Source organism: Streptomyces sp. NRRL S-337 (genome assembly GCF_000720175.1).
GTDB classification, from domain to species: domain Bacteria; phylum Actinomycetota; class Actinomycetes; order Streptomycetales; family Streptomycetaceae; genus Streptomyces; species Streptomyces siderophoricus.
Map to the genome: position 1 here is coordinate 57,672 of NZ_JOIX01000001.1, position 56,359 is coordinate 114,030.

Genomic DNA, 56,359 nt, shown 5'->3' on the forward strand with positions numbered 1-56,359 from the left:
CCACTTCGCCGGCCACCATGTTCGGCACGCTGCGCGGAATGGCCAACGGGGAGATGTCCGTGGCCCGGCCCTCGGTGAGCTTGGTGAACTCCGCCTCATAGCGCTCCATGCTCGCCGTACCCACCCCGAGGACGACCCCCACCCGTACGGGATCCCAGCTGCCGGCGCCCAGTCCGGCGTCCTTCACCGCCTCGCGGGCGGCCACCAGGGCCATGGCCGCGCACCGGTCCAGCCGCCAGGAGAGCCGGCGTCCGAGCTGCGCGGCAGCGTCGAAGTGGGGTACCCGGCAGCAGAAGTCCACCGGGAGGCCGGCGAGTGACGGCTCGGTCGCCGCGGTGGATTCGCCCGTCAGCAGGCCCTGCCAGGTGGCGGCGACCCCCACCCCCGCGGGCGTCACCAGTCCCAGCCCCGTGACGGCCACCTCTCGCGCGCTCATTCGGCCGCCACCCTCCGCACCCGCGCCTCAGCGATTTCCGGCATGCGCTCAGTATTGGCAGCCGTCCGCCCACCCCGGGCGCGCCAAGCCGCAGCGTCCCCCGACCAGCCGCAGTCTTCCTGGGCATGGGCGGTGAGCGGGAGCCGTGGGTGCTCCGGCGGGGCACGCACCGCGCCCCGCCGCGCCTCTGTGGGGCCTTCGCGCATACCCTCGCGCGTACCTTTCGGGTGTGCCTTTCGTGCGCACAAATCGTGCGTTCGATCATCAACGATGATCAACAGTCTCAGGCTCTGGGATGATCTTTGCATGCTCGCCAGGCACATGACACGATGGCCAGCGCCGCACGGGGGAGCGGTGTATCAGTGGGGACAACCTCCCTTTGCGCACCAAGGTTTCAGTCGACCCGCCGCGGCCGGCTGACCCCACCGGTGCTCCCTTCTTCCCGGGGCGGCGAATACCTACCGAGCCGAACCAGCGTAAGCACACGGAGAGAAGGAACCACCGATATGACCACCGCCACGCACTCCTCCGGCACCACGCCCATCTACGAAGAGCTCGTCGAGGAGCACGGTGACGTCCTCGCCGCAACCCGCGAGGCGGCGGAGCATTCCCAACTCAAAGCGTCCCAGGCCCTCGACTGGAGCGATCTGCGCCGCCGTCACCACCAGTAGGTAGCACTCGTTCTCGATTGCGCCTTCTTGATTGCGCGTTCGCGATTACGCGTTCTCGCTCGGGCGGAAGTTGTCCAGCAACCGTGCCGGGGCGGCCTGCTTCCAGGAATCCACCAGGATGTCCCGGAGTTCGTCCAAGTCCTCCAGTGCGGCCAGCCGGACCCGCACCCAGTGAGAACCTGCCTCATGCGGCGGCACCCAGAATTTGTGCGGTTCCGCGGCGATCAGTTCGTGCCGCTCGTGGATGGGGCAGCGCACGGCGAATGACGTCTCGTCGTCGGGAACGGTGATGAACATCTTCCCCGCCACCCGGAACGTGGGCATCTCCCAGGCTTCCTTCTCCACCGTTTCCGGGAGGGACAGGGCGATACGGCGGACGTCGGAAGAATCGATCACGTCACCACTTTAGCCCCGTCGACCACGCTCCTGAAGTGTTCAGGAAGGCGCGGTGGGACCGCGGCCCCTGATCAGATTCTCGACGTGGTCGAAACGCGCGTGCAGCGTCTGCAACTCCGCCCGCAGCGCCTCCGCGTCCTCGCGTGCATGGCTGCCGATCGCCTTGCCCAGCCGGATCGCGTCCTGCTCCGCACGGCCGACGAACCATGTGGCGAGGGCGGCCGTGACGACACCGAACGCCGTAATGGCGCCGAGCATCAAAAGGGACGCGATGACCCTGCCCCACACCGTCACCGGGTAGAAGTCCCCGTACCCCACCGTGGTCGCCGTCTCGATCGACCACCACAGTGCTTTCGGGTACGACGTGATATTCGCCCGCGGCGCTCCTGATTCGGCGACGACCACCAGAGCGGCGCCGGCGAGCAGCAGCGCGCTCATGCCCACGGTCACCCAGAAAGCGGCCCGTGCGTGCAGCCGACGCCATGACTCGTTCCGGAAGAGGCGATTCAGGGCGGACGCGAGAAACGACGGCACCAACGCGGGTCATCACCTTCCACTGCCGGCCTGACCGGAATTCAGATCTGCCGTGCGAAAACCGGCTCTCCGATGGAAAGCCGGTTTTCTTACGGCATTGCCGACATTAACAGGGGGTGGTGCCGGTGCCCTGTTACGAGGAGGGAATGCGGGGTGCGGCCGGAGTGTCGCCGCGTACGGCGTGCAGGTAGAGCGCCAGCGTGTCGAGGGTGAAATACGAGCTGTAGGAGACGTCGGGGAAGTCCCCGCCGGTGTGGTAGCCGCCGATGACCCCGATCAGGGTGTAACCGGTGAAGTCCCGTACGAGGAACGGCCCGCCGGAGGTGCCGCCGATGTAGCCGGCGCAGGCGATCTCCAGGAAGTCGCCGGGGGCGGCCGGGTCGGTGCTGGTGTAGCGGTGCGTGGACGAGGTGCAGTCCAGCGGCTTGGGGTGGGTGGTGTCACTGTTGCCCGGGTAACCGATGAGTCGTACATCCCGGTGGTTGTACCCGGGATACGGGACCAGGTCGTACCCGCCCGTGACGTCCTCCACCTCGGCCCCGTCGGCCCGCGCGCCGAGCCGTACGACCGCGTAGTCCCAGCGTGCGCCCCCGTTCGTACCGAGGTCGTAGTAACGCTGGTCGAGGTAGATCCGGTCGACGGGGTAGATCCCGTGGGGCTTCAGGCCGTCGTGGTATTGCGGCACGAACGACAGGTGGCGCTTCGGATCGGGCGCGCGCAGGCAGTGTGCGGCGGTGACGACGAGGTTGTGGAGCGGGCTGCGGACGACCGTTCCGCCGCAGAAACGGCCGGTGTTGGTGCCGTCCGTCCAGAAGAAGGTGCCGACCTGCGGGAGGCCGTCGAACGGGTGGCTGGGCGGAATCGGGTCCGCCGCCGATGGGCGCGCGGCGCGGAGGCTGCTTTTCCTCTTCGCTGGGCCACTCCTGTCGGCCGCGACCGGCTCGGCGGCTGCCATGCGCTGCGGGGTCCAGTACGCGTCGTCGCCGGATGCGGACGCGGACGCGGATGTGGATGTGGGTGGGGACGCGGAGGCGGATGGGGATGGGGATGGCGAGGTGGACGTCGACGCGGGTGAGAGTCCTGCCGGCGCTGGATGAGAGGTGGCTGCCTGGGCGACGGGGGTGAAGAGGGCCGGCGGGACGATGAGTGCCAGTCCGGCGAGGCCGAGGAGGCCGGCGGTGAGAAGGGGGCGGAGGCCGCGTACGGCGATCGGTCTGTGCATGATCGGGGTCCTCCCGAGGGATGCTGGCAGAGCGTGAGAGCCGAGGGTGTGGGCGGGGATCGGTCCCTGGTGTGCGATGTGCGGCGTGCGGGTGCGCGGGCGATGACGGGCGTGGTGGGTCCGAGCGGGCGAGCCATGGTCCTACGGGATGGTCCTACGGCTGGGCCCGGTGTGGCGAGAGGGCGTGTCGAGGGGTCTGGTCCAGGCGGTGTGACGGTGCGTTCCGACGTGCGTTTCGTGGGGGAGTGGGGGTGCGATTCGGATAGGGTGGCGAGGGAGGTGGTTCCCGTGGCCAGTGAGCAGGATGCGCTCTTCGCGTCGGTTGATGCGTTGCTGGCGCAGGCCGGTGTGCCGGATGCGCTCCCGGAGCCGGCGGAGCGCAAGCGGCTGCGTGAGGCCGCCGGCCTGAGTCAGGATCAGGTCGCCACGGCGCTGTCCGTCCGGCGGGAGACGATCACCAGCTGGGAAGCCGGCCGGACCGAGCCGCGCCAGCCGAAGCGCGCGGCGTATCTGCGGCTGCTGGAGGGCCTCGCGGAGAGATTCCCTGCCGGGTCGGGTGCCGTCGATCACCCAGAGCCCGTCGAGCCCGCACCAGCTCCCGCGCCGATCCCCGCCCCGACTCCCCCTGCAGCCCGGCAGGCAGAAGCGGCATCGGTACCCACCTCGACCGTCCCTGCCGCCCCCGCTCCCCTGCCTCCCCGGCCGCCGCGCCATACCCCCACAGGCGCCCGTCCTGCCCGCCCCGCACGCACCCCCCGGCCACCGGCCCAGCCGTCCTCGCCCGACCCCGACTCCCGGTTCGCGCACGGGCCGCTTGCCGTGCTCGACGGGGACGGTTCCGCGTACTGCGTCGAGGGGCTGGTGCTGGACTGTCCGGCCAAAAGCGTGCCGGCGCTGGTCGAGTGGGCGCTGACCGAGGCGAAGCTCGGGGCGCCGCGGCTGCATCGGCACGGCAAGGACGCGGACCCGCTGGTCGTGATCACCGCCGGTGCGGCCGAACGGCTGGGGCTGCCCGCCGCCCTGGAGGACCGGCGGGGACTGCGCCTGGCGGCCGACCACAAGATCGTCAAGCAGCTCGCGCGTGCCAAGTGGCAGCTCACCCGGCGCGGATTCGGTCCCTGGCCGCGGATCTACCGTCCGGCAGAGGGTGGCCGGCGGCAGTGCGTGCAGCTCGCGATCCTTCCGTGGGGCGCGCTCGATGCCCGTTCCTGGGGAGAGGCGGAGCACCTGCCGGCGGCCGAACTCGCCCGCGTACTGGGCTCGTTCGCGACGCGCGTCATCACCCCCCGCGGTTCGACGGCCGTCTGCGGACTGGAGCTGATGACCGCGCTGCGCCCCCCGACCCGCGCCGTCAAGGACGAGGGCACCGGTGCCTGGGTTTCCGGGCCCAACCCGGGCGCGCTCACGGAACCCGTCGATCCCGCGCCGCCCGAGGCGCCCGGCGAACACCCCGTGGCCGCCGCCCTTTACCCGCGCCACCACGAGCGCACCCCGGACCAGGTCCTCGACGAAGAGGCCTACGACTGGTTCCGGCCGCTCACCGACGAGGAGTGCGCCCAGGGCTACGCGTACGGGGTCGGCATCGACGTCAACATGGCGTTCGCCGCGGCGGCGAACCGCCTCACCGTCGGCACCGGCCCGGCCACGCACGTGCGCGCCCCGGCCTTCGACCCCAAGCTGCCCGGTACCTGGCTCGTCGACCTCTCCCGCATCGACGTCGACCCCCGGCTGCCCAACCCGTTCACCCCGAGGGGCGTCCGACCGGCCGGGCCGGCCTGGTACGCCACCTCGACCCTCGCGTACGCGGTCGAACTCGGCGCGCGCGTCGAGCCGTTGGAGGCGTACGTACGGTACGAGCACGGTTCCTATCTGGACGCCTGGTACACCCGGCTGCGCGATGCCTACATGGCCACGATGGCCGACCTCGGGGTCAGCCCGGGAATGCCGGACGCCGACTTCCTGGCTGCCATGGCGCGTCACAAGGACGTGGACCCCGGGCAGGCGGCCGTGCTGTCGGCCATCAAGTCGACCGTCAAGGGCGGCATCGGCAAGCTCCGTGAGCGGCCGCAGGGCGTGGGCCACACATACGGCGAGCGCTGGCCCGCCCTGGAGCGGCCCACCTGGAGCCCGCACATCCGGGCGGAGCTCATCGGCAAGGCCCGCACCAACATGCACCGCAAGATGACCAAGCTCGCCGCGGTCGGGCGATTCCCGGTCGCGGTCCTGTCGGACTGCGCCGTCTACCTCTCCCACGGTCCGTCGCCGCTCGACTTCCTCCCGTACACGGAGGAGGGCAAACCGCTTCCCGGGGGCTTCCGGCTCGGGGTGTCGCCCGGCATGGTCAAGCACGAGGGCACCCAGGACTTCCTGTGGGTGGCCGCGATGATCGAGGACGAGCGGATCAACCCGGCCCGGCACATCAAGGGCACCGACGCCGCTGGAGACGGGGAGTAGGGATACGCCATGGGCATCATCCAGGACAGCCTGGACAAGGCCGAGGAACACACCGCCACCCGTCCCCTCCCCAAGTCGGCGCCGGCGCAGATGCGCTTCCTGGTCAAGTCGGAGAAGGGCTCGACCATGGCGGTGGCGCGGCTGCTCGGGGTCTCCCAGCGGACCGTCGAGCGTTACGTCAAGGCGCAGATCAAGCGGCCCCGCAAGGACCTGGCCGCCCGTATGGAGCGCGAGGTCCGCAGGCGGTGGCAACCGCGGGTCCGCGAGCGGGCGAAGAAGCGGGCGGCGACCGTCGGCGGCATCGTCATCGAGACCCGCGCCCGCTTCGGCTTCACCGCCGCCCCCGGCAGCACCGACGACAGCCGCATCCGGCGCATCACGCAGGCCCTGCCCCCGGCCTACGCCGCCCGCCTCTTCGACGCCCAGGCCGCCGGGGCAACGGAACAGCAACTGCGCGACATCGCCGCCGAGGGGCTCCAGGAGATCTACTTCAAGGACCACGGCCGCCGCGCCGACGGGCTGCAGGTGGAGTTCACCGACATCGAGTATGTGGAGATGGAGTTTTAAGGAGCGAGCCAGGTGCCTGCGGCGCCCGGGCAGTTCACGAGGTCCAGATCCTGAAACTGGAGCCAACGGGCGTGCCTGGCGCGCCACTTGTGCTCGGCGCCGACGACAGTGCGGGCGGGCGTCGCTGATGCTCAAGGTGCGTGAGGCGGTCCGCGAGGTGGTGGCGGAGCGTGCGGTGCACAGGCTGCCCGGCGCGGGGCCGACATGCCACGGAGAGCGTGCCGGCCCGTGGTCGGGTGCTGCTGCGCCGTGCTCCCGCCGCGCCGGACCGCGCCGGAGCGCCTACTGGTCGAGGTCGCGCCCCGAGTGAGGCCGGGGCGTGATCGCGACCCTTATTCGTTGCCCTCGGCAATATTTGCCCGGCGTCGCCCGCGTCCCCGCCCCGCTCCCGTCCGCCTCCCCGCACGTCAACGTTCGCGGTCTGTCACGGGCCGGAGGTAACCTGAACGGAGCCCTCCTGCCCCCGGAGCCGGGGAGGTCACATGGTCGCCGGTGAGAGCCTGCGTCCCAGTAGGGCGGACGCGCCGCGCTACATCCCCATAGCCGAGCACGGTCTGATCGGCGATATGCGGACGGCCGCGCTCGTCGGCACGAACGGGACCATCGACTGGTACTGCTGCACCCGTTTCGACGCGCCGAGTGTGTTCGCGTCGATACTGGACGCCGACCGCGGCGGGTCGTTCGAGCTGGCGCCGGACGTGCCCACGCGCACCAAGCAGTTCTACTTTCCCGACACCAACATCCTGATCACGCGCTTCTTCGCGGACAACGGTGTCGGCGAGGTCCAGGACTTCATGCCGATCGTCGACGACTCACGCGAGGCGGACCGGCACCGGCTGATCCGCCGGGTGCTGTGCGTCCGCGGCACGCTGCCGTTCATCGCCAAGGTGGCTCCCCGGTTCGACTACGGGCGGCGTGCGCACACGGTGAGCAGCCAGGGGTGCCATACGGTCTTCGAGTCGCCGGGGCTGACGCTGTCGCTGACGTCCGGCGTTCCGGTCGAGATCGACGGTCCGGACGCCTGGTCCTCGTTCAAGCTCCACGAGGGTGACGCCGCGGTGTTCGCGCTCGACCGTATTGGCGGGGGGCTGGAGCCGCGGGCCTGTCCGGCGATGGAGGCCGAGGAGCTGTTCGGCGCCACGGTGCGGTACTGGCGGAGCTGGCTGTCCCACTCCCGGTACCGGGGACGCTGGCGGGAGATGGTGCACCGCTCCGCGCTCACGCTCAAGCTCCTCATCTACGCGCCGACCGGGGCCATCGTGGCCGCGCCCACGACCAGCCTGCCCGAGCAGATCGGTGGCGAGCGGAACTGGGACTACCGGTACGCCTGGGTGCGGGATGCCGCCTTCTGTATTTATGCGTTGCTGAGGCTGGGCTTCACCGATGAGGCCAAGGCGTTCGTGCACTTCCTTTCCGGCAACGTCCGTTCCGATGCCTGCGCGGCCGGGCCGCTGCAGATCATGTACGGCATCGACGGCCGCAGCGAACTTCCCGAGGAGGAGCTGTCCCATCTGGAGGGGCATCTGGGTTCGGCTCCCGTCCGGATCGGCAACAACGCCGTCAAGCAGCTCCAACTGGACATCTACGGCGCGCTCATCGATTCGCTCTACCTCTACGACAAATGGGGGGAGCCGCTGTCCAGTGAGCACTGGGACACCATCGGCAACCTCGTCAACTGGGTCTGTGAGAACTGGGACCAGCCGGACGAGGGGATCTGGGAGACCCGCGGCAAGACCCAGAACTTCCTGTATTCGCAGCTGATGTGCTGGGTCGCCATCGAGCGGGCGATGCGGATCGCCACCCACCGCGGTCTGCCGGCGGACATGCTCCGGTGGGGGAGGGCCCGCGACACGATCTACCGGCGGATCATGGACCGGGGCTGGTCCGCGGAGCGGAAGGCGTTCGTCCAGCACGAGGGCGACACCGTCCTGGACGCCGCCGTCCTGATGATGCCGCTGGCCAAGTTCATCTCACCCACCGACCCGAAGTGGCTCTCCACGCTCGACGTGCTGGGCGAGGACCTGGTGTCCGACTCGCTGGTCTACCGCTACGACCCGCGCAGCAGCCCGGACGGCCTGCGCGGTGAGGAGGGCACCTTCTCGATCTGCTCGTTCTGGTACGTCGAGGCGCTCTCCCGCGCCGGCCGCGTCGACGAGGCCCGGCTCGCCTTCGAGAAGATGCTGACCTACGGCAACCACCTGGGTCTGTACGCCGAGGAGATCGGCCGCACCGGCGAACAGATCGGCAACTTCCCCCAGGCCTTCACCCACCTGGCACTGATCAGCGCCGCCTTCAACCTCGACCGGGCCCTGGGCTGACGACCCTCCCGGTGGGGGCTCCCCGAAGGGGCACCTCAGGGAGGGCCTCCCCGGTGACGGCACCGCCGACGGCTCCGCCTACCGTAGGGCGCTGCCGTCGATGCCGGGAGAGGTATGACCATCGAAGATGCCGTGTTCCGTGGGCGGATGCCCGGGCGGGCCGGGGACCTGGGGGTTGAGGGGCACGGCATCGAGCCGGTGCCCGAGAGCAACCGTTACGGGACGCCGGCGCGGCTGTTCACCGTCTGGTGTGCGCCGAACCTGACCATGACCGGGGTCTTCACGGGCACGGTGGGCGTCTCGCTGGGGCTGGACTTCTGGACGGCGCTCGTCGCCATGGTGCTCGGCACGGTCGTCGGGGCGCTGCCGGCCGCCTATCTGTGCACCTGGGGCAGCCGGACCGGTACCGGGCAGCTCCCGTTGGCGCGGCTCGCGTTCGGCGGTGGGGTGGTGCTGCCCGGCGTCATGCAGTGGCTGACCTCCGTCGCCTGGGACGCCCTCATCGGGCTCTTCGGCGGGGAGGCACTGGCCCAGCTGCTCGGCTGGCCGTTCTGGCCGGGCGCGCTGGTGGTGCTGCTCCTGCAGGGGGTCGTGGGGATCTTCGGGTACGAGGTCCTGCACCGGCTCCAGACCGTGATGACCTTCGTGCTGGGCGCGGCGTTCCTGGTCATCGGCGCCAAGCTGCTGACCGGTGTGCCGCTGCCGGTGCCGGGTACCGCGCACGGCGCCGACCGGGCCGGCGCCTTCGTGCTGACCAGTACCGTGGCGCTCGGCCTGGCCGTCTCCTGGGCGCCGTACGCCTCCGACTTCAGCCGCTATCTGCCGCGGCGCACCTCCCGGCCGCGGATGTTCTGGTACTCGCTGCTCGGCATGGTGCTCTCCTTCGTCTGGGTGCAGACGCTGGGCCTGTGGGGAGCCGGGCTGTTCACCGACCAGACCGCCGCCGCGGTGCAGGGCCTGCTGGGCGGCGGGGCGCTCGGCGCCTTCGGCCTGCTCGCCATCACGGCCGCGGCCGTGTGCAGCAACGCGATGAACGACTACAGCGGCTCGCTGGCCCTCCAGGCGGCCGGCCTGCGGGTGCCCAGGCCGCTCGCCGCGGCGGCCGCCGCCGTCCTCGGTTTCCTGCTCGTCCTGTGGCTGCACGCCGCGCACACCACCGTCCGCTTCCAGAACCTGCTGCTGTTCGTCGGCTACTGGATTCCCGGTTTCGTGGGCATCGTGCTCGTGGACGCGCGGGTGCGGGCCAGGGCCCGGGGCGGCGCGCCGATCGACGTCGCGGCCGAGTTCGCCCGGCCGCAGCCGTGGTGGCCGGCCTGCGTCGCCTTCCTCGCCGCGTTCGCCGCCGCCGTGCCCTTCATGAACACCTCCCTCCTCACCGGGCCGGTCGCGGCCGCCCTGCACGGCGCCGACCTCGCGTACTACGTGGCCTTCGCCGTGTCGGTGGCGGTGTACGCGCCGCTGCGGTGGGTGGTGCGGCAGCGGGATGTAGGGGCACCCGAGCCGGTCGCGGCGGCACGCGGCTGAGCACGCCCGCCGGGTGGCCTACGCGGCGGGCGGGGCGCTCAGCCAGTGGCGGCCCCGCGCGCTCCACCCCAGGAAACGGCGGCCCCGGCCGCCCCGCGCCGTGCCGTCGGGCCCGAAGCCGCCACCCCCGGCGACCAGGCGCAGGCCCGCAACGGCGGGTGCCAGCCGGGCGGCCACATGCCATGGATGGCGGGCCGCCTCCTCGTCCAGCCGGGCCAGCACCCGGGCCTGCTCTCCCGGGTCGCACAGCGCCAGATGGAACACCAGGTGGCGCCAGGCGTACGCCGCATCCTTGATCGTCGCCAGCGGCCGCGGATGGTCGTGCACCTGCGCCGTCAGCCGGCACACCGTACGGAAGCAGCGCCGCGCCAGATCGGCCGGGCCCGGCTCCGGGGCGATGCCGACCCGGCCGACCAGCGTGGCCAGATTGTGTGTGGTCAGGATCTGCGCCTGCTCGATCACCGCACCGCACTCCGCCACCGAGCCGTGCCCAAAGACCCCGGCCCGCTCGCCGCACAACCGGGCGAAACCCGGCGACGTCCGCGGCTGGTAGCCGCGGACGAGTGCGGTGCTCGTCTCGACGATCGCCAGATTGCGCAGCGCCGCGTAGTCGATGCCGTAGTACCGCTCGTAGAGCGTGCCGCCCAGCAGGTCGCCGGCGATCCGCGCCGCCGTGAGGAACTTGCGGGAGAACGTGCCCATGAAGATGTCCGCGGCGAGTTCCTCCACCAGAGGGGCGTCGAGGTCCGCCTGGCGGGCCAGCGAACCCAGTTCACGGATCAGCGGGTTGGGCAGGAGCGTGCCCGGGAAACCCTGGACGGCCAGCTCGCCGAGGTGCCGCAGTGTGGTGAGCGCGTCGTCCTGGGCGGCGTCGGTAGCCCGCTGCCCGGCCACCGCCCGCACCCACGGCAGTTCCTCCACCCGCACCTGGCGCTCCAGGTTGAGCAGCAGCAGCGAACGGCGGCGCGCGAACGCCCGGTAATGCGCGGCCATCAGCCGGCGCAGCGCCGCGTCCGGATATGCCTGTGCGGTCGTCGTCGCCACCAACTGGGGCACCAGCTCGGCCAGTACCTCCGCCGACGGCACCACACCGCGCTCGATGAGCGTGCCGACCGGGGCGCTCAGCGTGGACTCGACGACCTGCCGGATCGCCGCCGGAACCGCGGCTCCCACGGGCAGTCCGGTTTCCCGGTGCTCCTCCTCCGTCACCGCGACGACCAGCGCCCCGACATCGGCCGCCCCCACGTCCTGAGGCAGCTCGCAGAGCCGGCGGAGCACCAGCTGCGCCAGCGCATGGTGGGACGGCAGCGCCGCCTGGGCCGCCTGCCGCTCCCGCAGCGCCGTATGCGGAACGGAACCGGGGGCTCCGCGCCGTCGCACCATGGAGGACACGGCGTGCCGCAGCAGACCGAGCCGACGGGCATCGAGGGGCCGCCCGGCGACGGTGGTCTCCAGAGAGGCCCGCAGGATGGCGAGGTTCTCCTTGGGCTTGCGGTGCTTGCCACAGCGGGTGTGGACCTCGGCCAGCTGACGGTAGCGGTCCAGCAGTGCCGCGCCGCGCGCGAGCCAGTCCTCGCCGGGGGTGCGGACCAGCACCCGGCCGCCCTCGGCGGTCTCCAGCCAGTGGACCAGCAGCTCATCGGCGAACGGCTGCCAGACCATGAGCGCCTCGCGCTGCGCCTCGACGGCCGCATGCGGCCGACGGCGTGCCAGGGCCTGCCCGGCCTCGCCGACCGTCCGGCGGTGCACCGCGGAGGCGTTCGGCGAGGGCGCCGCCGCCGGCCGCGGCGTGAACCGCAACTGCCCGGCGAACGGCTCCAGTACGTCGACGAGTTCCAGTGCCTCGGCCACCTGTCCGGAGCGCACCAACCAGGCCACGATGAGCAGCGCGGCCTCCTCGGGCACCGCGACCTCGTAGCACCCGTTGTCCAGCAGCCGGCACAGTCCGGACAGTCCGGCCTCGGTCAGGGAGTACGCGAAGAGCGCCCGGCGCTCGGCCGGAACGCCGGCCCGGCGCGCCGCGTCCCGCTCGTACGGCAGCAGCGGACCGCCGGCGCTCGCCGCACCGGTCGCGAAGCCACCGCGGACGACCTCCGGGGTCACCCAGGCCGGCAGGCCCGCCACCGGGGCCCGCGACCCCACGGACAGGCGGCCGCCGGCGATTCCGTCGAGCACGCTCCGCCAGCGGCGGATCCGCTCCTCGGCGCGTCGGCGGGAGGCGGCGTCCTCATGGGTGAGCGCGGTGCCGAAGGCCCTGGCCAACTGTGCCTGGGCGTAGGGCGGTCCACCGGCGAAGGGAAGCTGCTGCTCAGCGTCGTCGTTCATAAGCCGACGTGGCGGGTGCTGCCCCCGCGCCCTCCGGGTCCCGAGCCCGGTGCTCTGCTGTTGAGCTACACGTCGATGATCGGGGAGCGTAGGTGGCCCGGAAGTCGTCGGGCAAACGGATTTCCGGGGAAGCGGGCGAGGCGCCGCCCGGGGCGTCCGAACCGGCTGGCGAAGGCGGGTCGATGCGGCCGGGTTCACCGGCTGCGATGCAGGTCAGAGGGCATTGTCAGACCCTGCGGCTACGGTCGTCGACATGAACGAACTGTCACCGCACGCGGCCCAGTTGCGCGCCGCGATGGCCGGACCGCCGCAGGACGCCGCGTGGTCCGGAGGCCTCTGGGCCGCTTGCGCGCAGCTGACGCCGGCGGAGCTGGGCATGCTGCTGCCGGTCGCGTACCGCATCCTCGCCGACGAGGACGCGCCCGACCACGCCCGCCAGGTCGCCCGCGAGGTCACCTGGACGAAGGTGCAGCCCTCGTTCACCTCCCTCACGCTCACCGAACTCTTCCTGGCGCTGGCCGAGTCCCCGCGGCCCCGCGATGTGCGGTTCGCGGCCGGTGGCCTGCTGCGCTGCACCGAAGCCTGGGACGAGGAGGCGCTGCGGAAGCCCGCGGCCGTCCTGGTGGAGGTCGCCGGGCGCAAGGCCGACGAAACCGCCGATGCCGCCCTGGCGGTGGCCCCGCTGGCCGGCCCGGACGCCGAACGGGAGCTGGCCGGGCAGCTGCGGGAGCTGTACGCCGACAGCCCGTTGCGCTCCGCGGAGATCGAGGTGCTGCTCGCGACGGGCCCCCGCGAACGGGCCCTGGTCGCCGAGGACCGGCGGTACGCACCACTGACCGGCGAGTGGCCACTGCTGACGGAGGCCGCGCTCGGGCCGTCCGCCGAGGAGCTGCACACCGAGCTGGCCCGCCAGGTGCTGAGCACCGCCGCCGACCACCTCGCCGCCCTGCACGCCGGCCGGATCCCTTACGCCGCCGACAAGGCCTTCACCGCCTTTGACACCGACACCCTGTGGCGGGCGGCCCGGCGCGCCCTGCGGCGTGACGAACCATGGGCCGGGCAGCTCCTCGCGACCCTGCTGCCGCACTTGGCCGTGGCCCCGACCACCGCCAAGACCCTGCCGTCGCAGGCCGCCTGCATCGGTCTGGCGCAGGCCGTCGAGGCTCACCCGACCCCCGAAGCCGTCGCCGCACTCCGCGAGGCCCGACGCGTCGTCCGGCACGCCGGCGTCACCAAGAAGCTCGACCGCGCACTGCGGCGCGCCGAGCGGAACCTCGCCCGTCGCCCCGAACTCGCCCTCCGGCTGACCGACTTGGGTTTCGATGCCGACGGTGTCCGGCGCCTCCCCTGCGGCCCGTACACCGCCGTGCTCGCGGTCGGCGAGGAGGCCACCCTGGCCTGGGAGAGGGCCGACGGCCGGGCGCTGAAGTCCCTGCCGGCCGCCGCCCGGCGGGACCACCCCGAGGAGGTCGCGGCCGCCCGAGATCTCCTGGCGAAGGCACGCGCCCAGATTCGCACGCTGATCCGCGGAGTGGAAGGCGGCTATCTGGAGGGCACCGTCCATCGGTACGACCGCTGGCGCGATGCCCTCGACCAGAGTGCCGTGGTCCGTGGCACCGCTCGACGCCTCATCTGGGAGGTCGAGTACGCGCCGGGGGAGTGGCGGGCGGTCCTGCCCGCGGCAGAGCCGGCCGACGACGCCCCCGAGCCGGCCGGGTCCGCCGCGGTCCGGCTCTGGCACCCGGCCCGCGCCACCGCCGCCGAACGGCACTACTGGCGCGACCGCATCGCGGAGCTGGGACTGCGCCAGCCGTTCCGCCAGGCCTACCGGGAGCACTACCGCCCCGAGGACACCGGAGACGGCGCCACCGGAGACAGCGATACGGGACACGAGGCCACCGGAGGCGGCGCCTCCGGAAGCGGCGCCACCGAAAGTGGGGCTACCGCAAACCGCGCCACCGGGGGCTCCGCCCACTCCACGATCATGTTTCACGGTCATCTGCTGCGGATCGAGGCGGTCCTCGGGCTGGCCGTGCGGCAGGGCTGGAACATCGAGGACGAGGTGCTCGTCCTGCCGGTGGGCGAGTTGACCGCTTGTTTCGTGATCGCCGGGTCTCTCTATCCCGGGGCCAGTGGCTGGGCGGAGGCCATGGAGGTCAAGCTCTTTCGCGCCGACGGAAGTCCCCAGCCCCTGGCGGAGGTCGATGCCGTACGGCTCTCGGAGATCCTGCGCGCCGTCGATCTGCTCGTCAGCGCCGGCAGCTTCGGCTGGTGCGACACCCACGCCCATGAACCAGGCGCCTGGCAGCAGCTGAACCGCCTCTACGGCCAGCCGCTGGGCCAGGGCGCCCGGATGCGCAGGGAGGCGCTGCGCCGCATCCTGGCCGCACAGATAGCGTCCGGCCGGGTCGAACTCGGCGCCCGCCAGCTTCTGTTGGACGGACGTTATGCCGTCCACCTGGCCACCGGACGGGTCACCCGCGACGGTGATCCGGTGGAGATCAGCCTGCCGACGGGGCGACGGGCCGTCCCCCTGCCGTTCCTGCCGTACGACGAGACATTGCTGGAACGCGTGGTGCGCACGGTGGAACACCTCATGTGAGGCTGTGGGCCCACGAGGTTCGGGAGAGGCTTCGGCCGTTGCCCACGGGATACGGGGGGCTTCGGCCGTGGCCGGAAGGGCGACGTCCCCGCGCAGCCGCGGATCTGCGCGGGGACGGTCCGTTGATGCGAATGGTGCGCTCGGGACCACCAGCGGCCTACCGACCCCCCATCAGCGGCCTACCGGTGGCCCACGAGTGTCGAGAGCGGCTCAGAGCGGCTCAGAGCTCAGAGCGGCTTAGAGCGGACGGGCCCACAGGTCCCACATGAGGCCCGAACCGTCGCAGAAGGGGTCGGCCCACTTGCCGCTGGCGACCAGGTCCGTGCCGGCCGCCTGGCAGCCACTGAGGGTCCAGAACTTCTTGCCGGTCCACACCGTGCCGGGCGGACCGTCCATCGGCCGGACCTGCTGCCGCACGGCGGCGGGCTTGGTGGCGTGGGACTGCGTGGCGGTCTGGGCGCCAGTGGTGGCGTGGGCCTGGGCGGCACCGCCCAGACCGGCAACCGTGAGCGCGGCGGCCGCCAGCGCGGTGGTGAGAACTCGCCTGTTACGCACGTGATGTCCTTTCCCCGTAGGTCCGAGCCCCGTGCGGGGCCCGTCATCCCGTACACGGAAAAGGGCACTTCGGCGTATGACACCCCTCTGTGTGGCCTGGGTCACATACGGGAGGGGGGTTCTCCGGGGGTTCTCCGCGATGTGGGTCATCGGCCGATGGTGCCGTCGAGGCGTTCGCGCAGCAGATCGGCGTGGCCGTTGTGCCGGGCGTACTCGGCGATCATGTCCACCAGGATGCTGCGCAGTGAGACCGGTTCGCCGGTTCTCTTGTGGATCCCGGTCTCCTCCAGCGAGGTCGCCGAGGTGACGATCTGCCGCGACCGTTCGCACTCCGCCCGCCAGACGGCGAAGGCTTCGTCGACGTCACCGTCGAGCGAGGTGAAGTCCTGGTCGGGATCGTCGTCGGAGTAGTACAGCAACGGCACCTCCTCGCCGGCGAACTGGATCCGGAACCACCAGCGTTCGCAGCCGGCCAGATGCCGGACCAAGCCGTGCAGGGAGAGCCCGGAGGGCGGCACCGCCTGCCGGGAGAGCTGCTCCGCCGACAGGCCGGCGCACTTCACCGCGAAGGTCGCGCGGTGCCAGTCCAGCACCGCACTCAGCGTCTCCCGCTCGCCACCCGTCGCGGGCGTCGGGCGGCGGGTATCGCTGTCCAACTGCGGGGAGTAGTGCGCAGGGGTCGATCGGTCGGTCATCGTGCGGCTCCCGTCGTCGTGCTCCCGGTGCCGGGCTCCCGGCGTCGGGGCCGCGCCTCGCGGTCGTGTCCTCTCGGACTCGAACGGTTCCGGGCGCGGATACCGCCGAGTGTGGCAGGGGCCACTGACAATCGCCGCTGACCTGCGCATTCACGGGCCCACCGACCCTCCCCTCCCGCCCCGGGTTCCGGAGCCGGCAGGGAGGGACGGTGTCGCGGTCGGGGCTCCTGGGGGTCAACCACCGCCCAGCGGACGGCGGTTGACCCCGGAGGCCGTTACGGGGCGATCTTCCAGCTCAGCGCGCCCGACATCAGCCGGCGCAGAGCCGGGTCGCGGACCGCGGCGGTCCGGTCGGCGGCACGGGCGGTGACGGTGTGCCGGCGGCCGTCGGCCGGGACGCCCAGGGCGCGCGGGACGACCGTGGTCCGGCCGCGCGCGGACTTCCGCTCCCGGCCGTCGACGTACCACTTGAGCTGTGCGGACGCGGGCACGGTGACACGGATGCGGGTGCCGCGGGTGACCGGTCGGTCGGTGGCCAACGGGCTGCTGAGCACACGCCCGAACCGGTAGAAGCCCGCGATCATCGCCTCCCGGCCGGGGAGGTTGAACTCCCGCCCCAGGCTCCGCATGATCGAGTTCTCGGTGGGGCGGTTGAGCCCGTACTGGTAGTAGCCGCCGCCCTCGTAGGCGCCCACGGCGCCGCCGTCCGGGGATTCCTGGCCGAGCCAGCGGTACCACTTCTGGCGCTGTGCGGCCATCTGGTCGGCGGAGAGGGTGGAGAGGTTGGACTGCTGGGGTTCGGGCCCGGAGTAGGTGCCGGACTGGCCGTAGTCGTACTCGTCGGCGAGCTTCCCGAGCGAATGGCCGGTCTCGTGCACCGCGATCTGGTCGGACCGGTCGTTGTCCGAGGAGGCGGTGGCGATCCCGTCGTAGCCGACCTTGGAGGAGATGTCGTTGTAGCCGGCGCCGCCGTATTTGGTGGAGTTGGAGAGGACGACGACCAGGTCGGCGGCGGGGGCCTTGGCGGCGTACGCCTCGACCTTCCCGGTGTCGACGCAGAGCAGCCGCTCGGTCCCGTCGCAGAAGAACGCGGAGCCGAGGGCGGTGTCCCGGACCACGTCCTGGGTCGGGTCACCGGAGACACCGGAGTCGTGGGAGACGGCGTCCACCGCCCAGACGTTGAACTGGCCGGCGTACGACGCGTACGGCTCCACGGCACTGATCTTCGCCCACTTGGCGCGGACGTCGGCGTGGAAGTCCTCCTGCTGGGCGGAGGTGTAGCCGTCGCCGACGAAGACGACGTCCAGTTTGCTGCCGACCGGGCCGTTCTGGACGACCGGTGTGACCTCGCCGTCGCTTGCGGCGATCGCCGACTTCTGCGAGCGGGACAGCGGCTTCGGGGCCGCTACGGAGGTGTGCCGGGGGTGGCCGCCCGGGCCGGTGAAGTACTCGACCCGCTGGGTGGGTTGGGCCTTCGGGGAGGAGGGGGCCGGGGTGGTGGCGCCCTGTGCGGTGCTCGCCGCGGCCGTCGCGGCGGCCAGTGCGGCGACGGCCAGCGCGCCGGAGAGGGAGGCGCGCAGCGACGGCCGGCGCGGGAAGCGTCCGGTGGCACCACGGTGCCGACCGGTGCCGGGTATCGAGGGGGAACGTCTGAGCATGGGGGGTTATTCCTTCCGAACGTCACCGCTGAAGCAGTGAGTTGAGCCTTGTTCAGGCGCCGCTCAAGGTAGAGGGTCGGAAGGGCAAGAGCAACGGGAATGCTCAGGGACCACAGGAGAACGCAGGGATAACGGAAAACCCATGGGTAACGGGAAAGCCGCCACGGCCTCGCGGACCGTGACGGCGCCACGTCACCTGGCACGGGCGGACGCGCCCGGCTCAGACCTCGATGACCAGCTTCCCCCGTACATGGCCCGCCTCGCTCAGCTCCTGGGCCTTGACGGCCTCGGCGAGCGGGAAGGTCTCGACGACCGGGACGGACAGCCGGCCCTCGACGGCCAGTTGGGCGTGCCGGACCAGGCCCGCGCGCACCTGCTCGGACGGCGTACCGCCCGCGGAGAACGGCACGCCGTGCTCGGCCGCGTTCGGGTCGGCGATGGTGACGATGCGGTCCGTCGTCCCGCCGCGCAGGTCGATGGAGAGCGGCAGCACGTCCTGGCCGGCCGCGTCGAAGACGGCGTCCACGCCCTGCGGGGCCGCGGCCCGGACCCGGTCGGCGAGCCCCTCGCCGTACGCCACCGGTATCGCGCCGAGCGATCGCAGGAAGTCGTGGTTGGCCGGCGACGCCGTGCCCACCACCGTGGCGCCCAGGGCCACCGCCAACTGGACGGCCACCTGGCCGACCGCACCCGCGGCCCCGTGCAGCAGCAGCGTCTCGTCCTCGGCCAGGCCCAGTTGGTCGAGCACCCGCTGTGCGGTCTCCCCGGCGACGGGCAGCGCGGCCGCGGCCAGGAAGGGCAGTTCGGCGGGCTTGGGTACGATGTCGCCGGCGAGGGCGTACTCGGCGTAGGCACCGGTGCTGGTCCAGCCGAAGACCTCGTCCCCGACGGACACCTCGTGGTCGCCCGGGCCGAGCGCGTCCACGATCCCGGCGAACTCCAGACCGGGCACCGCTGGGAACGTGGTCGGGTAGTACTGCTCCACCCAGCCGTAACGCCGCTTGTAATCCAGTGGATTGACGCCGACCGTCACGACCTTCACCCGGACCTGTCCCGGACCCGGTTCGGGCTTCTCGGTCTCCCCGAACGTGAGCACTTCCGGGCCGCCGAAGCTGTGGTAAATGATCGCCTTCATGAGGTATCTCCCCGCTGGTGGTGTGAGGGCTCCAGCCTCGCCCCCGGGGGCGCGCCCGGTCCCCGGCCATCGGGCCAGTCCCCCCTGGCCAAAAGGCCAGCGCCCGTTCCGCGGCGGCTGGCTAGGCTGACGACCATGGAGCTGACCGGAGCCGTCCCCGCCCTGACCGCCGCCTACGAGGTGATCCGCCGGCCGCTGGGCGAGATCCTGCCGCGGCTCTCCGAGGTGCTGTCCGAGGCGGTCCCGCACCGTGCGGCGGCCGAACTCTCCACCCACTGCGCGCACTCACCGTTCAAGACGGCCGGCGACCCGGAGATCACCGGACGGCTCTCCACCGCCGACCTCGCCCCGCTGCTCGCTGCCGGCACCCCGGGCCGGCCGTGGCAGGGGACGCTCGACCTTGCCGGGGCCGAGCGGCCGGTGCTCGCCGTGACCAGCCATGCGACGCCCCGCGGCGCGGTCCTGTTGCTGGTGCGTGACACGCCGGCCAGTCCGGTCGACGAGAGCGTCACCGCGCTCGTCCAGGCCCTGTGGGACATCGTCACCAGCCACTTCGAACGGCTGGCGGCGGAGGCCATGCCCGGTGCGCTGGCCCGTTCGCGGACCGCCGCGGGCACCCGGGCGCGGGTGATCGCCGAGCTGGGCGAGGCGTACTCGGCCGCGCTCACCGGCGTGCTGGGGGTCCTGCGCAGCCGCACCCTGGACGATGCGGCCGCCCGTGCCACCGCAACGGACCTGGCGGTCTCCGCCCTGGTCGAACTGCGCGCCGAGGCCGAACGCGACCAGCAGATCGCCGAGGAGCCGGCCGACCAGGCCTTCGCCCGGCTCGCCGAATCCCTCCGGCCGCTGGTGCGCTACAGCCCCGTACGGCTCGAACTGGGCGCGCCCGGCTCCGTGCGGACCCTGGCCGCCGATGTCGCCCACACCGCACGGGCGGTCGTCCGGGCCGTGCTGATGAAGGCCCTGGAGCAGGAGGCGGTGACCCGGGTGCACGTCTGCTGGCAGATCAACGACGACGAACTGCGCGCGACCGTACGGGACGACGGGCCCGGCACCCTCACCCCCGACGCACTGGCTCCCGGCCGGGTCCGGGACCGGCTCGACGTCCTCAAGGGCCGCCTGGACGTCGACGCGGTGCCCGGCTGGGGCACGACGGTCTCGGCGAGGATCCCGCTGCGGGTCTCCCAGGACCCCGCGCCCGACCCCCTCATCGCCCTGGGCGAACGGGAGTTGGAGGTACTGGCGCGGCTCGCGCTCGGGCACCGCAACCGGGCGATCGCCCAGGAACTCCACATCAGCGAGTCGACGGTGAAGTTCCACGTCGCCAAGATCCTCACCAAACTGGGCGTCGAGTCACGGGGCGCGGCGGCGGCACTCTTCCACGCCGTGGCGTGAGGGGCACGGGCGCGGCTGCCGCTGCGCCCGCTACGCGAGGTGCTTGCCGTTGCCCACATGCCGGGCCTTGGGCACGCCGCTGAACCGCGCCGCCTGCCCGGCCGGTGCCGCGCGCATCGCCCGTTCCGCGCGGGCCCGGCGCTCCTCGCTCTCGTCCACCGGGGTCACCTCGCTCCAGTAGATGTCCAGCATCGTGCGCAGCGAGGTCGGTTCGTTCGCCGGCCCTATCGGGACGGTGATCCGGTCCAGGGTGCGCCAGAGTTCGTAGTCGGCCTGGTCGGCGATGCCGCCGGACCGGGCGTGCGCGGCCTGGTGGCGGTGGACCGCGCAGGCCAGGTCGCGCAGCCGGTCGCGGTGGTTCTGCGCGACCTGGTGGTTCATGGAGCGGTTGAGTTCCTTCTTCGCCTTGTTGATCTCCGACAGGGCGTTCTGCACCGTCCGGCTGAAGTTCGCCGCGCGGTGCCGCCAGGCGTCGTACTCCCGTTTCGAGGCGAACCACTCCTGTTTGCCGGCCGGCCCGCGGGCGAAGCACTCCAGGCGGAACCGCTCGCGCTCCTCCCGGCGCTTGCGCAGCACCGAGGAACTGCGCTGGAAGAGGGCGTTGAGGGCGTCACGGGTGCGGTCGATGAGCGCCGGGTCGATCAGGGCCGCCCACACCTCCGGGTCCCGTGCGGGCGGGTGGGCGTTGTCGAGGACGAGTTGTTCGTACACGGCGTCGTCGAGACGGGACAGGCGGCCTGCGTCCATCAGTCGGCCTCCAAGCCGGTTGTGGGCTGCACCGCCCCATGGTGGCGGCTGGGTGCGACGGCCCGACAGGGCGCACTCAGGACGCCGGGAATGCGCCCGTGGCACAGTCCGGGCGCACGGCTCGGAAGCTCGGGGGCGGGGCGCGCGGTGGTGACGCGCCGGCTCAGTTCGGATACGGCGTACGGGTGAGCACCTCGCAGCCGTCCTCGGTGACCAGCGCCGTGTCGGAGCACGCGTACGTGCCCAGCCGCTCGTCCAGGACCCAGGACTGGACGTGGAACGTCATTCCGGCGCGCAGCCGCAGCGGGTTGCCGGGCCGCAGGGTGCGGGTCCCGCCCATCCAGCTCGGCGGGAAGCCGATTCCGACGAGATACCCGCAGTGGTGGCGGCGGTACGGCCGGCCGATGGCCTCCTCGACGGCCGCGCGCCAGGCCCCGAAGACCTGCTCGGCGGTGTGGTCCGGGCGCAGCGCCGCGCACAGGGCCCGCATCGCCGCCTGTGAGGCCTCGGCCGCCGGGCGGTGCCGCGCCGCTTCCCGGGGGTCGAGGTGGTGCAGCCGGGCGAGGGGTGCGTGGTAGCGCCCGTAGGCGGCGGACAGCTCCAGGAAGACGCCGTCCCGGGGCCCGAACTCCCGCCGGGTCCAGGTCAGATGCTCCTGGTCGAGCCGGTCGGTGCTGCGCACGAGCGGGGCGAAGCCGGGCAGGTCACCGCCGGCCCGGAACATGGCGTCGTGCACCGCGGCGGCCACCTCGTTCTCCCGCGCCCCGGCGGTGGCCGCGGCGAGACCGGCGGCCATGGCCGTGTCGGAGAGCCGGGCCGCGGTACGGAGGTGTCCGATCTCGCGGGCGGTGTGCACCGACCGGCGGAGGATGAGCAGGTCGCCGCAGTCCGTCCAGGACACCGGGACATCGCGGCGCAGCCGGTCCCACACGGCGGGTGGCAGGGTGAGGGCATCGGCCTGGTATCCCACCCGCTGTGCGGGCCGGGCCAGTTGGGCGAGCGCGTCGACCAGCGCCTCGGTCGGAGCGGTGCCGTCCCCGTAGCCGTGGTGCGCCACGTCATGGGTCTGTGCGCGGGCGGTGGGGGCTTCCATGGCCCGTTCGACGAGGACGGGCGTCCCGTCGAGGGGCAGCAGGAGGGCGGTGACGGCGAAGTGCCCCTGGTGGTTGAGACCGCAGTGGTAATGGATGTCCTCGGGGGCCGTGACGAGCAGCAGATCCAGCCCGTCGCGCGCCATCGCCTTCCGGGTAACGGCCAGCCGCTGGGCGTATTCCTCGGGCGGGAACCCGGGTTCGGGCAGGTCGTGGGGCGGGTCGGGCTGCCGGGGCGGTGGGGGAGGAAGATGCGGCATATGTTCAGTCTGCCCCGGGTGGTGCCCTGCCTCTCACCGGATCTGACGGGAAGTGAACGCCCGCGGGCCGTCGTCCGTATCTTCCGGCAACCGTGCCCCACGGGGGCATGGGCCGACGAAGTGAGGAGCGCCCATGACCGACGCCGGTAACCCGCAGCTCCAGGCCCTGCCGGAAGGTGATGCCCAACTGTCGCTGGTGGTCCGCCTCCAGTGGGAGGACGTCGCCGCCCTCGGCCAGGAGGCCACCCGGCTCGCCGCCCGGTTCAAACGCCCGGTGACGCTGGACGAGGCGGCGGCCCACCGGCTGCGGATCCGGCCGCCGGCCCCGCCCGTCAAGACCGTGCCCCAGGAACGGACGCCACCCGCGGTCACCTCCACCACGGTGTCGCCGCTGCCCGCCCGCTCCCCACAGGAGCAGGCCCGGCAGGCGATCGAGCGGATCAACGGCACGGCCGGTCATGAGACGGCGTAGGAGCGGGCCACCGGCCGGGCGCGGAGGCCCGCGGACAGCTGTCCGGCCCGCCGTCAGCAGTGCCGGTCGACATGCCCCTTGGTGCCGGCCGGCCGGAGGTCCCGGTCGCGCAGGGTGACGGAGAGCCTCGGTCCCCAGGTGCGGCAGGCGGCGGCGAAGTCCTTCTCGCGGTACTCGATGACGAAGATCCGGTCGTCGTAGGCGTCCGCGAAATCGCCGCACTCCTTGTAGCGGGCGCATTCCTCGACGACGGCGAAGTCGAAGCCGATGGACCGGCGGCGGGGCAGCAGGTCGGCGGTGTTCTTCTGGGCGACGGCCAGACCCCGCTGGTGGGCGCGGCGGGCCAGCAGCCGGGCGAAGGCCGCCGCGTCCCCGGCGGTGAGCCGGCCGTCCGAGCGCTCGTAGGAATCGAGGTTGTCCGGTTCCACCGCGTCATAACCCGCCGTGGCGCAGCCGTCGATCCACGGGCCGACGACGTCCATGAGCGCCGTGCGCTTGGCGGCCGTGGAGATGTCCAGCAGCGGCTCGTCCCAGTCCTCGTCGACGACGGGCCTGCCGTCCGCGTCACGGAGCAGCAGGCCGGGGTGGCGCTGCCGCCAGTCGCGGGTCTCGTCCGGCTGGGCCTGGAAGGCGTTGACGTAACAGACGTTGTAGTGGCCGGGGACGGGCTTCGCCGTGCGGTCGCGGGAGACCGCGCGGACGCCGCGGGGCGGCGGGTAGGGGCCGCCGAGCTGGTAGTCGAACTCCGCGTCCGCGGCCGGCGGCCGCACCGCGCGGGGCGTCGCCGCGCCGGTGTCCCGCGGGCGGTGGCCGGTGGAGCACGCCGCGCCGAACGGCAGCAGCAGGGACAGCGCCAGGAGCAGGGCGCGGGCGGGGCGGGAAGGGCGAAGCTGCACGAAGTGGATCTTAGGTGCGAAGGCGATGTTCCTTGCCGCCGCGCTGCGTTCGGTGACCAACAGCACAGGTACTGACCAGTAGCGTTACCGGTCCACGGGCCTAGAGTGAGGGCCCGATGGCGCCGCCGGACAGCCGGCGGCGGCCCGCACCCCTCTTTATCCGACCAGGGAGACTGCATGCGCTCTCCGAAGGACTTCTTCCGCCCGCTGGCCGTCGGTGCACCGGCACCGGTGCGCGAAGTACCCTTCCGGCCGTCCCGGATGATCCACTTCTTCGATCCGGGCAACGAGAAGATGGCGGCCAAGGTGCCGGACATCGCGCCGACCGTGGACGTACTGCTCGGCAATCTGGAGGACGCCGTAGCCGCCGACCGCAAGGAGGCGGCCCGCTCCGGCCTGGTGAAGGTGGCCAAGGCGACGGACCTCGGCGACACCCAGCTCTGGACCCGGATCAACAGCCTGGACTCGCCCTGGGCGCTGGACGACCTCCTGACGCTGGTCACCGAGATCGGCGACAAGCTGGACGTCATCATGGTGCCGAAGGTGGAGGGCGCCGAGGACATCCACTACGTCGACCGGCTGCTCGCCCAGCTGGAGGCGAAGGCCCAGATCCAGCGGCCGATCCTGGTGCACGCCATCCTGGAGACCGCCACCGGCGTCGCCAACGTCGAGGAGATCGCCGGCGCCAGCCCCCGTATGCAGGGCATCTCGCTCGGCCCGGCCGACCTGGCCGCCAGCCGCCGGATGAAGACCACCCGGGTGGGCGGCGGCCACCCCGGATACCTCGTACGCGAGGACCCGCACGGGGCGGACGGCAGCGCGCCGCGGGCCACCTTCCAGCAGGACCTGTGGCACTACACCCTCGCGCGGATGGTCGACGCCTGCGCGGCGCACGGCATCCTGCCGTACTACGGGCCGTTCGGTGACATCAAGGACACCACCGCCTGCGAGGACCAGTTCCGCAACGCCTTCCTGCTCGGCTGCGTCGGCGCCTGGAGCCTGCACCCGGTGCAGATCGCCATCGCCAAGCGGGTGTTCTCCCCGTCCCCCGCCGACGTCGCCTGGGCCCGCAAGGTCATCGACGCCATGGGCGACGGCACCGGAGCGGTGATGATCGACGGCAAGATGCAGGACGACGCCACCTACAAGCAGTGCCAGGTCGTCGTCCAGCTCGCCGACGCCCTCGCCGCCCGCGACCCGGAGCTGCGCGACGCCTACGCCGCAGCAGAGAAGGAGTAGGTCCGTGTCCGACGCGATCCTGCGGCCGCGCCGCTCCGTGCTCTACATGCCGGGCGCCAACGAACGCGCCCTGGAGAAGGCCAAGGCGCTCCCCGCCGACGCCCTCATCCTGGACCTGGAGGACGCGGTCGCCCCCGACGCGAAGGCCGACGCCCGCAAGCGGGTCGCGGCCGCCGCGGCCTCGGGCGAGTACGGCCACCGCGAGGTGACGATCCGGGTCAACGGACCGGGCACCGAATGGCACGCCGACGACCTGCGGGCCGCCGCCGAGGCCGGCCCCGACGCGGTCGTCGTCCCCAAGGTCGAGTCCGCGGCGACCGTACGGGAGGTCGAGCGCGCACTGGAGGCGGCCGGCGCCCCGGACCGTACGGCCATCTGGGCGATGGTCGAGACCCCGCGCGCGATGCTGGACGCCCGCGCGGTGGCCGCCGCCAGCGAACGGCTCACCGTCCTGGTCATGGGCACCAACGACCTGGCCAAGGAACTGCACGCCGAGCACGTCCCCGGCCGGGCCCCGCTGCTGACCGGGCTGTCGCTGGCGCTGCTGGCCGCCCGGGAGTCCGGCAAGGTGATCCTGGACGGGGTCTACAACGACGTGAAGGACGCCGCCGGGTTCGAAGCGGAGTGCGTCCAGGGGCGGCAGTTCGGCTTCGACGGGAAGACCCTGATCCACCCCTCGCAGCTGGAGCCGTGCAACCGGGTCTTCGCCCCCTCGGCCGAGCAGATCGACCGCTCCCGGAAGATCATCGACGCCTTCGACGAGGCCACCCGCGAGGGCCGCGGCGTGGTCACCGTCGACGGCCGGCTGATCGAGATCCTGCACGTCGAGGACGCCCGCCGGATCCTGGCCCTCGCCGAGGCGGTCGCCGGCCGCGACTGACCGGCACCGGCCGGGACGTACGTCGAGCGCCCGCCCGTGGACGGCCGGAAACGGCCCCACGCGGCGGGCGCCGGCGCTCGGCCCCCCGCGGCCCACCGTGCCACCGTCCGTCAGAGCACCGGTGCGCGACGCGACCGGCCCATCCGCAGCCGCCCCCGGAGCTTGTCCACCAGCGGATACCTCTCCCGCTGCTCACGGGACTGCCGGTCCAGCTCCTCCACCAGACGCTGGGAGCGCTTCTCCACGTCGAGCTCGTCCAGGATGCGGTCGATCTCGGCCAGCAGCGCGCCGTGCAGCTGCCACTGCCGGGGATGCTCCTGCACCTCGTCGAGCAGCAGATGCGCCACCGTCTCGCGGCTCTCCCGGCTGGCGGCCAGCTCCTTGACCAGCCGGTCCTCCGCCTTGTCCGCGTTCGCGCTGACCTGCGTCGTGATCAGTACGGCGAAGCTGTCCACCGCCCGGGCCATGTGCCGGAACAGCTCGCTCAGGGAAGTGCCGATCCGCGACGAGAACAGCGACTCCTCGGTCCGGGCCTTGGCCAGGTCCGTCAGCGTCCGGCAGACCGTGCGCAGCACCACCGCGGAGATCTCCAGGGTGTCCAGACCGGTCCGCAGCACCACCCGGGAGAGCAACCCCTCCTTGACCCGGGGGTTGAGCCGCAGACTGTCCTCGGCCTGCCGCAGCGCCGCGTCCACCTGCACGATGTCGTGGTCCAGCCGCCGCGCCTCGTGCAGCCGGGCGGCGGCCTCCGCGACCGGCGTATGGCCCACCACCTCGTCGCTGAGGCTCAGCAGCAGTACCCGCATCCGGCCGGCCAGCCCCTCGATCGCCTCACTGGCGGGCTGCACCAGCACCGGCGGCACGAACAGCACGTTGAACAGCAGCCCGACCACCGCCCCGATCAGCGTCTCCAGCACCCGGTCCCAGGCCGTCGCCGCCACCCGCGTCGTCGTCACCCCCAGCACCAGCATCGCGCTGATCGCCACTTCGGGGACGAACTCGCCGGCCTTCACGAACCGGCCGATGACCAGCGAGGCCAGGATGATCAGCCCCAGGCTCCACCAGGTCAGCCCCACCAGCGAGCTGAAACCGATGGCGATGACCACCCCGACCACCACCGAGTTCACCCGGCGCATGCTGGTGGTCAGCGTGGTGTAGAGGGTGACCTGAACGACGAGGAGGGCCGTCAGGGGTGCGGTCAGCGGCGCAGGTTCGCTGCTGACCATCAGCGCGACGACGTACGAGATCACGGCGGCGATGGTCGAGCGGAGCGTCTGCGCGACCACGGGCTCGCTGTGCCGCCGGACGAGATCCAACAGCGGATCGGTTACTTCACGCACTCTTCTCCCCCTTCCCGCTTTCCGCACCGAGAGCAACATGCGTGGCCGCCCTACCCGCATTCGGCCCTCTGCGGTCGTCCGGCCGGCCGTCGCCACGCATGATCGTCCGGAGAGGACGGGACCGGCCCGGTCAGCAACGGCGGCGCACGGGAGTGGTGCGATGAGCGGCGACGACGCGGACCAGGAGGCACGACCGCGCGCCCCGCACGACGGTCACGGCGGCCTCGTCCGGCGGCACTTCCTCGGGGCCGCGGCGGCCGGCGCCGCCGGACTCGCCCTCCCCACGGCCACCGGCTGCGACGCCTCCTCGGGCAAGACCCCCGGCCCGGCCCCCGGCACCGGCCCCGACGACCTCGCCGCGGAACGGGCCCGGGCCGGCAGCCCCGACTGGCGGCTGCGCGCGCCCGGCCCGCCCGAGGCCGTCGAGGGCTACACCGACACGGTCAGCGTCCGGCCGGGCGGGGAATTCGGCCTGCACGTCTCCACCACCGCCCCCGGCTTCCGGGTCTCGGCCTACCGCGTCGGCTGGTACGGCGGCGCCCAGGCCCGGCTCGTCTGGCGCTCGCCGCGGATCGCCGGACACCACCGGCCCCGCCCGCGGCTGCTGCCCGGCACCCGGACCGTCCGCGCGGACTGGCCGCGCACCCTCGCCGTACGCACCACCGGCTGGCCACCCGGCGCGTATCTGCTCCGGCTGGACGCGGACCACGGGCACCAGCGGTACGTCCCGCTGGTGGTCCGCTCCGCGACCGCCGCCGGCCGGACCGTGCTGATGCACGCCGTGACGACCTGGCAGGCGTACAACCGGTGGGGCGGCTACAGCCTCTACGCAGGCCAGGACGGCGCCTACCGAACACGGTCGCTGGCCGTCAGCTTCGACCGGCCCTACGACGCCAACGGCGCCGAGAAGTTCCTGGTCCACGAGCTTGCCGTGGTCGTCCTCGCCGAACGGCTCGGCCTGCCGCTGGCCTACACCACGTCCGTGGACGTCCACCGCTCCCCGTCGGAGCTGCGGGGCGCCACCGCCGTCCTCTCGCTCGGCCACGACGAGTACTGGACCCCGCAGCAGCGCGCGCACGTCACCCGGGCCCGCGACACCGGCGCCAACCTGGCCTTCCTCGGCGCCAACGCCTGCTTCCGCCGGGTCCGGCTCGATCCCGGCCCCTCCGCCGCGCTGCGCACCGTGACCTGCTACAAGACCGCCTACCGGGACGACCCGTCCTTCGCGGCCCACCACGAGCCGCCCACCCAGGACTTCCGCCTGCCACCCGCCGCCGACCCCGAGTCGTCCCTCACCGGCGTCTTCTACGAGGGCTATCCCACCGACGCCGCCTACGTCGTCCACCAGCCGGACCACTGGCTCTTCGCGGGGACCGGAGCCGACCGCGGGGCGTCGTTCGATCACCTCGTAGGCGTGGAGTACGACCGGGTCACACCCGGGGTGCCCACTCCGGAAAGGCTGGAGATCATCGCCCACTCACCGCTGGTCTGCGCGGGCCGCAGCAGCCACGCGGACTCCGCGTACTACACCGTGGCGAGCGGCGCCGGGGTCTTCGCCACCGGCACGATGCGCTGGGTCGAGGCGCTGATGGCCGGTACCGGCGACGACGGCCGCGACCACGGGATGGACGCCCGGACCAGGGCGTTCGTCACCCGGACCACCGAGAACCTGCTCCGTGCCTTCGCCTCGGGGCCGGCCGCCAGGACCAGGCCCGCACCGCGGAACAACGTGGCCGCGGTGTACGGCACCTGACGCGCCGGGGCGCGCCGGGCCCGCTCAGTCCTCGGCGCGCTGGGTGACCGGCGCCCCGGTGCGGTCGCCGAGGAACTCGTACCACCGGCGCTGCAGACAGACGTAGCGGGCGTCGGCCTCCACCAGGCTGAGGAAGGCCGTGACGGTCTCGGCCAGCCGCTGCTGCAACCCGGAGTCGGCCAACTGCCCGTCCTCCGTGAAGCCTTGGTGCGCGGCGGCGAGACTGAACATGTCCGGATAGACCCGGGTGCCGAGGTGCTCCAGCGGCACCCGCAGCGCCCACAGCCCCCGGTTGCCGCCGACCAGCGAGGGGGAGGCGGAGACCAGCAGTGCGTGCTTGGTCTTGAACGGCTGCGGCCGGATCCGTGAGACCCAGTCGATCGCGTTCTTCACCACGCCCGGCACGGAGGCGTTGTACTCCGGCGAGGCGATGACGAAGGCGTCGGACCGCTCGATCCGGTCCCGCAGCGCCAGCGCACCGGCCGGCAGCCCCTCCGCCACCTCCAGGTCCCCGTCGTACAACGGCATGCCGAAGTCCCGCATCCCCGCGAGGTCGACCGTGGCCCCGGCCTCGGTCATCATCCGGGCCACCAGGGCGGCCAGCCGGGCGTTGGCCGACTCGGCCCGCAGCGAAGCACCGAGGACCAGTACGCGCAGCGGACCGGGGTGGGCGTCGGCGGGCAGGGCCATGGCGTTCGTCCTTTCCGCACCCGGGCCGGTCGCCCGGTGCGGGGGCAGCGTATCCGCGGCACGGCCGGAAACCCGGCATCCACCGGGTCCGCCGTGCCACGTCACCGTGACGAGGAGTTGCTGCGGGCCCGCCGACGGGCCATCCGGCGCCGCTCGGCGCGCCGCTCCTCCTCGTCCAGGCCGCCCCAGACGCCGTTGTCCTGGCCGGAGGCGAGGGCCCAGTCCCGGCACTCGGCGATCACCGGGCACTGCCGGCAGACGGCCTTGGCCTCCTGGATCTGCAGCAGCGAGGGGCCGGTGCTGCCGACCGGGAAGAAGAGTTCCGGGTCCTCGTCCCGACACCGGGCACGATGACGCCAGTCCATGGGAGTACCTCCGTTCCGCGCCACGAGCGCGGTCGATGTCCGCTGAGGGGGCGGGCGGGTCTGGCCGCACACCGGTCGGCAATGTCCGTACCGGGACGCCCCGTTGTGGTCGGGTGCCCCGTCCCGCCCCGGCAATGCGCCGGAACTCAGCGGACCACCCAGCCCCGGTCGCGCAGCGCATCGGTGAGCGGGCGCGCCACGTCCGGAGCCACCCACAACTCGACCGCGCCGTCCGTCGCGTCCGGGACGGCCGGGGCGTCCGGCAGCACCATGCCTTCGAGGTCCACCCGGGCCTCGGCCACATCGCCGAGCAGCCGCTCCAGCTGCCGCTGCGGGCCACCGACGGCTATCGAGAGCACCCTGTGCCGGCCCGCGCCGGTCGGCCCGTGCGGGGCGGCGATCCGTGCCCGTCCCGCGCTGCCCCGCCGCAGCACTCCGGTCAGTTCCGCCAGGGCGGCGGGGTGCTGCTCGGGAACGTCCTCGGTCAGCCGGCCGAGCGCCCGGGCCGCCGTCGTCAGGTCCCGGCCCAGCTCGGCCAGCAGCGGGCCGAGGGCGGCCGCGTTCGCCGCGAGGATGTCCGTCCACAGTCCGGCGTCGCCGGCCGCGGTCCGGGTGACGTCCCGCATGCCGCGGCCGGCCAGCCGCACCGCGTACTCCTCGCCGTCCACCAGCCGGGCGGCGGTGAGACTCGCCATCAGGTGCGGCAGGTGGGACACCAGCGCCACGGCCCGGTCGTGGTCGGCCGGCGGCAGCAGGACCGGTACAGCACCGCACAACGAGACCAGTTCCAGCACCCGGTTGAGCGCGCTCTCCCGGGACTCCGGGGTCGGCGTCAGTATCCAGTGGCGGTCCTGGAAGAGATCGGCGCGGGCCGCCAGCGGACCCGAGCGCTCCCCGCCGGCCATCGGATGCCCGCCGACCAGACCGGTGGTGTCACAGCCGAGGGCCAGGCACTCGGCGTGCACCAGCGCCTTCACGCTCGACACGTCCGTGTACACCCGGGCCAGTTCGGCCTTCTGGTGGTCCGCGATGGTCCGGGCGACCTCCGACGGGGGGACCGCGATGACCGCGACGTCCACCGGGTCCGGCGGGGGACCGGGGACGCCCGCCCCGAGCGCGGCGGCGATCCGCACGCTGTCCGGGTCGCGGTCGATCAGATAGGTGGTCACGCCCCGGCCGGTCAGTGCCAGGGCGATGGAAGTACCGATGAGACCCGTGCCGACGACGCAAGCGGTATGCAAGAGAACGCTCCTGGACCGTGAAAGGGGGAAGGCGGACCCGTCCGGGCCCGCCCGACAGGGGAACGGGCGGGCCCGGAGGTCCTGGGCAGGTACTACCGGTCGGCCGGTGCCTGGGCCGGGGCTGCCTGCTCCGCCGCCTCGGCCGGCCTGCCGAACAACCGCCGCACCAGCGCCGGATTGGTCAGCATCACCGCGTTGCCGATCAGGATCAGGGCGACACCCACCAGGTCCCGCACCGTCCAGTGGAAGCTCTCGAACACCGTGGACAGCAACAGCGCCACGATCGGGAAGAGCACCATGGCGTACGCGGCGCGCTCACCACCGATCCTGCCGAGCAGCGTGAGGTACGCGCCGAAGCCGACCACGGAGCCGAAGACGGCCAGATAGACCAGCGAACCGGTGTACTTCAAAGACGGGTCGAAGGCCGCCCCGCCGCCACCGAAGAGCAGCGCGAACGGGGCCGTGAGCAGCGCCCCGTAGGCCATCGCGAAGCCGGTGCCCTGCACCACCGGGATGCCCGCGGCCTGGGTCTTGCCGGAGACGACGTTGCCCAGACAGAAGACCAGGGTGCCGAGGGCGGAGAGCACGATGCCCTGGCCCGACCCGGACGACAGCCCGAAGTTCTGGAACTCCGGCCAGAACACGGTGACGATCCCCAGCAGCCCGACCGCCCCGCCGAGCAGCATCTTCGCGGTGATCGTCCGCCGGAAGAAGACCCGGGCGAAGACCATGTTCACCAGCAGCGACATCGCGAAGATGATCGAGACGAGGCCGGTGGTCAGATGCTGTTCGGCGAAGTAGAAGCAGACGAAGTTGGTGGAGAACATCAGCCCGCCCATCAGGACGAACTGCCCGTGCACCCGCAGGGGATAGCGCAGCGGCAGCCCCCGCAGCCGGGCCCAGGCCAGCAGGATCACCGCGGCCAGCGCGAACCGGTAGGCAACGGACACCGTGGGGTGGACATCGCCCAGCTGGCCCTTGATGGCCAGCCAGGTCGAACCCCAGATCAGCACCGTCACCACGTAGAGAACGGCGTTCACAGGCAGCTCCGTTCCAGCAGACCCACCAGTCGGCGGGCCCCTTCGGCAACCTGTTGGGGTGTCAGATAGCTGAGGGAGAGCCGGATCTGGCACCGGCCCCCCTCATCGTCGGGGTAGAAGTAGTTCATCGGTGTCCAGATCACTCCGTGCTCGCGGGCGGACTCTTCCAGCAGCGCATTGTCCGCCGGCACGGGGAGGGTGAGGGTCAGGAAGAACCCTCCGTCCGGCACGTTCCAGTCGATGCCGGCCGCCTCCCGCCGCTCGCGCGGCAGCAGCCGTTCGAGACTGTCCAACAGAACCGCCAGGTTCTCCTGGTAGAAGTCGGCGGCCGGCTTGTTGGCCTCGCGCAGCCGGAAGTCATGGGTGAGCAGCATCCCCCCGATGACCGCCTGGCTGAGCGCCGGGGTGTTGACCGTCACCATGCCCTTGATCTTGGACAGTTCGTCCGCCAGCAGGGTGCGGCGGCCGTCCGCGGCCTCGACCTCCTGGTCGGCGACGACGTAGCCGACCCGGGCGCCCGGGAAGCAGGTCTTGGCGAACGAACCGAGGTAGACCACCCGTCGCCGCTCGTCCAGCGCCTTGAGCGTGGGCAGCCCGCTGCCGGTACGGGTGAAGAACCCGTAGGGGTTGTCCTCCAGGAGGAGCAGGTCCTCCTCCTCGGCCAGCTCCAGCAGCCGCCGGCGGGCCTCGACCGGCATACAGGTCCCGGTCGGATTGGCGAAGTCCGGCACGACGTAGAACGCCCGCGGGCGCTTCCCGGCCGCCCGCAGTTCGGCGACCGTACGGCGCAGCACCTCCGGGTCCGTCCCGTGCGCGCCCTCCGGGACGTGCGCGACGGACAGGTCCAGCAGCCGGGCCGCCCCGGTGATCCCGACGTAGCACGGGGACGGCACCAGCAGCACGTCCGACGGCTCGGCGAACAGCGCCCGCAGGACCAGGAACATGCCCTCCTGGCAGCCGACGGTCACCACCAGCGACTCGGGTGCCGCGTCGATGCCCTCGTCGTTGCGCAGCGCCCGGGCCACCAGCTCGTGGATCTGGCCGTTGGTGCGCCCGTACTGGAACAGCAGCGTGCGGACCTCGTCCGGGGTGCGGCCCAGGTCTTCCACGAGGTGGCGCTGGTAGGCCGCGAGGTACTCACCGATCCGCTCGACCTCGAAGAGCCCTTCGTACGGGCGTCCCGGGCCGAAGGAGATCGCCTCCGGATAGCGGGAGGTGACCTCGTTGAGGAAATTCATCACCTCCATCAGGGGGTCGCCGAGCGAGCCGTGCAGCTCGCCGGCCGGAAGTACGGTGGGGGTGGAGCCGTTGGTCACCGGGGGTCCTCCCAGAGGACGGGGCAGAAGTCCGGGTCGGTGTAGTCGGGGTTGCCGTGCGCGTCCGTGCGCACCAGCACGTCATTGTTGTAGACGACGAGGTCGCCGGACGACAGCTCGTAGGGCCGCCACTGGTTGGTGCGGTCCTGGAGGTGCAGCGAAATGGCGCGCCGAGGACGGTCGCTGACGTTGTACCCGCTGCCGTGGTAGGTGCGGCAGTGGTGGAAGCTGATGTGGCCCTTGGGGATGTTCACGGGGACCTTGACCACTTCGGAGTTGTTGAACGCGGCGTTCTCCGTGAGCATGTCCTCCAGCTCCGAGCGGTCCCGCTCGGCGAAGTGCCGGCTGGTGGTGTCGTCGCCGCCGGTCTCCTTCCAGCGGTGGCTGCCGTCGACCATCGTGATGGTGCCCATTTCCTCGTCACAGTCGTGGAACGGGATGAACGCGGTCAGCATCTCGTCGGAGGAGCAGGTCTGCCAGTAGTGCCGGTCGAAGTGCCAGGGCACGATGTTGCGCTCGTCGTCCGCGCGCGGCGGCTTGTGGATCAGGGTGCTGTTCCACAGGCGTATCTGGCTGGTCTCCGCTATCCGCGCGGCGACCGCGGCGATGACCGGCTTGGACAGGATGCTCCGGATGGTGTCGTCCTCGTAGAAGATGTAGTCGTTGTGCCGGTGCACATCGCCCTTCTCCGGCTCCCAGTACGCCAGCCGCGGCGGCCGCTTCGGCAGGGTCCGGTCCCGGTGGCCGCCGTAGAAGCGGTCGGCCGCGGCATTGAGCGTGTCGACCTCGTCGTCGGTCAGCAGCTTCTTCGACAGATACCAGCCGTGCTCCTGGTAGAACTGCACCTCGTCATCGGCCGGCAGCAGCGCCTCTTCGGCGGCGGTCAGCGGGCGCGGGGTGTCCTTGCGAGTCATGCCATATCCCTGTCGTTGGTGAGAAGGGGCTGGGAAAAAGGGTGGGGGGAAAGGTGGGGCAGGCCGGCGGCGGGTGCCGCCGCGGCGGGGGAGAGGTGCAGCAGGTCCGGGGCGATCGCGTCGAGGACGGGGCGGCCGGTCAGGGCCATCGCCTCCGCCAGCTCCGCGCGGAGGGTGGCCAGCACCCGCTCGGCGCCGGCCGCCCCGTCGACGGCCAGGCCCCACAGGACCGGGCGGCCGACCAGCACCGCACGGGCCCCCAGCGCCAGCGCCTTGAGCACGTCCGTACCGCGCCGGATGCCGCCGTCGACCAGCACCTCACAGGTGTCCGGTACGGCCGCGACGACCTCCGGCAGGGCGTCCAGCGCCGCGATCGCACCGTCGAGCTGCCGGCCGCCGTGGGTGGAGACAATCAGGCCCTCGACGCCCAACTCGGCCGCCCGCCGCGCGTCCTGCCCGGTCAGTACGCCCTTGAGGACCAACGGCAGGCTGGTCAGCGAGCGCAGCCACGCCAGGTCCTGCCAGGTGAACGCGGAGTCGTGGTGCCGGGCGGCGTGCTCGGCCAGGGTGGAGCTGCCGGCCCGGCTGCCGTGCAGACCGCCGGACTGGCCGTCGTCGAGGTTCACCGGCCGGATGTGCGCAGGAAGGCTGAAACCGTTCCGCAGATCGCGCTCCCGGCGTGCCATCCGCGGCGCGTCGACGGTGATCACCAGCGCCCGGTAGCCGGCCGCCTCGGCCCGGCGCACCAGCGACTCGGTCACCGTGCGCTCGCGCAGCACGTACAACTGCAGCCAGAGCGGTCCGGTCGCCGCCCGGGCGGTCTCCTCGATCGTCCGGCTGGCGAAGGTGCTGGTGACGGTGAGCGCGCCGACCGCACCGGCGGCCCGCACGGTCGCCGTCTCGCCCTCCGCGTCGACCAGTCGGTGGTACGCCATCGGCGCGACACCGACGGGGAAGGACACCGGGGAGCCGAGCAGGGTGGTGCCCGGGTCGCAGTGGGAGACGTCGACCAGGGTCCGCGGGCGCAGCCGGTAGCGGTCGTACGCCGCCCGCTCGCCGCGCAGCGTCACCTCGTCCCCGCTGCCGCCGGCGATGAAGTCGTACACCGCCCGGTCCAGCCGGGCGCGGGCCGCCGCCTCGTAGTCGTCCGGTGACAGCAGCACCTCCCCGGCGTCGGCCCCGGGTTCCCGGCCGGCCCGCGCGGTCATACGCCGGCCTTCGCGGGTGCGCCGGCGGGGACCGCGTCGCCGCGCGGGTCGTCGGCCTCGTCGGTGCGGGTCCGCTCGCGCTCCACGGCCTCGTACAGCGCCTTGATGTTGCCGCTGCCGAAGGTGCGGGCGTCGAGCCGCTGGATCAGCTCGAAGAACACCGTGCGGCGGGCGTAGGGGGACCGGGTGAAGACCTGGACCAGCTGTCCCCACTCGTCCCGGTCGGCGAGCAGACCGAGGTCCTGCAGCACCGCCGGGTCGATGCCCACCTCGATGCCGCGCTCCGCGAGCGAGGCGTAGTAGCCGGCCGGGGTGGAGAGCAACTCCACGCCGGACAGCCGGAGTTCACGGGCGGCGTGCACGATGTCGTCGGTGCTGTAGGCGACGTGCTGGACGCCCGGGCCGTTGAACCCGTCGAGGAAGTCGTTGAGCTGTCCGCGACCGCCGACCGGGTCGGGCTCGACCATGGTGAAGGTGATGCCCCGGGTCTCGTCCTGGACGACCTTGGAGGCCATCGCCTGGCCGCCGACCACGATGTACTCGTCGTAGGTGTGCTTCAGGCCCAGCGCCCGCTGGTAGAAGTCGACCATGGTGTCCAGCGAACCGGCCCGCAGGCAGAGGGCCAGGTGGTCGACCGAGCGGAGCAGGGCGGGGCCGGACGCCTCGGCGGCCTCCGCCACCGGCCGGTACCGCCCCGGCAGGAAGTGGGCCGAGGCCTCGTCGTCGCCGTCACGCTGGACGAAGCTGTGGACCAGGTCGTTGGTCGCGGCGACGGTGGCGCGGACCACCCGCACCCCGTCGTCCTCGAACGTCTCCGGCCCGGCCACCGGCTCGGCCCCGGCGGCCAGCGCCTGCTCGAAGTCCGCGACGGCATCCGTCGACCGCAGGGCCACGTCCCGTACGCCGTCGCCGTGCCGGTGGACGAAGCGGGCGGCCCGGTGGTCCGCGTGCAGGGCGGAGGTCAGCACCAGGCGGACGCCGCCGTGCGCCAGGACCAGCGACCGGGCGCCGGCGAGTCCGGTGAGCGGCCCCGCTTCGGCCACCACCCGGAAGCCGTAGGTCCCGCAGTAGTAGTGGGAAGCCTGATTGACGTCCCCCACATAGAACTCAACGTGGTCGATGGAGTGGGCGGTCACAGTTGATCCAATCTGTTGCTCGGGAGGTGGGAGCAGCCGCAGCCGGCGCACCGCGGCTCGGCGCGGCGCCGGAAGCGTGCGGCGACGGAGCAGGGGGCAAGGGGTGGGAGCGGGCTACCGGAGGTGACCGGACGCCTCGGCAAGTGAGCGGAAAATGGCGGCTGTTGAGGTGGCACCGGGGTCCTGGTGGCCGATGCTGCGCAGCCCCAGGTACGCCGCCCGGCCCTTCCGGGCCTGCAGCGGAACGGTCTCCCGCATCCCCGCCTCGGCGGCCTCGGCCGCGGCGTGCGCCGCCGTGGCGAACGCGGCGCCGGACTCCGCGGCGGCCCGGAAGGCGCCGACCGCGGGGGCGTATGCGTCGATCATGGTCTTGTCGCCGGGCACGGCCGCGCCCAGCTGCTGGATCTTCGCCAGCGCCGCGGTGAGCCCGGCCGCGAACCGCCGGGCGTCGACCTCGGGGGAGGAGCCGAGTGTCTCGCCGAGGGCCCGGAACGCGCCGCCGAACAGCGGTCCGGACGCGCCACCGACGACCGAGACCAGACAGTTCCCGGCCCGGAGGAGGATCTCGCCGGGCGCGTCGGTGCCGTCCGGCGCCGCGACGGGTGCGGACGGCACGGGCCCGGAGCGGGCCAGACCGGCCTGTACCGCGGTGAACCCCCGGGCCATGTTGGCCCCGTGGTCCCCGTCGCCGATGGCGGAGTCCAGACGGGTGAGCAGGTCCCGGTCCCGGTCCATGGCCGAGGCGACGTGCTGCATCCAGCCGAGGGCGAGCGCCGAGTCCACCGCTACTCCTCCGGTTCTGCCGATCGTCCTGCACCGGCGGGGTCGTACCGTCCGGCTCGTCCGGTGGCCGCCCGCATGAGCGTCCGGGCCGCCCGGCCACCGTGGCGGAGTCCTCGTCGACGCGCGGAACCCCGGCCCCGGCACCGGCGTCACCGGCCCGGACCGACTTAAGTTGTCGCTCTTCTCCGCAGGCTTCCGCATGGCAGGCGCTCCTTCGTTCCCCCGGTGCCCGCGACCTTGAGGGCGAGTCGGATAACTAACGCTTTACCGAAAGCTGTTCGGCATTGCCGAATGGCCATAGGAAGCAAAACGCAGCGACCCCGGCCCCGTCAAGGCCTTCGGCGCATTGGCAACGCAGGCAACACAATCGCCGGGCAACCGGCCCCTGAGCACTGCGGGTTGATGAACCCGTGATGAAGCCGCGGAGTCTTCGGCGCACGTCAACCGGCGGCGCGCAGCCCGGCGTTGCGCGGCGCCCCGAGATCACGCGACAGGCTGCGGGCCACCTCGCGGACCGCGATCGCGCACTCCTGGCGAACGGTTTCGGCCAACAATCGCTCGACCGGTCCCACCAGCCCGAGCGCACCCACCACCTCGCCGCTGCGGTCGAACACCGGCGCCGCGATGCCCGCGTCGCCGAGCGTCAACTCACCCTCTTCCAGGGCGTATCCGGTCTCCCGGGCCCGGTCCAGCTGGGTCGCCAGCCAGCCCGGATCGTCGATGCTGGCGCCGGTGACCCGGGCCAGCTCGCCCGCGAGCAGCTCGCCGCGCCGCTCGGCCGGCAGGAACGCCGCGATCGCCTTCCCGATCGCGCAGGCGTTCCAGGGCAGGCTGGCCCCGGTCTCCAGTACCTGCACCGAGCCACCGGGCCGGAACGCATGGTGGATGACCAGAACCTGATTCCCCGTCAAAATGCCTACCCAGACGGCCGCGCCGGCCTGGTTGGCCAGCAGGTCCGCCCAGGTCACGGCGCGGGTGCGGAGCTCGTGCGAGTCCAGATAGGCATTGCCGAGGGTCACCAGGCCCGGGCCCAGCCGGTACTTCCCGGTCTCCCGGTCCTGGACGACCATGCCCTCCGACTCCAAGGTGCGCAGCAGGGCGTGGACGGTCGGCTTGGCCACCCCAATGCGGTCGGCCAGCTCGGTGACCCCCAGGCGCGGCGTCGCCGTGGCGAGCTCCCGGAGCACGTGGATCGCCCTGTGCACAGCCTGGACCATCGATCAACTCCCTGTTCGGTATTGCTGAACGGCGTTCCGCTCCGTAGAGTCCTCGTTCATGACACAGCTGGTTGGCATCGTACTTGTGTCGCACCGTGCGGAGATCGCCTTCGGCGTACGGACCCTCATCGAGCAGATGGCCGGCCCCGAAGTCGTCGTCGCCCCGGCCGGCGGCACCGATGACGGGCGGACGGGCACGAGTTACCCCCGCATCCTGCGCGCGCTGCGCACCGCCGCCTCCGGCGAAGCGGGCGCGGTGGTCCTCCCCGACCTGGGCAGCTCGGTCCTCGCCACCCGCCTCGTCCTGACCGATCACCCCGGCATCCACGCCGTCCTGGCCGACGCCCCTTTCCTCGAAGGGGCGGTGGCGGCCGCCGTCACCGCGGCCGGCGGGGCCGCCCTGCCCACCGTCCTCAAAGCGGCCGAAGAGGCCCGCCACACCTCCAAGTTCTGACCGGATCCGGCTGTCGTGCCGCACTCCCGGTGCTACGTCTGACCGGATCCGGGCGTTCGCGGCTCACCCCCGGAAGCCGCGGACCAGGAGTTCGGTGTTGCGGTCCGCCGGCCGGCCCGCCATCTCCTCGTGCACCCCGCCCGCCATCCCGTCGGCCAGCCCCGGGGCGTTGTACGACAGCTCGCGGTACAGGGACGCGAGGCCGACCGCGGACAGATCACCGAGGTCGGTCCGGTGCGGCGCCGCGGACTCGATGAGCGTGGTGAACAGCGACACCGTGCCGTCGTGGTTGTCGACCAGTTCCAGCAGCCGGGCGTGCTGCGGATAGTCCACGTGTGAGGCGGTGTTGACCTCCCAGAAGGACCGGGACGGCGTCGGGTGGGGATGCGGGGTGATGCGGTTGACGTGGCTGTGCCCGTTGATCCACGCCACCACGTTCGGGAACCGGTTCAGCAGCGCGATGACCTCGGCGCCGTCGTGCCGCGGCGCGTCCGTACGGGCCGCGTCCGGGCGCCGGGTCATGCTCGGACTGTGGTGGTGGCTGAAAACCAGAACGTGGGCGTCCGCCGCGCCCGGATTGTGCACCGGACGGCCGTCCGCGTCGAAGTAACGGGAGCTGTGCGCCGCCAGCGTCCGCTCCAGCCAACCGAGTTGCTCGTTGTCCAGGGACCCTTCGAAGTGGCCGCTGCGATACGTCGTGTCGAGGCTGATGCCGAGCACGTTCTCCGCGACCGGGAACGTGTAGTACATGCGCTCGCCGTCGAGATGGTTCTCGGTGTAGCCGTGCCCGGCCGGCCCCGCCCCGGCGTGCGCCGGATCCAGATGCGCGCGCAGATACGCCTGCGGAGTCACCATCCGCCGCCGCTCATCGGCGACCACACTCCGGGCCCCGGCGGAATTGCGCTGCAGAATCTCCTTCAGCACCACGCTCTTGGGATCGTCACCGGTGTTGAGCACCCGGGCCAGTGCGGCCACATCGGCGTCCGGGACGGAGAAGATCTTGCGGGCCCCGGCGACGTAGTCGCACAGCCAGGGATCGGCCGGATTCAGGCACCCGCCCGGCAGGTCGTCGTGATTGCCCGGCGTCGAATACCAGGGAATGCGCAGCCCGGGGCTGGTCACCGGACGGATCGCGGCGTCGAGGAATCCGGGGACCTCCGGAAGCCCCCGCCGCTTGTCCTGGTCGCGCAGGCCGGCGTCCGGATGCCAGTAGAGCGGAAGCCCGGAATTCTGGACGCCCTCGTACGACGCCGGGGCCCCGGTATTCGGCGTGATGCGGCCCCCGCTCATCAGCGTGAGGAACCACTCCAGCTCCACCATCTCGTGATTGTCGATGTTGTCGCCGGTGGACATCGCGAAGGCCGGCGCCCGCCCGGTGTGCGGCCCGCCGCGGATCGCATTGACCTGTTCCACCAGCGAGACCGCACCGGCCACCGACAGCGCCTCCTGCACCCGCCAGGACCCCGGCGATCCGGCGCGCAGGAATTCGGTCCGCAGCGGGCTCTGGACATCGGCCACATGCAGATCGGTGAGCTGGACGAAACAGGCCAGCGGGGTCCGCCGGTCCTGCCGCCGGGGCCCGGCCGCGGCCAGCTCGTCCCGTACGACCAGGGGCCAGCCGGGCCCGGAGGCCAGACGCCGGTAGCCGCTTGTGCCGGTGAGCCGGGCGGTGGTCTCCAGGGTCGTGACGCCGTACGGCGCCGGGCGCCCGGAAGCGGGCCGGGCCGGCGACGGCACCGAGCCGGTCCGTGCGGGTCGGGGGTCCGCGGCGGCGCTGCTCCGGCGCTGGCCGGGCAGTGCCCAGGCGGCGCCGGCCCCGGCGACCGCGGCACCGGAGGAGAGAAGGAATCGACGACGGTCGGTGGGGGTGTGCAAACCGGCCATGGGGCCCTCCGTAGACGGCGGCCGGAATGGCGGGCCACCGCGGTGTCACCAAACGGAACATCTCGTTCCGAAGAGTGCGCGGGATGCGTGGCCGGAAGTTGAACGGGCCCGGAACGCGGAACACCCATCGCCCGTCGATTCGGGGACGCAAAAATACCCCGCGACGAATTTGACGTCCGGGGTATTTCTCTGCGTATATTGAGGGCTTCTGTGTCTTGGTTGCGCAAGAACACTACCCAACGTTCCAAAGCAAACCGTACTTGAGCGGAGTCGAATTGTCAAACGAGGAATTGCGGCAGGAGCAGGAATTCATCGACCTGCTCTACGAGCGCCTCGCAGAAATGCGGGCGGAAGCCGCGACGGCGGTACGAAAGGCCCTGGCGCTCGCGGGGAACAACGCCCAGGCGCGGCTGGAGCGCGATGTCGCGGTGGCCGAGCAGTCCGGCGTGCTGGCCGCCGCCGACGCCGGGGAGTCCGGGCTCTGCTTCGGCCGGCTGGCCTTCCGTGACGGCCGCGACCACCACATCGGCCGGATCGGCATCCGCCGCGACGACGTCGACCGCACCCCGCTCGTCCTCGACTGGCGCGCCGAGGTCGCCCGCCCCTTCTACCTCGCCACCGGCCACACCCCCATGGGCCTGCGACGCAGACGCCACATCACCACCGAGGGCCGCCGGGTCTCCGCCCTGCACGACGAGATCCTCGACCTCACCGACACCACCCGCACCGGACACGAAGGCGCCGACGCGGACGCCGTGCTGCTCGCCGCCCTCGACACCGCGCGCACCGGCCGGATGCACGAGATCGTGCAGACCATTCAAGCCGACCAGGACCGCATCATCCGCGCCTCGCACCACGGCGTCCTCGTTGTCGAAGGCGGCCCCGGCACCGGCAAGACCGTCGTCGCCCTGCACCGCGCGGCCTATCTGCTCTACGCCCACCGGGAACAACTCGCCCGCCGCGCCGTGCTGATCGTCGGCCCCAACCCCGCCTTCCTCAGCTACATCGGCGAGGTGTTGCCCGCTCTCGGCGAGACCGGGGTGCTGCTGGCCACCCCCGCGGAACTCTTCCCGGGCGTCACCGCGACCGGGACCGACACGCCCCGGGCCGCCGAGGTCAAGGGCGGCGCGGCCATGGCCGAGGCGCTCGCGCGGTTCGTCCAGGACCGGCAGACCCTGCCCGACCCGGAGATCGTCATCGAGCACGACGACGGCGAACTGCGGCTGGACGCACCGATGGCGAAGGAGGCCCGGCGCCGCGCCCGCGAGACCGGGCTGCCGCACAACCTCGCCCGCCCGCACTTCGCGTTCCGCATCATCGACGCACTCACCGCCCAACTGACCGACCGGATCGGCGCCGACCCCTACGGCGGCCCGAACCTGCTCGGCGCCGACGACATCGCCCAGCTCGGCAAGGCCATCGCCACCAGTGGCGAAGTGCACCGCGCCATCGAGGAGTTGTGGCCCACCCTGACGCCCCGGCAGCTGGTCGCGGACTTCCTCGCCGAGCCCGTCCACCTCCCCGAGGCGGACGCCGACGCGATCCGGCGGACCGGCGGGGAGTGGACGCCCGCCGACATCCCGCTGCTCGACGAGGCGGCCGAACTCCTCGGCGAGGACGACTCGGCGGCCCGCGCCGCCGCCGAGGCCGAGCGCCTGGAACAGATCGCCTACGCCCAGGGCGTGCTCGACCTCTCCTACGGCTCCCGCACCCAGGAGTTCGAGGAGCGCGACGACGAGGACTCGGAGGTGCTCGCCGCGCACGACCTGGTCGACGCGGAACGGCTCGCCGAGCGGCACGAGGAGGCCGACCACCGCAGCGCCGCCGAACGCGCCGCTGCCGACCGCACCTGGGCCTTCGGCCACATCATCGTCGACGAGGCCCAGGAACTCTCCGCGATGGCCTGGCGGTTGCTGATGCGCCGCTGCCCGACCCGCTCGATGACCCTGGTCGGCGACCCGGCCCAGACCGCGGAACCGGGCGGCTGCGGCGCCTGGGAGACGATCCTCGCCCCGTACGTCGGCGACCGCTGGCAGCACACCCGGCTCGGCGTCAACTACCGTACGCCGACCGAGATCATGGAGGTCGCGGCCGAGGTGCCGCGGTCCCTGGACCCGGAGTTCGCACCGCCCCGCTCGATCCGTTCCACCGGCGTACGGCCCTGGGCGCAGCGCACCGACGACCTGGCGGGCGCGGTGGCCGAGGCCGTCGCACGGGAGAGCCGGGCGGAGGGCCGGCTCGCGGTGATCGCCCCGCGCTCCCGCCACGCGGACCTGCTGCCGCTGCTCCCGTCCGCGGCCGCCGGACCGGCCCCCGACCTGACCCGCCCGGTCGTGCTGATCGATCCGCGGCAGGCCAAGGGCCTGGAGTTCGACACCGTGCTGGTGGCGGAACCGCAGGAGCTGGGGGCCAGCGATCTGTACGTCGCGCTCACCCGGGCGACCCAGCGGCTGGGCGTGCTCCACACCGGGCCGCTGCCGGCCGGGCTCGCGGCGGCGCCGCTGGCGGAGGCCGCCGCGGCCGACCGGTGACGCCCGGCGCGGGCGGCGCGGGGCGGGGGAGCGGCGGCGGAATGCCCGCGCCGGTCCGCCGTCCCACGCCGTCCCCGCGCGCCGGTGATGCCCCGTCAGGCCCGCGGACCGGGGCATGAACGCACCCGCTCCCGGCTAGGCACTCTGCGCCCCTCGCGCACAACCCGGCGAGCGGGCCGTTCGAGATCACGGTCCCGTTCCGCCAAGGGGGAGTTTCGGCATGCCCGGACCGCACGGCACGCGTCCGCACCACCCCCGGCAGGGGAGGCGTCCGCGCCACGCACTGGCTCTCGTGCTCGCCGCCGCGGTCCTCGCCCTGCCGGCCGGCCCGGCCGCGCTCGCCGCCCCGGGCCCCGCCGCTGTCGAAGGCCCACCCACCGGCTCCCTGCGGCAGGCCGCCCACCAGGTCATCCTGCTGGTGAACGGGAAGCGGGCGGCACACGACTGTCCGGGGGTGCGGTGGAACGCGGCACTCCAGCGGGCGGCGCAGCGCCATGCGGACGACATGGCCGCCCGCCGGTTCTTCGGCCACACCGATCCGGACGGTGCCGATCCGGGAGCCCGGATCACCGCGGCCGGCTACTCCTGGTCCGCGTACGGCGAGAACATCGCGGTGGGACGGCCGACCCCGGCCGCCGTCATGAAGGACTGGATGAACAGCCCCGGCCACCGCCGCAACATCCTCCGGTGCGACCTGACGGACATCGGCGTCGGCCTCCGGGAGGGCACCGGCGGGCCGTGGTGGACGCAGGACTTCGCCGCCCGCTGAGGTTGAGCGCGGTGCGGAGGTCGGCGGTCCGGTCCAGCCAGGCGGTGACCCGGACGTCCAGCAGCCGGGTGCCGCGGGTGAACGCCTTCGTCGCGAGGGCGGTGTTGAGCCGCTCGGCGGCGGACGCGGACAGGGTGATCGGAGCCTTGAGACGCAGCACCCGGGTTCTGGTGTTCAGCGCGGTCCTGAGGTCGGCGCGGGGGAAGCTGCCCAGCGTGGCCCTGGCGCCGTGGCCGGTGGCGGCGCTGAGCGTGCCCTGGCCGAGGTCGGCGGTGAAGCCGGTGAGCCGGAGGGCCTTGTGCGCCTTGGCACGCACGAGGGCCACTCCTCCTCCGCCGAACCGCAGTTCGCCGCCTGCCTTGCCGCCGCTGTTGGTGACCGCACCACCCGAGAGGCGCAGGCTCAGCGTGCGGCTGCCGTCGCGTGCGAGGTGCGGGCGGGGCTTGCCCTTCGCGCCGAGGGCCTTGGGCACCACACCGCGGGCGGCGAGCCGGGTGAGCAGGGCGGACGGGACACGGAAGCGGGCGGTGCCCCGTTCGACGGGTACCTCGGTGTTGCCGGCGTGCCGTGCGGCGGTGGTCCGGCTGCCGGGCGGGGGAACGGCGCCGGGTGGGGGACCGGCGGCGACGAGTGCGGTGGTCGTGAGCGCGAGAGCGGCGGCGGTGGCGAGACGGCGAGCGTGCATGCGGGTCCTCGCTATGTCATGTGATGTACCGATCTGCCACCTTACGTTCCGATCGGTCGACCGCGGCTGAGCGGCGCAGTGCGGCTGACGACCGGTCAGTGCCGGCCGGCCGGAACGGCCGTACCCTCCTCGACCGCGGTGGCGGCGGACGCGGTGAACTCCGGGTCCGGCTCCAGGAACCGGATGGCGAGGGCGGTCAGGAGGTGCAGTCCGGCGAAGATCCAGACGATCCCCTCGATCCCGAACGGGCCCAGCGCGAGCGCCACGACGGCGGGCCCGGCGAAGGTGCTGAGCCCCGCGCCGAGGTTCAGCGCGGACATCGCCTGACCCTTGTGGCGCGGCGCCAGGGCCGGCACGAGCGCCGAGATCGGTACGTAGCCGGCCAGCGCGATGCCGTAGAGCGCGGCGGCCACCGCGGACGCGGCGAAGGACGGGCCGGCCACCAACGGGACGTAGTACAGCGCGAGGCAGGTCAGCGCACAGGCCACGGCACCGAACCAGGTCATGGTGCGCTGCCAGCCGAGCCGGTCCCCGACGGCGCCGAAGAAGAGGTTGGCGAAGATGTTCGCGGTGAACATCACGCTGAGCAGCCGCAGCCACGCCGAGGTGGTGAATCCGGCCGTCTCCGTGAAGAAGAACGGCATGCAGACGAGGAACCCGAACTGGGAGCCGGTGCTGATGACGCGTACCGCGGCACCCACGGCGACCCGCGGGCGGCGCCGCATGATCGAGACGCTGCCCGCCAGCGTCGCCAGCGGCCGTTCACCGGCCGGGGCGAGCCGGGACCGTCCGGTGGGTTCGCGCACCAGCAGCAGGGCGAGCAGTCCGCCGAGCGTCACCAGCCCGAGCGCGAGCCAGAGCGTGCGGTACGAGCCGACCTGCGGGATCGTCGCGCTGGCGAGCAGTGAACCGAGCGTCGGCAGGCCGCCGGTGAAGGCGAACCAGTACCAGCCGACGGCCGTGCCCAGCCGGTGCGGCGGGGTCGCCGCGGTCACCCAGACCAGGAACCCGTAGGCGAACAGGGGATAGCCGAAGCCGCGCAGTCCGTAGACGAGCAGCAGCAGCGGATAGTTCATGGCCGGCAGCGCGACCGACAGCAGGAGCAGCTGGAAGACGAGCCAGATGGCGAACCCGGCCGTCATCACCCGCCGCGGTCCCCAGAGGTCGGACAGCGCTCCGGAGAGCCAGGCGCCGACGGCGACGGTGATGCCGTAGACGGCGATGACGACCGCCGCGTCGGCCTTGGTCAGGCCGTGGTCGGCCAGGTACTTCGAGAAGAACCCGGTCTCCACGCCGTCGCCGGTCATGAAGAGCAGGACGCCGACGAAACCCCAGGTCAGCGCCGGGGGTATGCCCAGTCGTGCGAGGCGGGAGCGGTCGGCTGCCGGCCGGGGCGCACCGGCCGGGGTCCGGGCCGGGCTCGACGAGGGGGCAGGGCTGCTCATGGGCCCTCCAGGGCGGAGAAGGAAGGGGGTGCGGGTTCCACCGCCGCGCCGGCGGAGTCGGAAAGTGCCGCCGAACGGTGGACCGGCCGCAAAGTCTTCTCGTATTTTGTGCGAAGTCAAGACTGCTCTGTTAAAAAAGAGCGCACATCCTCGAAGACCCCAGGGAGCCGTGCCCGCCATGACCGCAACCTCCGCGCAGCCCGCGATCCCCGCCACCATGCGCGCCGCCGTCCTGCACGGCCCCGAGAAGCTGAAGCTCGAAGAGCGCCCCGTCCCCACCCCCGGACCGGGAGAGGTCCTGATCCGCGTCGAAGCGGTCGGCACCTGCGGCTCCGACGTGCACTACTACCGGCACGGCCGGATCGGCGACTTCGTCGTACGGGCACCCCTCGTCCTCGGCCACGAGGCGGCCGGCACCGTGGTCGCCTGCGGGCCGGGCGTCGACCCGCGGCGGACCGGCCGGCGCGTCGCCATCGAGCCCGGCACCCCGTGCGGCACCTGCGGCGAATGCCGGGCCGGCCGCTACAACCTCTGCCCCGGCATGCGCTTCCTCGCCACACCCCCGGTCGACGGCGCCTTCTGCGCATACCTGGCCGTCCACCAGGACTTCGCTCATGACGTCCCCGACTCCCTGACCATCGAGGACGCCGCCCTGCTGGAGCCGCTCTCGGTCGCCGTCTGGGCCTGCCGCAAGGCCCGCGTCGCCCCCGGGGACCGGGTGCTGATCACCGGAGCGGGACCCATCGGCCTGATCGCCGCCCGGACCGCACGCGCCTTCGGCGCCCGGGAGGTGCTCGTCACCGACGTCGTCCCGCACCGCCTGGAACTCGCCCGCGCGGCCAGCGCCACCGCCCTCGACGTCTCCCGCACCCCCCTGCCCGAGGCCGGATACACCCCCACCGTGCTGCTGGAATGCTCCGGCGTGCCCACGGTCACCGGCGAGGCGATCCGCACCGTCGGCCGGGCCGGCCGGGTCGTGCTCATCGGCATGGGCGGGGACGAGATCCCGCTCCCGCTCAGCCGGGTGCAGAACCACGAACTCGAACTCACCGGCACCTTCCGCTACGCCCACACCTGGCCCACCGCGATCGCGCTGGTGGCGTCGGGTGCGGTCCGGCTCGACTCGCTGGTCTCGCACCGTTACGGTCTTGCCGAGGCCGAGCACGCACTGACCGTCGCCACCAAGGACGCGACCGCCGTGAAGGCCGTCATCCATCCGCAGCGGTAGGCGCGCCGCTGCCGCTGTGCGACCGGGAAAGGGGCGGCCCCGATGGCTTCCACACGGTCGTCGCTGGCCGAGGTCGACCGGCGACGACAGGACGTACTGGCCTTCGTCGTCGAACGCGGAGAGGTCCGGATCGACGAACTGGCCAGGCACTTCGGGGTCAGCCTCGCGACCATGCACCGCGACCTGGACCAGCTCGCCGAACGCCGGCTGCTGCGCAAGGAACGCGGCCGGGCCGCCCCCTTCCCGACCCTCACCATGGAAACCGCCACCCGCTTCCGCATCGGCGTACAGCGCCCGCTGAAGGAGGCGCTGTGCGACGCGGTCGCCGACGAGATCCGGCCCGGCAGCACCGTCGTCCTGGACGACTCGACCACGCTGTTCCCGCTCGCCGCACGGATCGCCCGGACCGAGGCGGTCACCGTGGTCACCAACTCCCTCGGCGTGGCCCGGCTGTTCGACGAGACACCCGGCGCCGAGGTCACGCTGCTCGGCGGCCGCTACCGCGGCGAGTTCGGCTCCTGCGTCGGCCCCGACGTCCTGCGCGCCCTCGGCCGGCTGCGCGCCGACCTCGCGGTGATGTCGGCCGTCTCCGTCCTCGGCGGCCGGCTCTTCCACCCGATCCGCGAGTACGCCGAGATCAAGGAGGCCATGCTGGACTGCGCCCGGCGCTCCCTGCTCCTCGTCGACCACACCAAATTCGGCAAGACCGCCACCCATGTGTACGGCGACGCCGGCCGCTACGACCGCATCGTCACCGACCGCGCCACCCCCGCCGCCGAACTCGCCGCCCTGCGTGACCGCGGCGCGACGGTCGACGTGGTGGACGCCTGACCTGTCCCCGCGCGAAGCGGCACGGTCGTCACTCGCCGGGGCGCGGGCCCTCCGCGGACGCGGGCGCGCGGCTGCCGGTGCGGGTGGCGCCGATACCGGCGAGCACGACGCAGACGACCCCGGCCGCCGGGCCCACGCCGGGCAACTGGCCGAGGGTGACGGCGCCGATGACGAGGGCGATGGCGGGTTCCAGGCTCATCAGGGTGCCGAAGGCAGTGGTGGAGAGCCGGCGCAGGGCCAGGAATTCGAGGCTGAACGGGATGACCGGGTGCAGCACCGCCAGCGCCAGGCCGGTGAGCACCAGCGGCCAGGTCACCGCCCCCAGGGCGGACGGTCCGGCGAACAGCGTGGCGACCAGGGCGGCCACCGGCATCGAGACGGCCAGGCCGTTCAGACCGGTGACCCGGTCGCCGACGCGCTGGGTCAGCAGGATGTACCCGGCCCAGCAGGCCGCGGCGGCCAGCGCGAGCGCGAGGCCCACCGGGTCGCTCCCGCTGTGCCAGGGCTCCGTGAGCAGCACCACCCCGACCGCGGCCAGCGAGGCCCACAGCTTGCGGCCGCCGCTCGCTCCGAACATGGCCACGCCGAGCGGCCCCAGGAACTCCAGGGCGCTGGCCGTCCCCAGCGGGATCCGCGCGACCGCGCACATGAACAGGAGCATCAGCCCGGCCGTGACCACACCCAGCCCGAGGCAGGCGAGCAGGTCCCTGCCGGTGAAGTCGGAGCGGCGCGGGCGGACGAGGACCAGCAGGAGCACCCCCGCCCACGCCAGGCGCAGCGCCGTCGTTCCCACCGGCCCGAGCTGGTCGAAGAGCCGCACCGAGAGCGCGAGGCCCAGCTGGACGCAGCTCATCGAGGCGAGGGCCATCAGCACACCGGCGTCCGCCCCGCGGAAGGAGGGGCGGCGGGCGGTGGCGGGGGACGTCAGGGCAGGTGGCGCGGTCATGGCCGTCAGTAGACGGTCTCGGTATCGTTGCCGTCCACGTGCCGATCATGGACATTCCGTTCGGGAAAGCTGAACAATGGCGCGCATGGAGACGAGGCGACTGGAACTACTGGCCGAATTGTCCCGGCTCGGGTCGATGCGTGCCGTCGCCGAGACCCTCGGAACGACCACCTCGACGGTCTCCCAGCAGATCGCCGCGCTCGCCCGTGAGACGGACACCACGCTCATCGAGCCGGACGGGCGCCGGGTCCGGCTGACCCCGGCGGGCCGGCGACTGGCCGCACACGCCGTGACGATCCTCGCCGCGGTCGAGGCGGCCCGGCTCGACCTGGGACCCGGGGCCGAGCCCCACGGCACCCTCAGGGTCGCCGGCTTCGGCACGGCGATCCGTACGTACCTGCTGCCGATCGTCACCGGGCTCGCGACGAGCCACCCCCAGGTGCGGATCCTCATCCGCGAGCACGAGCCCGCCGAGGCCCTGCACGCGCTCGCCGCCGACGAGACGGACCTCGCGCTCACCTACGACTACAACCTCGCACCGGCCACCCTCGACCCGTCCGTCGCCGCGACGCCGCTGTGGACCACGGAATGGGGCCTCGGCGTCCCCGCCGGTACGCAGGTGCCCGAGGGCACGGCCCTGGACGTCGTCACCCACTTCCGCGCGGAGAACTGGATCGTCAACTCCCGGAACTCCGCGGACGAGGTGGCCATCCGCACCCTCGCCTCGATGTCGGACTTCACGCCCCGGGTGACCCATCAGGCCGACAGCCTCGACCTGGTGCAGGCAATGATCGCCGCCGGGCTGGGCGTCGGGCTGCTGCCCGGGGACCTCGCCCCCTTCCCCGGCGTCCGCATCGTCCGGCTCGCGGCTCCGGAGGTCGTCCTGCGCGCATACGCCGTCGCCCGCCACGGCAGCATCAACTGGCCCCCACTGGCGCTGGTGACCGACCTCCTCGCCCGCCGGACCCACGAGGACACCCGCCCGCCGCGCCGGTAGCCGCCGGGCGGGTGACGTACCGGCGCGTACCTTCGGGGGAATGCCGGCCCACGGGCGTTCGAGAACCGGTGCCGGGTGATACCACCTCTGGGTAGGCACGGGCGCGCGGAGGGCGGTGGCGGCCAGGTGCGGAACCGACCCGGCAGGAAGCGGGAGAGTACGTCCGGCGCCTCGGGGAGCGGCGGCCGGCCGCGCGGCCGGGTCACGGTTCTGCGGACCCGCGGCGGCCGGCGGACCGTGACCGTACGCCGGACGGCGGGCGGGGGACCGGAGCGCCGCCCGGCCGTACCCACCGGGCCGTCCCCCATGCTGCAGGCCGCCGCCGCGTACGGGTGGCGCCTGATCATCGTGGGCGCGGTCGTCTACGCGGTCTTCGTGGCGCTGGGAAAGTTCCACCTGGTGACCCTGGCGGTCTTCGTGGGCCTTGTCCTGACGGCCCTTCTGGAGCCGCTGACCAGCCTGCTCGGCCGCTGGATGCCCCGGTCGGTGGCGGTCGCCTCCGGTCTGTTGCTCGGCATCCTGCTGCTCTTCGGTGTGCTGAGCCTGATCGGTGCGAACGTCGCGGGGGAGTGGGCGGGCCTGCGCCGGGAGTTCGACGGTGGTGTGGCCAGGATCGAGCGGTGGGCACAGGGCCCGCCGGTCCACCTGAGCCACGAGACCCTCGCACATCTGCAGACATGGGTCCGGAGGTTCGTCTCCACGCACCGGTCGGCGCTGATCAGCACGGCGCTGAGCGGCGTCGACCGGATCGTCGAAGCGGCGACGGTGGGCGTGCTCGCGCTGTTCTGCTCGGTCTTCTTCCTGCATTCCGGCGGCCGGATGTGGCGCTGGTTCGGCGGCCAGCTGCCCGGCAACCGGCGCCGCCCCGTCCAACTCGCGGGCCGTGCCGCCTGGACCACGTTCACCGGCTACACCCGCGGCATCGTCCTGGTCGCCGCGATCAACGCCGTGCTCGTGGGCGTCGCGCTGTTCATCCTGGGGGTGCCGCTCGCCGTCCCGCTGGCCGTGCTGGAGTTCTTCGCCGCCTTCATCCCGCTGGTGGGCTCGCCGGTCGCGCTGGCCGTGGCCGCCGTGGTGGCGCTGGCCGCCAAGGGCCCGTTGATCGCGCTGATCGTCGTGCTGCTGATCGTGGTCATCGGCCAGATCGAGGGCCATGTGCTGCACCCGCTCGTGATGAGCCGCGCGGTCCAGCTGCATCCGGTCGTGGTGGCGCTCTCGGTGGTCTGCGGCGCGGTCACCGCCGGGGTGCCCGGCGCGATCGTCGCGGTACCGCTCGTTTCGGTGGTGTGGTCCGTCTACGGCGTGCTGCGCGCGCTCCCCGCCGCGTCCTTCCGGGCCCCCTGAGCGCGCCGCGCGCCCGGACGCCGATTGCGGCTGCGGCACCGTCCGGGGCACTCTTGCGTCATGTCATATGTGCGGCTCGAAGCCTGGATCGGTGGGGAGTGGCTGGAGGTGGACTCGGTGAGCGTGAGCCTCGTGGAGTCCGCCCTCACGCTCTCCTTCGAGCACCAGCGGACGGAATCCGGCTACCGCGATCTCATCTGGGAGCCGCTGGAGAAATTCCTCCGTGAGTACCGCGACGAACCGCTCGTCGTCGTACCGCGCCGACGCAATCTGCCGGTGATGTTCGGCCCCGGCGCCGCGGGGCCGTTCCGGCTCGCCGAGGTGTCGGACGGCTGATCTCCGCTGACATCCCGTCAGCGGAGGGGACATTTCGTGGCCATCTACGGCACGGCAGAGGGAATGCTCTCCTAGGGGCCCAGCGCCGTGCTGTCAGACCGGAGTACCGGGTCGGCAGCTACGTTCTCACCGCATTTCCGTCAAGAGGATCGTCGGAAACGAGCAAAACTGGCAACTATTTGACCGGACTGTCGCGTCCTCCGTGCAGAGTCATCAGGTGGGGGCTCCCGTCACCACACCGCCACCGCGGCGGGTGGGAACCGGGTCTTGTAAAGGAGAAAGCATGCGACCGTTTGCGTTGAGCTACGCCCGTCCGGCGGTGACGCCGTCGAGCGCCGCTCCGTACACCTATGACGCCGCGCGGCAACTCAACGTACTGCCCGACGGACGCCCGGCCACCTCCAGCCGGGCCGTGCTGCTGGCCACCGGCACCACAGCGTCCACGGCCGGCTCCAAGACCCACTTCGACGACTGAGCGTCCATGACCGTCCTGGTCCTCACCTGTGAGGAGGACTTGACCGCGGACATGGTGGTCACGATCCTTCACGACCGCGGTGTCCCGCTCGTCCGCCTCGACCCCGCCGACCTGCCGGGCCGGGTCGCCCTGTCGGCGGACTATGCCCATCACGCCTTCCACGGCTACCTGAAGGCGGACGAACGCATGGTGAGCCTGCGCAGCCTGCGGTCGATATGGGTCCGCCGGCCCGGAACCCCCGGCACCCGCGCCGAGGAACAGTCCGCCTGGCTCGCCACGGAGGCCGAGCACGCGCTCTACGGCATGCTCACCTGCACCCCGGCGCGCTGGATGAACCACCCCGTCGCGGCCGCGCAGGCCCGCTACAAGCCCTGGCAGCTGCACCTCGCCCAACAGAGCGGTTTCACCATCCCGCCCACCCTGATCACCACCTTCCCCTCGGACGCCCGGCAGTTCGCCACCACCCACCGCGACCTCGTGGTGAAGTCGGTCTCCGGCAAACACCCCAGCGAGCCCCCGATGGTGCTGCCCACCACGCGGATCGGCCCGGACGTGGACTTCACCGGAGTGGCCGCCTCCCCCACGCTGCTCCAGCGCCATATCCACAAGCAGGCCGACATCCGTCTCACCTGCGTCGGCGGCCGGCTCTTCGCCGCCCGCAAGCAGGCCGATCCGGACGAGGTCGACAGCCGTTTCACCCAGAACGCCGCCTGGAAGCCCACCGAGGTGCCCGACACGGTCCGGCGCTCGGTGGCCGCATACCTGCGCCTCGCCCAACTCTCCTATGGGGCCTTCGACTTCGCGGAGGACCGGGAGGGGTCCTGGTGGTTCCTCGAATGCAACCAGGGCGGCCAGTTCGGCTTCGTCCAGCTCGACACCGACCAGCCCATCGCCCAGGCCATCGCCACCTGGCTGGCGGAGGAACCGGCGTGACCGGCCCACCGCCAGGGCCGGCCGCGGGTGCCCCGCCCCCCGGCGCAAGGGCTCGGTTCCGGCCATGGTGCAGGGCTTCGGCCATCGGCGAAGCGCCGTCGCTGACGAAGGCACGGATGGCGGCGAGGTACTCCTCGCGGGCGATGCGTCCGTCGCCGTCGGTGTCGAGCGCATCGAACGCCTCCCGGGCGTTGTCGGGCGGGTTGCCCAGTACGGCACGCAGCCGGACGAACTCCGCGCGCTGCAGGGCCCCGTCCGCATCGGTGTCGGCGAGGTCGAACAACGACCCCAGCGCCTGCCGGCAGACCTCGTCAAAGGCTTCCGCGCCCGCCCACGCCGCGTACTCCTCGAAGGTCACCTTGCCGTCGCCGTTCCCGTCCATCGACGCGTAGACCTGTTCGTGAGCGGCGCGGGCGGCGGAGACCAGGGGGTCGTCCCCGTCGCGTCCCAGCGCCTCCGCCGCGCGAACGGGCCGGGCGACGTACTCCCGCCGGGAGATGACACCGTCACCGTCCACATCCAGCATGGTGAAGATGTGTTCCTTCGCGGCCCGAGCATCCATCGGTGTTCCTTTCGTGCGCTTGAGGGGCCCGGTAACTGCCCGCTCCCGCGCCCCGCTACACGCCGGAAGTGCCTGGTCACCCCGGTCGGGTGAGCCGCGTCCCGGTGTCGACGCGGCCCGGCGCGCTCAGCGCCGCAGCAGCGCCCCGGCCCGGGCGGGGGTGGATCCTGTACGGCGATTGTCGCGCGTACGGGGCGCTCAGTGGGGGCGGGACGGTACGGCGAGTGTGGAGGGACCGTGTGCCACCCGGTGCGAAATCTCCCGCTCCGGTCGTCTAGGGTCGACGCGGCACCAACGAGGGGAGCGGGTATGGCCGGCTGGCCGGTGACACTCGACCGGGCCGGGATCATGGACCCGTCGCTCCGGCACGACTACACCGAACAGCGCCGTCTGGTCGCGCGGTTCGCCCGCGCCGAGTACACCGCGGTGCGGCTGCTGCTCCCCCCTGCGCTCGTGCCCGATGTCCTCGCCGCCACGGCCTTCATGCACCACACGGACGACCGGATCGACCAGGGGCCCGTGGCGGGACGTGCCGCGGCCCTCGCCGCGTGGGACGGGCAGGTACGGACGGCGCTCGCGGGCGCCCCGACGGACGAGCCGTTGTTGCGCGCGCTACGGCACACCGTCACCCGTCACCCCCAACTGGGCCCGTACGTACGGGAGTTCCTGGCGGGAGCGGCGGCGGACGTGGACTGGTCCGGGTTCGCCACCGAGCGGGACTTCCAGGACTACATCGACGCCTATTCGCTGCCCGCCTTCATGCTCCTCACCTGCCTGCTCGCGCCCGACACCGGCACGGAGGCGTACGTGGCGGGCTGCCGCAGCTTCATCGAGGCGATGCAACGCCTCGACTTCCTGGACGACATCGCCGAGGACCTGTCCCACGGGCGGCTCGGTATCCCGCAGGACGCCCTGGCCCGGCACGGGCTGACCCACCGGGACCTGGCCGAGGCCGGTCCCGCCACCCGTACCGCCTTCGCCGCCCTGGTGCCGCAGCAACTGGCGCTGGTCCAGGCAGAGTTGTCGGCGGCGTGGGACCTGCTCGAGCGGGTGGCGGCACCCGGCCGGCCGCTCGTCCGCGCGCTGCTCGCCCTGCAGGAGCTCCGGGTGCGCACGGTGCGACGGAAGGGCGCGGCACTGCTCTCCGGCGCCACCCGGCCGCCGGTCGTCGGTGCGCTGGGCCTCCTGGCCCGGGAATACCGGGCGGCGCGCAGCCAACGGCTTCCCGTACGGGCCTGAGGCCCAACCGCCGCCCGGGCACGGCCGGTCCGACCGACGCGCTTGCCCGGCAGCACCCCGCACACCGCTATCCACTACGGCCGCGCCGCCCACCCCGCATGCTTCACCCTCGACCCGGCCAGACGTGCGCCTTACTGACGCCGCTGGCCAAGGACACAGAACTCGTTACCTTCGGGGTCTGCCAGGACAACCCAGGATTGGTCACCCTGGCCGATATCAACCCGCTGTGCACCATGGGCCACCAGTCGAACCACCTCGGCATCCTGGTCATCAGGCCGGAAGTCGAGATGCAGTCGGCGGCCGCAGGTGGCAGGAGGGCTGACCCGCCGGACCTCGTGCGGACGCCTCGTCAGCCGCCGGCGCGCGCCCCGGCGGTGCGGTCGCGCCGGGCCGGGAAGAGCGCACCGAGCATCAGGACGGCGGTGACCGCGAAGGCCGCCGGATAGCCCGTCCAGCCGGCGACCACCCCGAAGCCGGCCGCGCCCACGCCCATGCCCGCGTCGTACGCGACGTTCCACAGCGCGCTCACCGTGCCGTAACCGGAAGCGGGCACCCGGGCGTACATCAGCGTCAGGGTGGCGTTCTGGACGACGCCGAATCCGGTGCCGAAGAGGGCGGCCCCGGC

General features: G+C 72.5%; 49 protein-coding genes, 1 tRNA gene and 3 pseudogenes (2 of these 53 only partly in view). 22 read left to right on the forward strand and 31 right to left on the reverse strand.

Going from position 1 to position 56,359, the window contains the following annotated elements:
- Nucleotides 1–436, reverse strand: the 5' end (the start) of a protein-coding gene (locus tag IG62_RS0100240) for a beta-ketoacyl-[acyl-carrier-protein] synthase family protein (RefSeq protein ID WP_030796018.1). It extends 791 nt beyond the left edge of the window; 436 of the gene's 1,227 nt are visible here — the first part of the coding sequence; it begins with the start codon at nt 434–436; its stop codon lies off the left edge, out of view.
- Between the two features lie 506 nt (nt 437–942).
- Between IG62_RS0100240 and IG62_RS47650 the strand changes: the two genes are divergently transcribed.
- The gene (locus IG62_RS47650) at nt 943–1,107 is read left to right on the forward strand and encodes a hypothetical protein (RefSeq protein WP_199812379.1); all 165 of its coding nucleotides are present in this window, start codon (nt 943–945) and stop codon (nt 1,105–1,107) included.
- 45 nt (nt 1,108–1,152) lie between these two features.
- Here the strand turns inward: IG62_RS47650 and IG62_RS0100250 are convergent, their stop codons facing one another.
- From IG62_RS0100250 to IG62_RS0100260, 3 genes are all read right to left on the reverse strand, one after another.
- Nucleotides 1,153–1,503, reverse strand: coding sequence for an MmcQ/YjbR family DNA-binding protein (locus IG62_RS0100250; protein WP_030796020.1), 351 nt, complete (start codon nt 1,501–1,503; stop codon nt 1,153–1,155).
- 39 nt (nt 1,504–1,542) lie between these two features.
- Complete coding sequence (locus IG62_RS0100255) at nt 1,543–2,040, reverse strand: potassium channel family protein (RefSeq protein WP_030796022.1); 498 nt, start codon at nt 2,038–2,040, stop codon at nt 1,543–1,545.
- Between the two features lie 130 nt (nt 2,041–2,170).
- Nucleotides 2,171–2,992, reverse strand: a complete 822-nt coding sequence (locus tag IG62_RS0100260; RefSeq protein ID WP_078871709.1) for a trypsin-like serine peptidase — start codon at nt 2,990–2,992, stop codon at nt 2,171–2,173.
- A gap of 555 nt (nt 2,993–3,547) precedes the next feature.
- On the opposite strand from IG62_RS0100260, the gene tap reads away from it, so the two are divergent.
- The 4 genes from tap (at nt 3,548) to IG62_RS0100280 (ending at nt 10,122) form a co-directional block, all read left to right on the forward strand.
- Nucleotides 3,548–5,713, forward strand: coding sequence for a telomere-associated protein Tap (gene tap / locus IG62_RS0100265; RefSeq protein ID WP_030796026.1), 2,166 nt, complete (start codon nt 3,548–3,550; stop codon nt 5,711–5,713).
- 9 nt (nt 5,714–5,722) lie between these two features.
- Nucleotides 5,723–6,280 (forward strand): telomere-protecting terminal protein Tpg, encoded by a 558-nt coding sequence (gene tpg, locus IG62_RS0100270; protein WP_030796028.1) that lies wholly within the window; start codon nt 5,723–5,725, stop codon nt 6,278–6,280.
- A 482-nt stretch (nt 6,281–6,762) separates the two neighbouring features.
- Nucleotides 6,763–8,598 carry a glycoside hydrolase family 15 protein gene (locus IG62_RS0100275; protein ID WP_030796030.1) on the forward strand — a complete coding sequence of 612 codons (1,836 nt, stop codon included), beginning with the start codon at nt 6,763–6,765 and terminating at the stop codon, nt 8,596–8,598.
- A 114-nt stretch (nt 8,599–8,712) separates the two neighbouring features.
- Nucleotides 8,713–10,122, forward strand: coding sequence for a purine-cytosine permease family protein (locus IG62_RS0100280; protein WP_051797331.1), 1,410 nt, complete (start codon nt 8,713–8,715; stop codon nt 10,120–10,122).
- Between the two features lie 18 nt (nt 10,123–10,140).
- On the opposite strand, the gene IG62_RS0100285 is transcribed toward IG62_RS0100280, so the two are convergent.
- Nucleotides 10,141–12,447, reverse strand: coding sequence for a hypothetical protein (locus tag IG62_RS0100285; RefSeq protein ID WP_030796034.1), 2,307 nt, complete (start codon nt 12,445–12,447; stop codon nt 10,141–10,143).
- Between the two features lie 3 nt (nt 12,448–12,450).
- Nucleotides 12,451–12,522, reverse strand: a tRNA-Pro gene (locus IG62_RS0100290).
- Nucleotides 12,523–12,700: 178 nt separating this feature from the next.
- Here IG62_RS0100290 and IG62_RS0100295 point away from each other — a divergent pair.
- Nucleotides 12,701–15,049, forward strand: coding sequence for a DUF4132 domain-containing protein (locus IG62_RS0100295; protein WP_030796036.1), 2,349 nt, complete (start codon nt 12,701–12,703; stop codon nt 15,047–15,049).
- Nucleotides 15,050–15,286: 237 nt separating this feature from the next.
- On the opposite strand, the gene IG62_RS0100300 is transcribed toward IG62_RS0100295, so the two are convergent.
- The 4 genes from IG62_RS0100300 to IG62_RS0100315 form a co-directional block, all read right to left on the reverse strand.
- Nucleotides 15,287–15,604: a hypothetical protein gene (locus IG62_RS0100300; protein ID WP_030796038.1), complete on the reverse strand. Its 318-nt coding sequence runs from the start codon at nt 15,602–15,604 to the stop codon at nt 15,287–15,289.
- Nucleotides 15,605–15,750: 146 nt separating this feature from the next.
- On the reverse strand, nt 15,751–16,299 hold the full coding sequence (locus IG62_RS0100305; protein WP_030796041.1) for a DinB family protein: 549 nt from the start codon (nt 16,297–16,299) through the stop codon (nt 15,751–15,753).
- A gap of 275 nt (nt 16,300–16,574) precedes the next feature.
- Nucleotides 16,575–17,957 carry a M64 family metallopeptidase gene (locus IG62_RS0100310; protein ID WP_078871711.1) on the reverse strand — a complete coding sequence of 461 codons (1,383 nt, stop codon included), beginning with the start codon at nt 17,955–17,957 and terminating at the stop codon, nt 16,575–16,577.
- Nucleotides 17,958–18,177: 220 nt separating this feature from the next.
- A complete protein-coding gene (locus IG62_RS0100315) occupies nt 18,178–19,092 on the reverse strand; it encodes an NADP-dependent oxidoreductase (RefSeq protein ID WP_030796045.1) in 915 nt (304 codons plus the stop codon).
- Between the two features lie 135 nt (nt 19,093–19,227).
- On the opposite strand from IG62_RS0100315, the gene IG62_RS49745 reads away from it, so the two are divergent.
- Nucleotides 19,228–20,487, forward strand: a complete 1,260-nt coding sequence (locus tag IG62_RS49745) for a LuxR C-terminal-related transcriptional regulator (RefSeq protein WP_030796047.1) — start codon at nt 19,228–19,230, stop codon at nt 20,485–20,487.
- Nucleotides 20,488–20,517: 30 nt separating this feature from the next.
- On the opposite strand, the gene IG62_RS0100325 is transcribed toward IG62_RS49745, so the two are convergent.
- A complete protein-coding gene (locus IG62_RS0100325) occupies nt 20,518–21,234 on the reverse strand; it encodes a hypothetical protein (protein WP_030796049.1) in 717 nt (238 codons plus the stop codon).
- A gap of 163 nt (nt 21,235–21,397) precedes the next feature.
- Complete coding sequence (locus IG62_RS0100330; RefSeq protein ID WP_078871712.1) at nt 21,398–22,585, reverse strand: M24 family metallopeptidase; 1,188 nt, start codon at nt 22,583–22,585, stop codon at nt 21,398–21,400.
- A 133-nt stretch (nt 22,586–22,718) separates the two neighbouring features.
- On the opposite strand from IG62_RS0100330, the gene IG62_RS0100335 reads away from it, so the two are divergent.
- A complete protein-coding gene (locus IG62_RS0100335) occupies nt 22,719–23,057 on the forward strand; it encodes a hypothetical protein (protein ID WP_030796053.1) in 339 nt (112 codons plus the stop codon).
- A 53-nt stretch (nt 23,058–23,110) separates the two neighbouring features.
- Here IG62_RS0100335 and IG62_RS0100340 read toward each other — a convergent pair whose 3' ends face one another.
- Nucleotides 23,111–23,953 (reverse strand): endo alpha-1,4 polygalactosaminidase, encoded by an 843-nt coding sequence (locus tag IG62_RS0100340; protein WP_030796055.1) that lies wholly within the window; start codon nt 23,951–23,953, stop codon nt 23,111–23,113.
- 177 nt (nt 23,954–24,130) lie between these two features.
- Here IG62_RS0100340 and IG62_RS0100345 point away from each other — a divergent pair, with 177 nt between their 5' ends.
- Together IG62_RS0100345 and IG62_RS0100350 are read left to right on the forward strand one after the other, a co-directional pair.
- Nucleotides 24,131–25,192 (forward strand): HpcH/HpaI aldolase/citrate lyase family protein, encoded by a 1,062-nt coding sequence (locus IG62_RS0100345; RefSeq protein ID WP_030796057.1) that lies wholly within the window; start codon nt 24,131–24,133, stop codon nt 25,190–25,192.
- Between the two features lie 4 nt (nt 25,193–25,196).
- On the forward strand, nt 25,197–26,072 hold the full coding sequence (locus IG62_RS0100350) for an HpcH/HpaI aldolase/citrate lyase family protein (protein WP_063755309.1): 876 nt from the start codon (nt 25,197–25,199) through the stop codon (nt 26,070–26,072).
- Nucleotides 26,073–26,182: 110 nt separating this feature from the next.
- Here the strand turns inward: IG62_RS0100350 and IG62_RS0100355 are convergent, their stop codons facing one another.
- Nucleotides 26,183–27,412, reverse strand: a complete 1,230-nt coding sequence (locus IG62_RS0100355; protein WP_030796061.1) for an aromatic acid exporter family protein — start codon at nt 27,410–27,412, stop codon at nt 26,183–26,185.
- 160 nt (nt 27,413–27,572) lie between these two features.
- Here IG62_RS0100355 and IG62_RS0100360 point away from each other — a divergent pair, with 160 nt between their 5' ends.
- Entirely contained in the window at nt 27,573–29,165 is a 1,593-nt protein-coding gene (locus IG62_RS0100360; protein ID WP_234326111.1) for a N,N-dimethylformamidase beta subunit family domain-containing protein, read from the forward strand.
- A gap of 24 nt (nt 29,166–29,189) precedes the next feature.
- Here IG62_RS0100360 and IG62_RS0100365 read toward each other — a convergent pair whose 3' ends face one another.
- The 10 genes from IG62_RS0100365 to IG62_RS0100410 form a co-directional block, all read right to left on the reverse strand.
- Nucleotides 29,190–29,849 carry an NADPH-dependent FMN reductase gene (locus tag IG62_RS0100365; protein WP_030796065.1) on the reverse strand — a complete coding sequence of 220 codons (660 nt, stop codon included), beginning with the start codon at nt 29,847–29,849 and terminating at the stop codon, nt 29,190–29,192.
- 107 nt (nt 29,850–29,956) lie between these two features.
- On the reverse strand, nt 29,957–30,220 hold the full coding sequence (locus IG62_RS0100370) for a WhiB family transcriptional regulator (protein ID WP_030796067.1): 264 nt from the start codon (nt 30,218–30,220) through the stop codon (nt 29,957–29,959).
- A gap of 146 nt (nt 30,221–30,366) precedes the next feature.
- Nucleotides 30,367–31,461: a prephenate dehydrogenase gene (locus tag IG62_RS0100375; RefSeq protein WP_030796069.1), complete on the reverse strand. Its 1,095-nt coding sequence runs from the start codon at nt 31,459–31,461 to the stop codon at nt 30,367–30,369.
- 92 nt (nt 31,462–31,553) lie between these two features.
- Nucleotides 31,554–32,501, reverse strand: a complete 948-nt coding sequence (locus IG62_RS0100380; RefSeq protein WP_051797338.1) for a DMT family transporter — start codon at nt 32,499–32,501, stop codon at nt 31,554–31,556.
- Nucleotides 32,498–33,748: a PLP-dependent aminotransferase family protein gene (locus tag IG62_RS0100385; protein WP_078871751.1), complete on the reverse strand. Its 1,251-nt coding sequence runs from the start codon at nt 33,746–33,748 to the stop codon at nt 32,498–32,500. The genes IG62_RS0100380 and IG62_RS0100385 overlap by 4 nt, the downstream gene beginning before the upstream one ends.
- Nucleotides 33,749–33,813: 65 nt before the next feature.
- Nucleotides 33,814–34,731 carry a phytanoyl-CoA dioxygenase family protein gene (locus tag IG62_RS0100390; RefSeq protein WP_030796076.1) on the reverse strand — a complete coding sequence of 306 codons (918 nt, stop codon included), beginning with the start codon at nt 34,729–34,731 and terminating at the stop codon, nt 33,814–33,816.
- Complete coding sequence (locus IG62_RS0100395; RefSeq protein WP_030796078.1) at nt 34,728–35,939, reverse strand: alpha-hydroxy acid oxidase; 1,212 nt, start codon at nt 35,937–35,939, stop codon at nt 34,728–34,730. Before IG62_RS0100395 ends, IG62_RS0100390 begins: the two co-directional genes overlap by 4 nt.
- Complete coding sequence (gene hppD, locus IG62_RS0100400; RefSeq protein ID WP_030796080.1) at nt 35,936–37,075, reverse strand: 4-hydroxyphenylpyruvate dioxygenase; 1,140 nt, start codon at nt 37,073–37,075, stop codon at nt 35,936–35,938. Before hppD ends, IG62_RS0100395 begins: the two co-directional genes overlap by 4 nt.
- 114 nt (nt 37,076–37,189) lie before the next feature.
- Nucleotides 37,190–37,831, reverse strand: a complete 642-nt coding sequence (gene dhaL, locus IG62_RS0100405) for a dihydroxyacetone kinase subunit DhaL (protein WP_051797441.1) — start codon at nt 37,829–37,831, stop codon at nt 37,190–37,192.
- Nucleotides 37,832–38,298: 467 nt separating this feature from the next.
- Complete coding sequence (locus tag IG62_RS0100410) at nt 38,299–39,075, reverse strand: IclR family transcriptional regulator (protein WP_030796083.1); 777 nt, start codon at nt 39,073–39,075, stop codon at nt 38,299–38,301.
- Nucleotides 39,076–39,133: 58 nt separating this feature from the next.
- On the opposite strand from IG62_RS0100410, the gene dhaM reads away from it, so the two are divergent.
- Nucleotides 39,134–39,529, forward strand: a complete 396-nt coding sequence (gene dhaM, locus IG62_RS0100415; protein ID WP_030796085.1) for a dihydroxyacetone kinase phosphoryl donor subunit DhaM — start codon at nt 39,134–39,136, stop codon at nt 39,527–39,529.
- A gap of 63 nt (nt 39,530–39,592) precedes the next feature.
- Here dhaM and IG62_RS0100420 read toward each other — a convergent pair whose 3' ends face one another.
- Nucleotides 39,593–41,413, reverse strand: coding sequence for a TIGR03767 family metallophosphoesterase (locus IG62_RS0100420; RefSeq protein WP_030796087.1), 1,821 nt, complete (start codon nt 41,411–41,413; stop codon nt 39,593–39,595).
- 290 nt (nt 41,414–41,703) lie between these two features.
- Between IG62_RS0100420 and IG62_RS0100425 the strand changes: the two genes are divergently transcribed.
- Together IG62_RS0100425 and IG62_RS49750 are read left to right on the forward strand one after the other, a co-directional pair.
- On the forward strand, nt 41,704–43,944 hold the full coding sequence (locus IG62_RS0100425; protein ID WP_037837616.1) for a HelD family protein: 2,241 nt from the start codon (nt 41,704–41,706) through the stop codon (nt 43,942–43,944).
- A 220-nt stretch (nt 43,945–44,164) separates the two neighbouring features.
- Nucleotides 44,165–44,641 (forward strand): annotated as a pseudogene (locus IG62_RS49750) (CAP domain-containing protein); the annotation flags it as partial.
- On the opposite strand, the gene IG62_RS49755 reads toward IG62_RS49750, so the two are convergent.
- Together IG62_RS49755 and IG62_RS0100440 are read right to left on the reverse strand one after the other, a co-directional pair.
- Nucleotides 44,583–45,398, reverse strand: a complete 816-nt coding sequence (locus IG62_RS49755; protein ID WP_063755310.1) for a hypothetical protein — start codon at nt 45,396–45,398, stop codon at nt 44,583–44,585. The pseudogene IG62_RS49750 and the gene IG62_RS49755 overlap by 59 nt on opposite strands.
- 95 nt (nt 45,399–45,493) lie before the next feature.
- Complete coding sequence (locus IG62_RS0100440; protein ID WP_030796095.1) at nt 45,494–46,843, reverse strand: MFS transporter; 1,350 nt, start codon at nt 46,841–46,843, stop codon at nt 45,494–45,496.
- Nucleotides 46,844–47,021: 178 nt separating this feature from the next.
- On the opposite strand from IG62_RS0100440, the gene IG62_RS0100445 reads away from it, so the two are divergent.
- Nucleotides 47,022–48,071: an NAD(P)-dependent alcohol dehydrogenase gene (locus tag IG62_RS0100445; protein WP_030796097.1), complete on the forward strand. Its 1,050-nt coding sequence runs from the start codon at nt 47,022–47,024 to the stop codon at nt 48,069–48,071.
- Nucleotides 48,072–48,113: 42 nt separating this feature from the next.
- Entirely contained in the window at nt 48,114–48,902 is a 789-nt protein-coding gene (locus IG62_RS0100450; protein ID WP_030796099.1) for a DeoR/GlpR family DNA-binding transcription regulator, read from the forward strand.
- 28 nt (nt 48,903–48,930) lie between these two features.
- On the opposite strand, the gene IG62_RS0100455 is transcribed toward IG62_RS0100450, so the two are convergent.
- On the reverse strand, nt 48,931–49,848 hold the full coding sequence (locus IG62_RS0100455) for an EamA family transporter (RefSeq protein WP_234326112.1): 918 nt from the start codon (nt 49,846–49,848) through the stop codon (nt 48,931–48,933).
- 85 nt (nt 49,849–49,933) lie between these two features.
- On the opposite strand from IG62_RS0100455, the gene IG62_RS0100460 reads away from it, so the two are divergent.
- From IG62_RS0100460 to tgmB, 5 genes are all read left to right on the forward strand, one after another.
- Nucleotides 49,934–50,845: a LysR family transcriptional regulator gene (locus tag IG62_RS0100460; protein ID WP_030796103.1), complete on the forward strand. Its 912-nt coding sequence runs from the start codon at nt 49,934–49,936 to the stop codon at nt 50,843–50,845.
- 126 nt (nt 50,846–50,971) lie between these two features.
- Complete coding sequence (locus IG62_RS0100465) at nt 50,972–52,189, forward strand: AI-2E family transporter (RefSeq protein ID WP_030796104.1); 1,218 nt, start codon at nt 50,972–50,974, stop codon at nt 52,187–52,189.
- A gap of 60 nt (nt 52,190–52,249) precedes the next feature.
- Nucleotides 52,250–52,525 carry a hypothetical protein gene (locus IG62_RS0100470; RefSeq protein WP_030409927.1) on the forward strand — a complete coding sequence of 92 codons (276 nt, stop codon included), beginning with the start codon at nt 52,250–52,252 and terminating at the stop codon, nt 52,523–52,525.
- A 283-nt stretch (nt 52,526–52,808) separates the two neighbouring features.
- Nucleotides 52,809–53,000 (forward strand): putative ATP-grasp-modified RiPP, encoded by a 192-nt coding sequence (gene tgmA / locus IG62_RS0100475; protein WP_030796106.1) that lies wholly within the window; start codon nt 52,809–52,811, stop codon nt 52,998–53,000.
- Nucleotides 53,001–53,006: 6 nt separating this feature from the next.
- Nucleotides 53,007–53,933 carry an ATP-grasp ribosomal peptide maturase gene (gene tgmB / locus IG62_RS0100480; protein WP_030796108.1) on the forward strand — a complete coding sequence of 309 codons (927 nt, stop codon included), beginning with the start codon at nt 53,007–53,009 and terminating at the stop codon, nt 53,931–53,933.
- A 145-nt stretch (nt 53,934–54,078) separates the two neighbouring features.
- Here tgmB and IG62_RS43900 read toward each other — a convergent pair.
- Nucleotides 54,079–54,495, reverse strand: a pseudogene (locus IG62_RS43900) (EF-hand domain-containing protein); the annotation flags it as partial.
- A 309-nt stretch (nt 54,496–54,804) separates the two neighbouring features.
- Here IG62_RS43900 and IG62_RS0100490 point away from each other — a divergent pair.
- Nucleotides 54,805–55,734, forward strand: a complete 930-nt coding sequence (locus IG62_RS0100490) for a phytoene/squalene synthase family protein (protein ID WP_030796113.1) — start codon at nt 54,805–54,807, stop codon at nt 55,732–55,734.
- Nucleotides 55,735–55,865: 131 nt separating this feature from the next.
- Here IG62_RS0100490 and IG62_RS43905 read toward each other — a convergent pair.
- Nucleotides 55,866–56,036, reverse strand: a pseudogene (locus IG62_RS43905) (VOC family protein); the annotation flags it as partial.
- A 47-nt stretch (nt 56,037–56,083) separates the two neighbouring features.
- A protein-coding gene (locus IG62_RS0100495; protein WP_030796115.1) for an MFS transporter crosses the window boundary here: on the reverse strand, nt 56,084–56,359 show its end. It continues 921 nt past the right edge of the window; 276 of the gene's 1,197 nt are visible here — the last part of the coding sequence; its start codon lies beyond the right edge, outside the window; the stop codon is at nt 56,084–56,086.

What these genes read in the sequence shown, in the direction of transcription:
- IG62_RS0100285 (WP_030796034.1), bottom strand. Translation starts at nt 12,447, where the DNA reads ATGAACGACGACGCTGAGCAGCAGCTTCCCTTCGCCGGTGGACCGCCC.
- IG62_RS0100420 (WP_030796087.1), bottom strand. Translation starts at nt 41,413, where the DNA reads ATGGCCGGTTTGCACACCCCCACCGACCGTCGTCGATTCCTTCTCTCC.
- IG62_RS0100360 (WP_234326111.1), top strand. Translation starts at nt 27,573, where the DNA reads ATGAGCGGCGACGACGCGGACCAGGAGGCACGACCGCGCGCCCCGCAC.
- IG62_RS0100310 (WP_078871711.1), bottom strand. Translation starts at nt 17,957, where the DNA reads ATGCTCAGACGTTCCCCCTCGATACCCGGCACCGGTCGGCACCGTGGT.
- IG62_RS47650 (WP_199812379.1), top strand. Translation starts at nt 943, where the DNA reads ATGACCACCGCCACGCACTCCTCCGGCACCACGCCCATCTACGAAGAG.
- tgmA (WP_030796106.1), top strand. Translation starts at nt 52,809, where the DNA reads ATGCGACCGTTTGCGTTGAGCTACGCCCGTCCGGCGGTGACGCCGTCG.
- IG62_RS0100295 (WP_030796036.1), top strand. Translation starts at nt 12,701, where the DNA reads ATGAACGAACTGTCACCGCACGCGGCCCAGTTGCGCGCCGCGATGGCC.
- IG62_RS0100450 (WP_030796099.1), top strand. Translation starts at nt 48,114, where the DNA reads ATGGCTTCCACACGGTCGTCGCTGGCCGAGGTCGACCGGCGACGACAG.
- tpg (WP_030796028.1), top strand. Translation starts at nt 5,723, where the DNA reads ATGGGCATCATCCAGGACAGCCTGGACAAGGCCGAGGAACACACCGCC.
- dhaL (WP_051797441.1), bottom strand. Translation starts at nt 37,831, where the DNA reads ATGCAGCACGTCGCCTCGGCCATGGACCGGGACCGGGACCTGCTCACC.
- IG62_RS0100395 (WP_030796078.1), bottom strand. Translation starts at nt 35,939, where the DNA reads ATGACCGCGCGGGCCGGCCGGGAACCCGGGGCCGACGCCGGGGAGGTG.
- IG62_RS0100280 (WP_051797331.1), top strand. Translation starts at nt 8,713, where the DNA reads ATGACCATCGAAGATGCCGTGTTCCGTGGGCGGATGCCCGGGCGGGCC.
- IG62_RS0100390 (WP_030796076.1), bottom strand. Translation starts at nt 34,731, where the DNA reads ATGACTCGCAAGGACACCCCGCGCCCGCTGACCGCCGCCGAAGAGGCG.
- IG62_RS0100460 (WP_030796103.1), top strand. Translation starts at nt 49,934, where the DNA reads ATGGAGACGAGGCGACTGGAACTACTGGCCGAATTGTCCCGGCTCGGG.
- IG62_RS0100330 (WP_078871712.1), bottom strand. Translation starts at nt 22,585, where the DNA reads ATGCCGCATCTTCCTCCCCCACCGCCCCGGCAGCCCGACCCGCCCCAC.
- IG62_RS0100410 (WP_030796083.1), bottom strand. Translation starts at nt 39,075, where the DNA reads ATGGTCCAGGCTGTGCACAGGGCGATCCACGTGCTCCGGGAGCTCGCC.
- IG62_RS0100315 (WP_030796045.1), bottom strand. Translation starts at nt 19,092, where the DNA reads ATGAAGGCGATCATTTACCACAGCTTCGGCGGCCCGGAAGTGCTCACG.
- IG62_RS0100345 (WP_030796057.1), top strand. Translation starts at nt 24,131, where the DNA reads ATGCGCTCTCCGAAGGACTTCTTCCGCCCGCTGGCCGTCGGTGCACCG.
- IG62_RS0100335 (WP_030796053.1), top strand. Translation starts at nt 22,719, where the DNA reads ATGACCGACGCCGGTAACCCGCAGCTCCAGGCCCTGCCGGAAGGTGAT.
- IG62_RS0100490 (WP_030796113.1), top strand. Translation starts at nt 54,805, where the DNA reads ATGGCCGGCTGGCCGGTGACACTCGACCGGGCCGGGATCATGGACCCG.
- IG62_RS0100305 (WP_030796041.1), bottom strand. Translation starts at nt 16,299, where the DNA reads ATGACCGACCGATCGACCCCTGCGCACTACTCCCCGCAGTTGGACAGC.
- IG62_RS0100440 (WP_030796095.1), bottom strand. Translation starts at nt 46,843, where the DNA reads ATGAGCAGCCCTGCCCCCTCGTCGAGCCCGGCCCGGACCCCGGCCGGT.
- IG62_RS49755 (WP_063755310.1), bottom strand. Translation starts at nt 45,398, where the DNA reads ATGCACGCTCGCCGTCTCGCCACCGCCGCCGCTCTCGCGCTCACGACC.
- IG62_RS0100385 (WP_078871751.1), bottom strand. Translation starts at nt 33,748, where the DNA reads ATGGAGGTGATGAATTTCCTCAACGAGGTCACCTCCCGCTATCCGGAG.
- tgmB (WP_030796108.1), top strand. Translation starts at nt 53,007, where the DNA reads ATGACCGTCCTGGTCCTCACCTGTGAGGAGGACTTGACCGCGGACATG.
- IG62_RS0100260 (WP_078871709.1), bottom strand. Translation starts at nt 2,992, where the DNA reads ATGGCAGCCGCCGAGCCGGTCGCGGCCGACAGGAGTGGCCCAGCGAAG.
- dhaM (WP_030796085.1), top strand. Translation starts at nt 39,134, where the DNA reads ATGACACAGCTGGTTGGCATCGTACTTGTGTCGCACCGTGCGGAGATC.
- IG62_RS0100470 (WP_030409927.1), top strand. Translation starts at nt 52,250, where the DNA reads ATGTCATATGTGCGGCTCGAAGCCTGGATCGGTGGGGAGTGGCTGGAG.
- IG62_RS0100370 (WP_030796067.1), bottom strand. Translation starts at nt 30,220, where the DNA reads ATGGACTGGCGTCATCGTGCCCGGTGTCGGGACGAGGACCCGGAACTC.
- IG62_RS49745 (WP_030796047.1), top strand. Translation starts at nt 19,228, where the DNA reads ATGGAGCTGACCGGAGCCGTCCCCGCCCTGACCGCCGCCTACGAGGTG.
- IG62_RS0100445 (WP_030796097.1), top strand. Translation starts at nt 47,022, where the DNA reads ATGACCGCAACCTCCGCGCAGCCCGCGATCCCCGCCACCATGCGCGCC.
- IG62_RS0100455 (WP_234326112.1), bottom strand. Translation starts at nt 49,848, where the DNA reads ATGACCGCGCCACCTGCCCTGACGTCCCCCGCCACCGCCCGCCGCCCC.
- IG62_RS0100275 (WP_030796030.1), top strand. Translation starts at nt 6,763, where the DNA reads ATGGTCGCCGGTGAGAGCCTGCGTCCCAGTAGGGCGGACGCGCCGCGC.
- IG62_RS0100325 (WP_030796049.1), bottom strand. Translation starts at nt 21,234, where the DNA reads ATGGACGCAGGCCGCCTGTCCCGTCTCGACGACGCCGTGTACGAACAA.